The sequence below is a fragment of the Knoellia locipacati genome, from assembly GCF_044791685.1.
GTDB lineage: Bacteria > Actinomycetota > Actinomycetes > Actinomycetales > Dermatophilaceae > Knoellia > Knoellia locipacati_A.
The window spans coordinates 3,371,653-3,429,172 of record NZ_CP087730.1; the positions used below are offsets into that span (position 1 = coordinate 3,371,653).

Genomic DNA, 57,520 nt, shown 5'->3' on the forward strand with positions numbered 1-57,520 from the left:
GGTGCGCGAGCTCAAGGCCGAGGACGGCAAGGACATCTGGCTCGTGGGCGGCGGCACGCTCGCGCACGCGCTGCTGCCCGAGGTCGACCGCCTGATCCTCAAGGTCAACCCGTCGGTCATCGGCTCGGGGATCGCGCTGTTCGCAGGCGGGTTCGGCCACGCGCGGTTCACCCCCGTCGAGCAGGTCGACCTCGCCGGTGGGGTCCGCGTGGTGACGCTCGACCGCGTGCGATGAGCCGCGCCGACGAGCACCTCGACGCCTGGGAGGCGTGGAAGTCCTCGCCCTGGGGCCGGATCCGCTTCGCCCTCGTCCGTGACGCCCTCGACGAGGCCGTGGCCTCCCTGGGGGACCAGCCGCTGCGGATCCTCGACGTCGGCGGCGCCGACGGCTTCGAGACCCTCCCGTATGCCGTCCGCGGACACTCGCTCACCGTCGCCGACCCCGCCGAGGGCTTCCTCGACCGCGGTCGGCTCGAGGCCGAACGCCTCGTTGTCGCCGACCGCGTCCACTGGACCACCGCGGGTCTGGACGAGCTCGCCGAGGCGGGCGGGACGGCATACGACGTCGTGATCTGCCACTTCGTCCTGCAGTACCGGCCGGCGGGCGCCCTCACTGACGACCTCGCGGCGCTCGCGCAGGTGACCCGGCCCGGGGGCCTGGTGTCGATCGTCTGCCCCAACGACGCGGGCGCCGTGCTGCGGACGCTGACCCGACAGGGGCCTGCCGCTGCACGCCTCGAGCTCAACAGGACGACCCAGCGCAGCCACACGTTCGAGCACGAGTCACGCAAGCTGTCGCACGCGGAGGTCGCCGTCGGACTCGCGGACGTCGGCCTGCGCGAGGAGTCGTGGAGGGGCGGCCGGGTGGCCAACGACCTCGTCGCCGACGACGACCCCAAGCACGACCCCGACTACTTCGAGGAGCTGCTCGCGCTCGAGCGCGAGCTGTGCCGGCGCGACCCCTATCGCGGGGTCGGAGCCTTCTGGCAGCTCACCGCGCGACGGACGTGACCGGGAGCCGGGCTCCGAAGACGACCTCGGGCCAGGCCGCCCGCGCCAGCCAGGCCCGGTAGGTCTCGAGGTCGGCGTCGGCCGGCGGGAAGAGCGGGACGCGCTCGGGGGAGGCGGCACAGGTGTCCGCGGAGTCGGATGTCGTGAGCGGCTGCGGGTGCACGGTGCCTCCTTCGGCAGAGTGGTGGTGCAGAGCAGTACATCACACGACATTGGGGCAGGCATAGCAAATGGTTATATGTTCCGGCTCGTGGACGCGCCGCGGGGCCGGGTTGGGGACCTGCGGCGCCAGTCGCTACAGTGAGGCCGACCGACATCCTTTAACGACCTGTCCCGTGAGGCAGGGAAGGAGGTCTCGACACTGATGTGTCCTGACGCACCTGTGCCCACCCGCTCCTCGAGCGAGACCGACCCCGCGACCGACGCCGGGAGGACGGTCCTCGGAGCGGCCGACATCTCCCGGGCGCTGCGTCGTATCGCCCACGAGATCCTCGAGGCCAACAAGGGCTCCGAGGACCTCGTCCTCCTCGGCATCCCGTCCCGGGGCGTCCCGCTCGCCCGCCGGCTCGCGGCGATCATCGCCGAGTTCGAGGGCAGCGAGATCCCCGTCGGCAGCCTCGACATCACGATGTACCGCGACGACCTGCGTCGTCAGCCCACCCGGGCACCGATGCCGACCCAGATCCCGGACTCGGGGATCGACGGCAAGACGGTCGTCCTCGTCGACGACGTCCTCTACAGCGGTCGCACGGTGCGCGCGGCACTCGACGCGCTCGCGGACCACGGGCGTCCGGCTGCTGTCCGGCTGGCCGTCCTCGTCGACCGCGGCCACCGAGAGCTCCCGATCCGCGCCGACCACGTCGGCAAGAACCTCCCGACCGCCCAGACCGAGAAGGTCCGGGTCCGGCTCGCCGACTTCGACGAGGCCGACAGTGTGACGATCACCGGAGGCGCCCGATGAGCACCACCACGACGCAGACGCGGATGCCGCGCCACCTCCTCTCGATGGCCGACCTCGACGCGACGGCGATCCGCACGATCCTCGACACCGCGGCGCAGATGCACGAGGTCCAGCACCGCGAGGTCAAGAAGCTGCCGACGCTGCGCGGGCGCACGATCATCAACCTCTTCTTCGAGGACTCGACCCGCACCCGGAGCTCGTTCGAGATCGCCGGCAAGTGGATGAGCGCCGACACGATCAACATCACCGGCAAGGGCTCGGCGACCTCCAAGGGTGAGTCACTGCGCGACACGGTCCGGACCATCGACGCCATGGGGGTCGACGCGTTCGTCATCCGCCACGGCGCGTCCGGCGCCTGCCACCAGGTGGCCGGCTGGGTCGACGCCCACGTCATCAACGCCGGTGACGGCACGCACGAGCACCCGACGCAGGCCCTGCTCGACGCCTACACGATGGAGCGACGGCTCGGCTCGCTCGAGGGCCGTCACGTCGCGATCGTCGGCGACCTCGCCCACTCGCGGGTCGTGCGCTCCAACCTCATCTCGCTGCGCCGGCTCGGCGCCGAGGTCACGCTCGTCGCGCCCCCCACCCTCATGCCGAGCGGCATCGGTGCCTGGGCCGAGCGCGACCGCTTCTCGATCAGCCACGACCTCGACGGCGTCCTGGAGGGCCGCACGGGCAAGCCGCTCGACGCCCTCATGATGCTGCGCGTCCAGAAGGAGCGCATGAGTGGCGGCTACTTCTCGACGGCCCGCGAGTACACCGTCGGCTACGGGCTCACCCGCGGCCGGCTCGCCCGCCTCACCGATGCGAACCCGGAGATCGTCATCTGCCACCCCGGCCCCATGAACCGCGGACTTGAGATCAGCGCCGACGCGGCCGACGCCGCCCAGAGCCTCGTGCTCGACCAGGTGAGCGCCGGTGTGGCGGTTCGGATGTCAGTCCTGTACCACTTGCTCGCCGGGGAGGACACGCCCACGGTGGGCGCAACGACAGAGGGGAGTGCCGCATGAGCGACCTGCTCATCACGGGGGCCCGACTCCTCGGGGGCGAGGCCAAGGACGTCCTCGTCCTCGGGGGCACGATCGCCGAGGTCGGCTCCGGCCTCGACGCACCCGAGGGTGCCCAGCGCATCGACGCCGACGGGCTGGGCCTGCTTCCGGGCTTCGTCGACCTCCACACACACCTGCGCGAACCGGGCCGAGAGGACGCCGAGACGATCGCCACCGGCGCCGCGGCCGCTGCGGCCGGTGGCTTCACGGCGGTCCTGGCGATGGCCAACACCAGCCCGGTCACCGACACGGCCGAGGCCGCCGAGCGCGTCCTCGACCTCGGTCGCGAGGCCGGGCTCGTCGACGTCCAGCCGGTCGGCGCCGTGACCAAGGGACTCGCGGGCGAGGAGCTCGCCGAGCTCGCCCTCATGCATCGCTCCCGGGCCCGGGTCTCCGTGTTCTCCGACGACGGCCGCTGCGTCCACGACGCGCGCGTCATGCGACGTGCCCTCGAGTACGTCCGTGCCTTCGGCGGAGTCGTGAGCCAGCACAGCCAGGACCCCGACCTCGCCGGGTCGAGCGCCTGCTGCCACGAGGGGGAGCTGAGCGGCCGTCTCGGCCTGCCCGGCTGGCCGGCGGTCGCCGAGTCGAGCATCATCGCCCGCGACGCCCAGCTCGCCCGGCACACCGGCTCCCGCGTCCACGTCGCGCACGTGAGCACGGCCGAGGGTGTCGAGGTCGTCCGCTGGGCCAAGGCGCAGGGAATCGACCTCACCGCAGAGGTCACGCCCCACCACCTCCTCCTCACCCAGGACCTGCTCAGCGGCTACGACCCGACGTTCAAGGTCAACCCGCCGCTGCGCCCGAGCGAGGACGTCGAGGCGCTGCGGGCCGCGCTCGCGGACGGCACGATCGACGCGGTCGCCACCGACCACGCACCGCACGCGCGGCACGACAAGGAGCACGCGTTCGTCGACGCGGCCTTCGGGATGCTCGGTCTCGAGACCGCCTTCGCGGTCGTCCACGACACGATGGTCCGCAGCGGAGCGCTCGACCTCGCGACGCTCGCCGAGCGGATGTCGGCCGCGCCGGCCCGGATCGCTGGTCTGACGGAGCACGGCGGAGCGATCGAGGCCGGGGCTGCAGGCAACCTCGTCCTCGTCGACACCGCGGCGAGCCAGACCGTGGACGCCGCTGCGTCGAAGTCGCTGTCCCGCAACAATCCGTGGCACGGCATGAGCTTCACCGGTGCCGTCCACACGACGATCCTGCGCGGCCGGGTCACGGCCTCGCTCCAGGGAGCCTCATGACCGCCACACTGCACACTCGCGAGCCCGCCGTGCTCGTCCTTGAGGACGGCCGCACCTTCACCGGGAGCGCCTACGGCCACCGCGGTGAGACCGTCGGCGAGGCGGTGTTCTGCACCGCGATGACCGGCTACCAGGAGACGCTCACCGACCCGAGCTACCACCGTCAGGTCGTCGTCATGACCGCACCGCACGTCGGCAACACCGGCTGGAACGACGAGGACAACGAGTCGTCCCGCATCTGGGTCTCCGGCTTCGTCGTCCGCGATCCTTCTCTGCGGCCCTCGAGCTGGCGATCGCAGCGCACGCTCGAGGACGAGCTCGACGACCAGGGCGTCGTGGGCATCTGCGGCATCGACACGCGCGCCCTGACCCGTCACCTGCGGGAGCGCGGCGCGATGCGGGTCGGCATCTTCTCCGGGGACGACGCCCGTATGCCGGCCGCCGACCTCCTCGACCGGGTCACCTCCGCACCCATCATGGAGGGCTCGGCGCTGGCCCAAGAGGTGAGCACCCACACGGCATACGTCGTGGAAGCGGTGGGGGAGAGGCGGTTCACGGTGGCCGCGGTCGACCTCGGCATCAAGTCGATGACGCCGCACCAGATGGCCGAGCGCGGCATCGAGGTGCACGTCCTGCCCGCCAGCGCGACGGCCGACGACATCCGCGCCGTCGAGCCCGACGGCGTGTTCTTCAGCAACGGTCCCGGTGACCCGGCCACGGCCGACCACGAGGTCGGCGTCCTGCGCGAGGTCCTCGCCGACGGCACCCCGTTCTTCGGGATCTGCTTCGGCAACCAGCTGCTCGGTCGGGCGCTCGGCTTCGGAACCTACAAGCTCAAGTACGGCCACCGCGGCGTCAACCAGCCCGTCATGGACCGCACGACCGGCAAGGTCGAGGTGACCGCGCACAACCACGGGTTCGCCGTCGACGCCCCCCGCGACCGGGACACCGACACCGAGTTCGGCACGGCGCGCGTCTCGCACGTCTGCCTCAACGACGACGTCGTCGAGGGGCTCGAGCTCCGTTCTGCCACAGGGGCGCTCACCGCCTTCTCGGTCCAGTACCACCCGGAGGCGGCAGCGGGACCGCACGACGCGGCATACCTGTTCGACCGGTTCGTCGATCTCCTGAACACAACCAAGAAGGTGGATGCCTGATGCCGAAGCGCGACGACATCACGAGCGTCCTCGTCATCGGCTCCGGTCCGATCGTCATCGGCCAGGCCTGCGAGTTCGACTACTCCGGGACCCAGGCGTGCCGGGTGCTGCGCGAGGAGGGCGTGCGCGTCATCCTCGTCAACTCCAACCCGGCGACGATCATGACCGACCCCGAGTTCGCCGACGCGACCTACATCGAGCCGATCACCCCCGAGGTGGTCGAGAAGATCATCGACAAGGAGCGCCCGGACGCGGTGCTCGCGACCCTCGGTGGCCAGACCGCGCTCAACTGCGCGATCGCGCTGCACGAGGCGGGCGTGCTGGAGAAGTACGGCTGCCCGCTCATCGGCGCCAACGTCGAGGCCATCCAGCTCGGTGAGGACCGCCAGCTGTTCAAGGGGGTCGTCGAGCGCTGCGGCGCCGAGAGCGCCCGCTCGGTCATCGCCCACACGATGGACGAGGTGCTGGCCGCGGCCGACGAGCTCGGCTACCCGCTCGTCGTCCGCCCCTCGTTCACCATGGGCGGTCTCGGCTCCGGCTTCGCCGACGACGAGGCGCAGCTGCGCCGCATGGCCGGTGCCGGCCTCCAGGCGAGCCCGACGACCGAGGTGCTCCTCGAGGAGTCGATCAAGGGCTGGAAGGAGTACGAGCTCGAGGTCATGCGCGACCACCGCGACAACGTCGTGGTCGTCTGCTCGATCGAGAACCTCGACCCGATGGGCGTCCACACCGGTGACTCGATCACCGTCGCGCCCGCGCTCACCCTCACCGACCGCGAGTACCAGCGGATGCGGGACATCGGCATCGCGGTCATCCGCGAGGTCGGCGTCGACACCGGCGGCTGCAACATCCAGTTCGCGGTCAACCCGCGCGACGGCCGGATCATCGTCATCGAGATGAACCCGCGCGTCTCGCGCAGCTCGGCCCTGGCGTCCAAGGCCACCGGCTTCCCGATCGCCAAGATCGCCGCCAAGATGGCGATCGGCTACACCCTCGACGAGGTCCCCAACGACATCACGCGCGAGACCCCGGCGAGCTTCGAGCCGAGCCTGGACTACGTCGTCGTCAAGGTGCCGCGGTTCGCCTTCGAGAAGTTCCCGGCCGCCGACGACACCCTCACGACGACGATGAAGTCTGTCGGCGAGGCCATGTCGATCGGCCGCAACTTCACCGAGGCGATGCAGAAGGCGCTGCGCTCGGTCGAGCAGAAGGGTTCGTCGTTCCACTGGCGCGGCGAGACGCCCACCCGCGACGAGGCGCTCGAGCTGCTCCGTACCGCAGCGCGCCCGACCGACGGCCGCATGGTCACCGTCCAGCAGGCCCTGCGCGGCGGGGCCACCGTCGAGGAGACCCACGAGGCGACCGGGATCGACCCGTGGTTCCTCGACCAGATCGAGCTCCTCAACGACATCGCACGCGAGGTGGGGGAGTCGCCCGAGCTCACCCGGGACCTGCTCCGGCTGGCCAAGCGCCACGGCTTCAGCGACGCCCAGCTCAGCGAGATCCGTCGTATGCCGGAGGCCGTCGTCCGCGGTGTCCGCCACGCCCTCGGGATCCGTCCCGTCTTCAAGACCGTGGACACCTGCGCGGCGGAGTTCGCGGCGCAGACGCCCTACCACTACAGCTCCTACGACGAGGAGAACGAGGTGGCGCCGCGCGAGCGCGAGGCCGTCCTCATCCTCGGCTCCGGGCCCAACCGCATCGGCCAGGGTGTCGAGTTCGACTACTCCTGCGTCCACGCGAGCTTCGCCCTGCGCGACGCGGGCTACGACACCGTCATGGTCAACTGCAACCCCGAGACCGTGTCGACCGACTACGACACGAGCTCGCGCCTCTACTTCGAGCCGCTCACGCTCGAGGACGTGCTCGAGGTCTACCACGCGGAGAAGCAGGCCGGCCCGATCGCCGGCGTCATCGTCCAGCTCGGCGGGCAGACGCCTCTGGGTCTCGCGCGTGCCCTCAAGGCGGAGGGGGTCCCGATCGTGGGCACCTCGCCGGAGGCCATCGACCTCGCCGAGGACCGTGGCGCCTTTGGGAGGGTCCTCGCGGAGGCGAAGCTGCCCGCTCCCCAGCACGGGACGGCATACAGCGCGGCCGAGGCCCTCGAGGTGGCCCACCGGATCGGCTACCCCGTCCTCGTCCGCCCGTCGTACGTGCTCGGCGGGCGCGGCATGGAGATCGTCTACGACGACGACACCCTCGTCACCTACGTCGAGCGCGCCACGACGGCCGCTCCCGAGCACCCGGTGCTCGTCGACCGCTTCCTCGACGACGCGATCGAGATCGACGTCGACGTCCTCTACGACGGGACCGAGATGTACCTCGGCGGCGTCATGGAGCACATCGAGGAGGCCGGCATCCACTCCGGCGACTCGGCCTGCGCGCTGCCGCCCGCCACCCTCGGCAACGCCGAGATCGAGCTCGTCCGCGAGTCGGCCCGCAAGCTCGCCGAGGGGATCGGCGTCGTCGGGCTCATGAACGTCCAGTTCGCGCTGGCCCAGGACATCCTCTACGTCCTCGAGGCCAACCCGCGGGCCTCGCGCACGGTGCCGTTCGTCGCCAAGGCGACCGGCGTCGCGCTGGCCAACGCCGCCAGCCGGATCATGCTCGGGGCCACCATCGCCCAGCTCCGCGAGGAGGGGGTCCTCCCGCCCAGCGGCGACGGCGGCACGCTGCCCCCGCACGCGCCGATCTCGGTCAAGGAGGCCGTCCTGCCGTTCCACCGCTTCCGCACCGCGGACGGCACGATGGTCGACTCGCTGCTCGGCCCCGAGATGCGCTCCACCGGTGAGGTCATGGGCATCGACTCCACGTTCGGGCGGGCTTTCGGCAAGAGCCAGCTCGCGGCATACGGCGGTCTGCCCGACACGGGCACGGTCTTCGTGTCGGTCGCCAACCGCGACAAGCGCGCCATGCTCTTCCCGGTGAGCCGCCTCGTCGATCTCGGGTTCACGGTCGTCGCGACGTCGGGGACCGCCGATGTCCTGCGCCGCAACGGGATCCCGGCCGAGGTCATCCGCAAGATCACCGAGCGCGAGGGCGACGCGCAGGCGAGCGACGCCCGCACCATCGCCGAGCTCATCCTCGACGGTGAGATCGCGATGGTCATCAACACCCCGACGGGCCAGAGTGCCCGTGCGGACGGCTACGCCATCCGCGCGGCCGCCAACACGGCCGACGTCCCGCTCATCACGACGGTGCAGGAGTTCGCGGCAGCCGTGCAGGCCATCGAGGCGCTGCGCCGGGGTGACCTCACGGTGACGTCGTTGCAGGAGCACGCCCGCTCGCTCGACCTCATGCAGGTGGTGGGCCGATGACCGCTGCCCGTCCCGACAGCGGCGTCGTGCAGGTCCAGGGGGAGGTCATCGCGACCCGTCGCGTGGGTGCCTACCACCACCTGACGATCGTGGCGCCGGGTGTCGCCGAGCTCGCGCGGCCCGGCCAGTTCGCGGCCCTCGCCGTGGGTGGTCCCACGACGGGCAACCTCCTGCGGCGCTCGTTCTCGATCCACAAGGTCAGCCCGTCCGGCACCTACGGCGGCACCCTCGACCTCGTCATCGCGGCCAAGGGCGCCGGCACGGAGTGGCTCACCGGACTGCGGGCGCACGACACCGTCGACGTCGTCGCCCCCTTGGGCCGCCCGTTCCCGCTGCCCACCGAACCGGTGGCGACCGTCCTCGTCGGTGGCGGCTACGGCTCGGCACCGCTGTTCTGGCTCGCCGACGTCCTGCGCGAGCGAGGCTGCTCGGTCGAGATGGTGCTCGGTGCAGCGTCCGAGGACCGGCTCTTCGGCGTGGTCGAGGCCCGGCGCGCCGCCGACGGCGTCACGGTGACGACCGACGACGGCTCGGCCGGCCACAGGGGGTGGGTGAGCGACGTGCTGCCCGAGGTCTTCCGGCGTACCGGCGCACCGGTGGCCTACGCGTGCGGCCCGATGGGCATGCTCCAGTCGGTGACGCGCGTCGCGGCCCAGCACGGAGCGGTCGCGCAGGTCGCGGTCGAGGAGTCGATGGCGTGCGGCGTCGGGGTCTGCATGACCTGCGTCATGCCGGTCCGCGACAAGGCGGGTGTCACCAAGATGGTGCGTTCGTGCGTCGAGGGGCCCGTCTTCCGCGGTGACCGAATCCGCTGGGAGGCCTTCCACGACGGCGTCTGCGGGGTCCCCGAGGACACGGTCGGTGCCCCGAGGGTGGGAGGTCACTGATGGCGGTCGACATGTCCGTGACGTTCACCGGACGGACCCTGCCCAACCCGGTGATGACGGCCTCCGGCTGCGCCGCCAACGGCCGCGAGCTCCACCGCTTCTTCGACGTGTCCACGCTCGGTGCCTTCGTCACCAAGACGGTGATGATGGACCCGCGCTCCGGGCGGGGGACGCCACGCATGGCCGAGACCGCCTCCGGCATGCTCAACTCGATCGGGCTTCAGGGGCCGGGGATCCACGCGTTCGTCGAGCAGGACCTGCCGTGGCTCAAGTCGGTCGGCGCCCGGGTGCTCGTCTCGATCGCCGGCAACACGGCGGGGGAGTTCGCCGACGTGGCCCGCGTGCTGGCCGACAGCGACGCGTTCGACTGCGTCGTCGGAGTCGAGGTCAACATCTCGTGCCCCAACGTCGCCAACCGTGGGCTCGTCTTCGCGTGCGACCCTCTCGCCTCCGGCAAGGTCATCGCGCTGGTGCGCGAGCAGCTGCCGCGTGACGTGCCGATGTTCGCCAAGCTCACCCCCGACGTCACCGACATCGTGTCGATCGCCGACGCCGCGGTGAAGTCCGGAGCGACGGGCCTGACGATGATCAACACGCTGCTCGGCATGGTCATCGACACCGACCGGCTGCGGCCGCACCTCGGCGGGATCACCGGTGGGCTCTCCGGCCCCTCGATCCGCCCGGTCGCCGTCCGCGCGCTCTGGCAGGTCACCGCGGCCATGCGGGACGGGCGCTTCCAGACCGTGCCGCTCATCGGGGTCGGGGGGGTCCGCACCGGCCGCGACGCCCTCGAGCTCATCGCCGCCGGCGCCACCGGTGTCCAGGTGGGCACCGCGACGTTCAACGACCCGACCGCACCGCAGCGCGTCCTCACCGAGCTCGAGGCCCTCGCCGAGTCCCACGGCGTCGCCCGCATCACCGAGCTCGTCGGCGTCGCGCACGACAGGATGGTGATCCCGTGACGACGAGCAGCGAGCCCACGAGCGCCGCGCCGGCCAGCCCCGACCGGGCGACCTTCGGGCAGCGCCTGCGCGCCGCGACCGGTCGGCACGGCCCGCTCTGCGCCGGCATCGACCCGCACCGGGCGCTCGTCGAGTCGTGGGGCCTCACCTACGACCTCGACGGGCTCCGGACGTTCACGCGCTCCTGCGTCGACGCCTTCGGCGGCCACGTCGCCATCGTCAAGCCGCAGTCGGCCTTCTTCGAGGTCTTCGGGTCCGGGGGAGTGGCCGTCCTCGAGGAGGCGATCCGGGACCTCAGGGCCGCCGGCACGCTCGTCCTGCTCGACGCCAAGCGCGGCGACATCGGCTCGACGATGTCGGCCTACGCCGAGGCCTACCTCGGCGCTGCGGCCGTCTCGCCGGTCGACGCCCTGACCGCGAGCCCGTACCTCGGCTACGAGTCCCTGAGGCCGGCGCTCGACACGGCCGCCGCCCATGGCCGGGGTCTGTTCGTCCTTGCACTCACCTCGAACCCCGAGGGTGCCTCGGTGCAGCACGCCCGGCGCGACGACGTCAGCGTCGCCGGGTCGATGGTGGCCGGGGCCACGAGCGAGAACGCCGCCGCGGCGGCGGCCGGCGACCTGGGTAGCACCGGCCTCGTCGTCGGTGCCACCGTGGGGTCGGCCGTCCAGGATCTCGGCCTCGACCTGGCCTCGGTCAACGGTCCGCTGCTCGCGCCGGGCGTGGGTGTCCAGGGCGGCACGGCGGACGACCTCCGGCGCGTCTTCGGCGATGCCCTCGGCAACGTCCTCCCGGCCAGCAGCCGGGAGGTCCTGAGCGCGGGTCCGGACGTCACGGACCTGCGTGACCGCGCAGCGCGGACCAACGAGACCTTGGCGGCGCTGCTCACCTGAGCACGGGTGTGTCGTGCGCAACACCCGCGAGGAGCACGAATCACCGGCCGGGCCGCCGCACCGTGCGCATGGTTAAATCGCCGGAAGGCGTTGAGAAGCAGCGTCGTCCGAACCAATGGAGGACATCCGCCATGGCACTCCCGCCGCTGACACCGGAGCAACGCTCTGCCGCGCTGGAGAAGGCGGCCCAGGCCCGTCGTGAGCGGGCGTCCGTCAAGAACCGGCTCAAGTACGCACAGGGTGACCTCGGCGAGGTCATCACCGAAGGGAAGCAGAACGACGTGATCGGCAAGATGCGCGTGTCCGCGCTGCTCGAGTCGATGCCCGGCGTCGGCCGCGTCAAGGCCAAGGCCCTCATGGAGGAGATCGGCATCAGCGAGAGCCGCCGCGTCCGTGGTCTCGGCCAGAACCAGATCAGCGCCCTCCTCGCCCGCTTCGACAAGGCGTGAGCGCAGCCTCCCGGCTCACCGTCCTCGCCGGACCGACGGCGGTCGGCAAGGGAACCGTCGCGGCCTGGGTCCGCGAGCATCACACCGACGTGTGGCTGTCCGTGTCGGCGACCACCCGCAAGCCGCGGCCCACCGAGGTCGACGGCGTGCACTACCACTTCGTGAGCAACGAGGCCTTCGGCCGCATGGTCGACCACGACGAGCTGCTCGAGTGGGCGACCGTGCACGGCCGCGCCCAGTACGGCACGCCGAGGGGCCCCGTCGAGGCAGCCCTGGCGCAGGGACGCCCGGCCCTGCTCGAGATCGACCTGCAGGGCGCCCGACAGGTGCGCGAGACGATGCCGGACGCGCTCTTCGTCTTCCTCGCACCGCCCAGCTGGGACGAGCTCGTGCGCCGGCTCGTCGGTCGGGGCACCGAGTCCGAGGAGGAACGGGAGGTCCGGCTGACCACCGCCAGGGCCGAGCTCGCCGCCGCGGAGGAGTTCGACGTCACCATCGTCAACGACGACGTTCGGCGGGCGGCCGACGAACTCGTATCATTGATGCGCACCCCCCTTCAGACGAAACGAGACTGATTCCGTGTCAGGCACCAAGGCCAACCCCATCGGCATCACCAACCCGCCGATCGACGAGCTCCTCACGCACGCCGACTCCAAGTACTCCCTGGTCCTCTTCTCGGCCAAGCGTGCGCGCCAGATCAACGCCTACTACGCGCAGCTGCAGGAGGGCCTCCTCGAGTACGTCGGCCCCCTCGTCGACTCCGAGGTCCACGAGAAGCCGCTGAGCATCGCCCTGCGCGAGATCAACGGCAACCTGCTCACCTCAGAGAAGATCGAGGACTGAGCTCCCCGTGCGCGTCGTCCTCGGTGTGGCGGGCGGCATCGCGGCATACAAGGCCTGTTCGCTGTTGCGGCTGCTCTCCGAGGCGGGGCACGACGTCACGGTCGTGCCCACGGCCGCGGCCCTGAAGTTCGTCGGGGCTCCCACTTGGGCGGCCCTGTCCGGCAAGCCGGTGAGCACCGACGTCTGGACCGACGTCCACGAGGTGCCCCACGTGCGCCTCGGCCAGGAGGCCGACCTCGTCGTCGTGGCCCCGGCGACCGCCGACCTGCTTGCCAAGGCCGCGACCGGCCAGGCGGACGACCTGCTCACCAACGTCCTGCTCACGGCACGCTGCCCGGTCGTCCTCGCGCCGGCGATGCACACCGAGATGTGGGACCACCCGGCCACGCAGGCCAACGTCAGCACGCTCACCGAGCGCGGCGTCCACGTCGTCCCGCCCGCGAGCGGGCGCCTCACCGGCAAGGACACCGGTCCGGGCCGCCTCCCCGAGCCCGAGGAGCTGTATGCCGTGTGCGAGCGCGAGCTCGCCCGCTCACGTTTCGCTGCGTCCGCGGCAGGTGCCGCCTCAGAGACGCGGATGGCGAACGCGCAGGCCTCGGCCACGCGCGGTGACCTGACCGGCCGCCGGGTCGTCGTCAGCGCCGGTGGCACGCGTGAGCCCCTCGACCCGGTGAGGTTCCTCGGCAACCGAAGCTCCGGCAAGCAGGGCCACGCCCTCGCCGCGGCGGCCGCGGCGCGCGGCGCCCACGTCACGCTGGTGACGTCGTCGCCGGCCGACCTGCCGGGTGTCGACGTCGTCGCCATCGAGACGGCCCTCCAGCTGCGCGACGCCGTGGTGGCCGCGGCCGACGAGGCGGATGCCGTCGTCATGGCCGCGGCTGTCGCCGACTTCCGTCCGGCGACCTACGCGAGCACCAAGATCAAGAAGACCCACGACACCGGCAGCGACGGGTCCGCCGACGACTCCGCCCCGACGATCGCGCTCGTGCGCAACCCCGACATCCTCGCCGAGCTCGTGACGAGCCGTGCCGGCGGCACGAGCCCGGTCATCGTCGGCTTCGCCGCCGAGACCGGCGACGACACGGGATCGGTCCTCGACCACGGTCGCGCCAAGCTCGAGCGCAAGGGCTGTGACGTCCTCGTCGTCAACGAGGTCGGCGAGAACAAGACGTTCGGCGCCGACGACAACACAGTGACGATCCTGCGCCGGGGGAGCGACGAGACCGTCGAAGTCGGCCCGGCCAGCAAGGCAGCCGTGTCCGACGCCGTCTGGGACGTCGTCACCACCCTGCTCTGAGCCTTCTGCTCCGACAGCCGTCACCACGCGGGCGCCGGGCGGCGCAGGAGCGGGCCCCGCGCCCACTCGGAGCTCCAGCGTGTCCTCAGGCCGCGCGCCGGGGGGTTGGCGCTGGCCTCCGGAGGCTGATCCGGCCCCGGGCCACCGGTGAGCGGTGGCCCGGGGTGGTGGATCACTTCTTCTTCGCGGCCTTGGCGTCGGAGGCACCGGCGAGCTCTGCCTCGCGCTCGGCGTCGGCGTCCTGCTCGACCTCGGCGTCCAGCTCGGCCTCGGCGTCCCCGTCGGAGTCGGACGCCACGACCGGCTCGTCCTGGTCGGCGTCGACGGTCGGCTCGTCCTCGGGCGCGGGGGCTGCTGCAGCGGAGGCGTCCTCTGCAGCAACGTCACCGAACCCGACCTGGCCCAGGGCCGCAGCGCCGCCCAGGGTGGCGAGCATGTTGCGGACGTTGCTCAGCTGGGCGGTGATGCTGTCGCGTCGGGCCGTCGCGGCCGCGAGCTCGCGCTCGGAGTCACGCTTGATGCGGTCGGCCTGCTCCTTGGCCGTGGTCACCATCGCGGACGCCTCGGCCTTGGCCTGGTCGAGGATCGAGACCGCCTCGGCGGTGCGGGCGGTGCGCTGCTCCTCGGACTCCCGCGCCAGCACGTCGGCCTGCTCCTGGAGCTCCAGGAGCCGGGTCTCGTGCGTGCTCTCGGCGAGGGTGAACTCCTGCGCCGCGCGGTCGCGACGCTCCTGGAGGGTGCTCTCGAAGTCCGCGGCGGCAGCGGCTGCGCGGGCCCTCTGGTTCTCGAAGTAGGCCTCGGCCTCCTCGCGTCGGGCCGAGGCCTCACGGCCGGCGTCGTCGATGAGCGCGGTGGCCTCCTGCTTGGCCTTCGCGGTGATCGCGGAGGCCTCGACGTCCGCGCGCTGGCGGACCTCCTCGGCGTAGCGGTCGGCGTCGCCGCGCACCGAGGCAGCCGACTCCTCGACGAGGCGGCGGTGCTCGTCGGCGTCGGTCGTCGCGGACTCGCGGATGGCGGCTGCCTCCTCGTCGGCGAGCGACAGCATCGAGCCGATGCGCTCACCGAGGTGCGCGAACGTGGGGGAGGAGGGCTGGGCCTCACGGGCCTCGAGCTCGGCGACGAGCGCCTTCTGCTGGGCCAGGCCCTTGGCGAGCTCGGCGTTCTCCTGGGTGAGCTTGGTCAGCTCGACGGTGACCTGCGCCACCTCCTGGCGGGCGGACTCCACCGTGTGCTCGATGGCGGCCAGGTGACGGTCGACGGCGGCGGGGTCGTAGCCGCGGAAGATCGTCGGGAAGGGGGGCGTGTTCATGACTGCTCCTGGTGCGGGGTGGGGGGCGGGGACACGGTCGGTTCACCGACGGCGAGGGCGTCGATGACGCCGCTGAGGTCGGAGAGCTGGGCGGTGATGGCGTCTCGTCGGGCGGCCAGGGCGGCGACCTCGTCGCGGGCACGCTCCACCTGCGTCTCGGCCTCGGCGCGGATCGCGTCCGAACGGGCCTGGGCCTCGTGGGTGATGCGCAGGACCTCGGCGCGCGCGGCCCGGTGCTGCTCGTGGGCCTCGCGCTGGAAGCGCTCGACGTCGTCCGCGGCGCCACGGCGCACGAGCTGGGCCCCACGCTCGGCCTCGGCCAGGCGCCGCTCGGCGCGAGCCTCGGCCTCCCCTGCCTTCTCGGTCGCCGCCCGGGTGATGCGCTCGGCCTCACGGCGCGCGTCGTCGAGGGTGCGCGCCGCATCGGATCGCGCCTCCTCGAGGACGGAGGTGGCCTGGGCCCGCAGGTGGGTCGACTCGGCCTCCGCCTCGGAGGTGAGGTCGGCCGCCCGGGCCGCCGCGGTGGCGGCGAGGGCGGTGATCCGGTCGCGTTGCTCGCGGGCCCGCTCGGACAGCTTCTGGTGCTGCTCCCGGCGCTGGGCCATCGTCTCTCGCTCGGTCGTGCCGACGATGTCGCGCACGGTGGCCTGCGCCCAGGCGAGATGCGCCTCGGCGGACCGGATGAGCTCGTCCGCCTCCGCGCGTGAGCGCTCCAGGTGCTCGGCCGCCTCGGCGCGCGCGGCGGCGAGGAGGGACTCCCGCTCGGTCCCCGCGTCGAGGGCCAGCTGCTCGGCCTCGGCGCGCAGGGCCGAGGACTCACGCTCGACCTCGTGACGGTGCCGGACGGCATACGACTCCGCCTGCGAACGCACCTCGGCGGACTCGTCGACAGCGCGCGAGCGCAGGCCCACGATCTCCTGCTCCGCTGCCGCCCGCTCTGCCGACCACGACTCGCGCGCCGCGGTGATCTCGACGCTCGCACGCTCGAGGCGCTCGCGGGCAGTGCCCTCGGCGGTGGCGACGATGGACTCGGCGCGGCGCTCGGCCTGGGCCACGAGCGCGGCGGCGTCCTCCTCCGCGATCGACAGGGCCTCGTCCGCCGCCTTGGAGGACCGCGTCCGGACGAGCGAGGCCTGGTCGGCGGCGTCGGCGAGCAGGGCGTCGGCCTCCTCGCGGGCGGCCTCGATCACCGCCGTGGCCTCGGAGCGGGCCCGCTCGAGCGTGGACGTGACGCCCTCGAGCTCGGAGAGGGCGTCGGCGGTGCGGGCCCGGACCTGGGCGGCGTCACGGCGCGCCTCGGCGACCTCGCGCAGGGAATCGACCCGCACCTCCTCCGCGAGGCGCTGGGCCCGCGCCAAGAGGTCGAGAGGGTCGTTCACGATGGACATGATGCACCACCTCGCACGGTGCCGTCTCGGCCCAGGAGCAACGCGAGGGCCCGCCACGCTGCCCAAGTGATGGGAGACACGCACTGCGGGGTCGGTGAGGGGTTAGATTTGACCTCCCGTCGCCGTCGGCGCGGAAGAACCGACCCCGCACGAAAGAGAGCCCCGGGTGGCTGCACGCCTGTTCACGTCCGAGTCCGTCACCGAGGGTCACCCGGACAAGATCTGTGACCAGATCTCCGACTCGATCCTCGACGCGATGCTCGAGCAGGACCCCCGGGCTCGGGTGGCCGTCGAGACGATGGTCACGACGGGTCTCGTGCACGTCGCCGGCGAGGTGACGACCGAGGCCTACGTCGAGATCCCCAAGATCGTGCGCGACACCGTGCTCGGTATCGGCTACGACTCCTCCACCAAGGGCTTCGACGGCGCCTCGTGCGGCGTCGAGGTCTCGATCGGGCAGCAGAGCCCGGACATCGCCCAGGGTGTCGACACGGCATACGAGAGCCGCACCGGTGGCGTGGACCCCCTCGACAAGCAGGGCGCCGGTGACCAGGGGCTGATGTTCGGCTACGCCTGCGACGACACCCCCGAGCTCATGCCGCTGCCGATCTTCCTCGCGCACCGGCTCGCCGAGCGGCTCACCCGGGTCCGCAACGGTGAGGACGTCGCCTACCTGCGCCCCGACGGCAAGACCCAGGTGACGATCAGCTACGAGGGCGACAAGGCGGTCAAGCTCGACACCGTCGTCCTCTCGACGCAGCACGCCGAGGGCATCTCGCTCGACGGCCTGCTCAGCCCCGACATCGAGAAGCACGTCATCGGCCCGGTCCTCGCCGAGCTCGCCGAGACCGGCACCGAGCTCGACACCTCGGACTACCGCTCGCTCATCAACCCGACCGGCACGTTCGTCATCGGTGGGCCCATGGGCGACGCCGGGCTCACCGGCCGCAAGATCATCGTGGACACCTACGGCGGCATGGCCCGTCACGGCGGCGGTGCGTTCTCGGGCAAGGACCCGTCGAAGGTCGACCGCTCCGCCGCCTACGCCACCCGCTGGGTCGCCAAGAACGTCGTCGCCGCGGGCCTGGCCCGTCGCTGCGAGGTCCAGGTCGCCTACGCGATCGGCAAGGCCCAGCCGGTCGGCCTCTACGTCGAGACGTTCGGCACCGAGACCGTGCCCGCGGACCGCATCCAGGACGCCATCCTCGCCGTCTTCGACCTGCGTCCCGCCGCGATCCTCGACGCGCTCGACCTGCTCCGCCCGATCTACAAGCCCACCGCCGCCTACGGCCACTTCGGTCGCACGACGGCCGAGGGTGTCGACAACCCGTTCACGTGGGAGCGCACGGACCGCGTCGAGGAGCTCCAGCGCGCGGTCAAGGGCTGACCCTGAGCACCCGCACCGCTGGACCGCTGCTCCTCGCCCACGACGACGTGGGCGACGGCACCCCCGTCGTCCTCCTCCACGCGGGCGTGGCCGACCGGCGGATGTGGGCGCCCGTCGTCCCCGAGCTCGCTGCGGCTCACCGCGTGGTTGCGCCCGACCTGCGCGGTTTCGGGGACTCGCCGCAGCCGGGTGAGGTCTACGCAGACGCGGACGACGTCGTGCACCTTCTCGATGCGCTGGGGATCGAGCGGGCTGCGGTCGTCGGCGCCTCGTTCGGCGGTCGGGTGGCCCTCGAGGTCGCGACCCGTCACCCCCACCGTGTCTCCGCACTGGTTCTGCTCTGCCCGGCCCACCGCGGCCTGGACGTCACCGACCCCGTCGTCCAGGCGTTCGGGGAGCGTGAGGACGAGCTGCTCGAGGCCGGCGACGTCGACGGCGCCGTGGCGCTCAACGTCGACCTCTGGGTCGGTCCCGAGGCCACGCAGGAGGCGCGCGACGCCGTCGCCGTCATGCAGGGCCGGGCCTTCGAGGTGCAGCTCGCGGCCGACGAGCAGGACCCACCGCCGCAGGCCGAGCGCGTCGAGGTCGACCCCTCCGCCATCTCGGCGCCGACCGTGGTCGTCTCCGGAGCGCACGACGTCCGCCACCAGCACGACATCGCGACCCTGCTGGCCCGCGAGGTGCCGGGCGCGGAGCTGGTCGAGCTCGACTGGGCCGGGCACCTCCCCTCGATCGAGCGTCCCGCGGAGATGGCAGCGCTGCTCCTGGCCCGCCTCGGCGGCTGACCTGTCCGCGGGGTCGTCTAGTTTCGGGGCATGACCGAGCCGGGTGAGGGGACGCAGCTGGAGCTGATCCAGCCCTCCGCGCGTTCGCGGCCCAAGCCCCGGTCCGGTGGCGAGCCGCTCGCCGAGGTCGACCCGGTCGCGTCGGTGCTCGTCGAGACCGGTCTCGCCCACCTCGACCGTCCGTTCGAGTACCTCGTGCCCGCCTCGATGGCCGACGACGTCGTGCCCGGGGTGCGGGTCAAGGTCCGCTTCGCGGGTCAGGACCTCGACGGCTTCGTGCTCTCCCGTGCGGCAGAGGCCGACCATGAAGGGCGGCTCGCGACGCTGCGCCGGCTCGTCTCACCCGAGCCGGTCCTCACGCCACCGGTGCTCGAGGCGGCCCGCGCGGTGGCCGGACGCTACGGCGGCATCGTCGGCGACGTCCTGCGCCTGGCCGTCCCACCCCGTCACGCCGCCGCCGAGAAGGCGCTCTCCGCGGAAGCTCCGGAGTGCCACGCGCCGCCGGACCTCGAGTCGGTGGCCTGGAGCCGGTATGCCGGCGGGCCGGCCTTCCTCTCCCACCTCACCTCCGGCGGGGCACCGGCCGCGTCGCTGCTGGCCGCCCCGTCCGTCGAGCCGGACGAGGACTGGCCGCGACTCCTCGCCGACGCCGCCGCGGCGGCCCTGGCCGCAGGGCGGGGCAGCGTCCTCGTCGTCCCCGACGGACGCGACGTGGCCCGCGTCGAGACCGCCCTCACGGCGCGTCTGGGCAAGGGTCACCACGTCCGGCTCACCGCCGACCAAGGGCCGCAGGCCCGCTACACGGCATACCTCAAGGTCCTGCGCGGCCACGTGCGGGTCGTCGTGGGGACGCGGGCGGCCGCCTTCGCGCCCGTGCGCGATCTGGGGCTCATCGCGTGGTGGGACGACGGGGACGACCTGCACGACGAGCCACGGGCGCCCTACCCCCAAGTCCGCGAGGTCGCACGCCTGCGTGCCCGCATCGAGGGCGCCGCCCTGCTCAGCGCCGGGTTCTCGCGCAGCGTCACCCTCGCTCAGTGGTGCGCCGACGGAGACGTCGTGCCGGTGGAGGCCGACCGCGCGCTCCTGCGCCGCGCCGTGGCCAGGGTGCGGGTGGCCGGTGAGGGCGCCGACCTCGCCCGCGACCCCGCTGCCGCGCGTGCCCACCTGCCGTCGTCCGCGTGGCAGGTCGCGAAGGAGGCGCTGAGCCGCGGTCCGGTGCTCGTCCAGGTCCCGCGTCGGGGCTACCTGCCCTCGCTCTCGTGCCAGGACTGCCGACGGCCGGCGCGCTGCCGCGTGTGTTCAGGGCCGCTCGGGCTGCGTGGTCCCGGGCAGCCGCCGACGTGCCGCTGGTGCGGGGCCGTCGAGACCCGGTTCGAGTGCTCCCACTGTGGCTCGCCCCGGCTCCGGTCCTCGGTCGTGGGGGCCCGGCGGACCGCCGAGGAGCTGGGCCGTGCCTTCCCCGGAGTCCCGCTGGCGACCTCGGGAGCCGGCCATGTGGTCGACGAGGTGGACTCCCGGCCCCGGCTGGTCATCTCGACACCGGGCGCCGAGCCGGTCGCCGAGGGCGGCTACGCCGCGTGCCTCCTGCTCGACGCCTGGGCCCTGCTCGACCGCCCGTCGCTGGATTCGGCCGAGGAGGCGCTGCGCCGCTGGATGGGCGCGGTCGCCCTCACCCGTGGCGCGGGCGACGGCGGGGTCGTCGTGCTGGCGGGGGTGCCGACGCACGCGACCGTGCCGGCCGTCGAGGCGCTGGTGCGCTGGGACCCGGCCTGGTTCTCCGAGCGCGAGCTCTCCGAGCGCCGCGAGCTCTCGCTCCCGCCGACCGCGCGGGTCGCCACCCTCACTGGTGCCCGGGCCGCGCTGCGCTCGGCGGTCGACGAGATGCGGCTCGGAGAGTCCGTGCGGGTCCTCGGGCCGCTGCCGGTCGACGCCGACACCGAGCGCCTGGTCCTCAGCTCCCCGCTGGCGGACGGGCCGGCGCTCGCGGCCGAGGTGGCGGCGATGCGGGCGCGACGCTCAGCCCGCAAGGAGTCGACGCCGGTGACCGCGCGGCTCGACCCCCGCGACCCGGCGACCTGACCGGATGGAGCGCCGAGCCGTCGGCGCGTGAGCCTTCGTAGACTGGCGCGCGTGACGAGCGAGCACTGGTGCACCCGATGAGGCTGGTCTTCGCCGGCACCCCCGAGACCGCGGTGCCCTCGCTCGAGGCGTTGCTCGACTCCCGGCACGAGGTCGTCGCCGTCCTCACCCGCCCGGACGCGCGCGCCGGCCGTGGCCGCACCCTGCACCCTTCCCCTGTCAAGGCGGTGGCGCTCGAACGTGGCATCGAGGTGCTCACACCGACCTCGCCCCGGGACCCCGGCTTCCAGGCGCGGCTGCGCGAGATCGCGCCGGACGCGTGCCCCGTCGTCGCCTACGGCGCCCTGCTGCCGCGTGAGGTCCTCGACGTCCCGACCCATGGCTGGGTCAACCTGCACTTCTCCGTGCTGCCCGCCTGGCGTGGTGCGGCCCCCGTCCAGCGCGCGATCATGGCCGGCGACGAGACCACCGGCGCGACGACCTTCGTCATCGAGGAGGGCCTCGACACGGGCCCGGTCCTGGGACTCATGACCGAGACCATCCGCCCCGACGACACGTCCGGCTCGCTCCTCGACCGTCTCGCGAAGGCGGGTGCCGGGCTGCTCGTCGCGACGATGGACGGACTCGAGTCCGGTCGCCTCACCGCCGTGTCACAGCCGGCCGAGGGCGTCTCGCACGCGGCCAAGCTCACCACTGCCGACGGCGAGATCCCGTGGGGAACGCCTGCGTATGCCGTGAGCCGTCACGTCCGCGGCTGCACCCCGGCCCCGGGGGCCTGGACGACCTTGCGAGGCGAGCGACTGGGGGTCGGTCCGGTGACCGTCGCCCCCGACGACGTGCTGGCCGGCCGCGAAGGCGCGGCCACCCTGGCACCCGGGGAGATCCACGCGACCAAGCGCGCCGTCCACGTGGGCACCGGATCGGGTGTCGTCACCCTCGGTGAGGTGCGTCCTCAGGGCAAGAAGCTCATGGCTGCGGCCGACTGGGCCCGCGGCGTCCGCCTCGACGGCGGCGAGGCCTTCGGCGCCGCCACTACGCTGACCTGATGCCCGCAACCGACCAACCCCGCCAGCCCCACCGTCCCCGGGACGGTGCGCCGCGTGGCAGCCAGCGCTCGCGACAGAAGCCGAGCGACCGGGCCAAGCACGCCGAGCCGGCGAGGTTCGCGGCATACACGCTGCTGCGGGCCGTCGATGAAGGCGCCTACGCCAACCTCGAGTTCCCGGCGATCATCCGGCGGCACCGCCTCGACTCGCGCGACGCGGCGTTCGCCACCGAGCTCGCGTTCGGGACGCTCCGGATGCAGGGCTTCTACGACGCGGTCATCGTGCAGGCCGCGGGCCGCCCCACCGCCAAGATCGACCCCGGCGTGCTCGACGTCCTGCGCCTCGGTGCCCACCAGCTCCTCGGCATGCGCGTCCCTTCACACGCCGCCGCCGACCAGACGGTCGGGCTGGCCCGCACCGTGAGCGGCGCGGGTGCGAGCGGCTTCGTCAACGCCGTCATGCGCCGGGTCAGCGAGCGGACCCGTGAGGAGTGGGTCGAGCAGGTCGTGCCGGAGGGAGGCGCGACCGGGGCCCTCGCCACCGAGTACTCGCACCCCGAGTGGGTCGTCAGCGCCCTGCGCGGTGCGCTCCTCGGCCACGGGCGCGCCACGGCCGAGACCGTGGACGGCGAGCTGCGAACCCTGCTCGAGAGCGACAACACCCCGGCCAAGGTCAGCCTCGTCGCCCGCCCGGGACTCGCGACCGTCGAGGAGCTGGTGGAGGCCGGTGCCACGGCGAGCGAGACCTCGCCCTACGGCGCCGTCCTGGACCACGGTGACCCCGGCTCCATCCCCGCGATCCGGGAGCGGCGAGCCGCGGTGCAGGACGAGGGCTCGCAGCTGCTCGCCGTGGCGCTCGCGACCGCACCCGTGGACGCCGACGTCCCGACCCGGTGGCTCGACCTCTGCGCCGGACCTGGTGGCAAGAGCGGCGTCCTCGGCGCCCTCGCGCTCGACGCCGGCGCCGACCTCGTCGCCGTCGAGGTGAGCGAGCACCGCGCCCAGCTCGTCCGCAGCACGCTCGAGCCCGTCATCGCTCTCGCCGGTGCGGCCGGACGCAGTGTCGAGGTGCGCACCGCGGACGGGCGCGAGGTCGGCGAGGGTGAGCCGGCGGCATACGGACGGGTCCTCGTCGACGCGCCCTGCACCGGCCTGGGGGCCCTCCGGCGTCGACCGGAGGCGCGCTGGCGCCGGCAGCCGGGTGACCTCGCCCAGCTCGGCCCGCTGCAGCGTGACCTGCTCCGCAGCGCCCTCGACGCGGTCGCTCCCGGCGGGCTCGTCGGCTACGCGACGTGCAGCCCGCACCCGGCCGAGACGACGTTCGTCGTGCGCGACGTGCTCAAGAAGCGCGACGACATCGAGGTGGTCGACGCACGCGACCTCTTCCGCGACGCGTCGGGCGAGGTGCTCCACGACCTCGGCGACGGCCCAGAGGTGCAGCTCTGGCCGCACGTGCACGGCACCGACGCGATGTTCTTCACCCTGCTCCGCAAGAAGGCCTGACCCGACCGCCGGGCCGCCCACCGTAGGCTGCTCGCGTGCAGATCTCACCGTCGATCCTCTCCGCAGACTTCGCCAACCTCCAGTCCGAGCTCGACGCGATCTCGAACGCCGACTGGGCGCACGTCGACGTCATGGACAACCACTTCGTCCCCAACCTCACACTGGGCCTGCCGATCGTGGAGTCTCTGCTCAAGGTGTCGCCGATCCCGCTCGACTGCCACCTCATGATCGAGGACCCCGACCGGTGGGCGCCGGCCTACGCCGAGGCGGGCGCGCAGTCGGTGACCTTCCACGTCGAGGCAGCCCGTGACCCCCGCACCCTGGCGCGTGCCCTGCGCGCTGCGGGGGCACGGGCCGGCATGGCGATCAAGCCGGGCACCGAGTGGGCGCCCTACGAGGAGCTGCTGCCCGAGCTCGACATGGTGCTCGTCATGACGGTCGAGCCGGGCTTCGGCGGCCAGTCGTTCATGGCCGACCAGATGCCCAAGGTGGCGCAGGTCCGCGAGGCGGTGCGCCGGCACGGCGGCGAGGTGTGGATCCAGGTCGACGGGGGAGTGTCCGCGTCGACGATCGAGCAGTGCGCCGAGGCCGGTGCCGACGTCTTCGTCGCCGGGTCCGCGGTCTACGGCGCCGAGTCCGCGGCCACGGCCATCGACGAGCTGCGCGCCCTCGCCCAAGCGCACTCCCACGCGCACTGACCGTGGTCGACGAGGCGCTCGGCGCGCTGGTGTCCCTCGCACCCGGCGAGGTGCTACGGGGTCGTGAGGTCGTGGGGGAGGAGCTCGCCGGGCTGTCCTGGGAGAGCGCCAAGGTCATCGACTGCGTCTTCGAGGAGTGCATCTTGACGAGCTGCAACCTGACGATGGCGACCCTCACCGACACCCGGTTCGTCGACTGCACCTTCGTCGGCTGCAAGCTCCTTGCGGTGAACTGGACCGCGACCGGGGCCGGGTCGATGCTGGCCCAGCCGCTGCGCTTCGAGCGCTCCCGCCTCGACGGGACGACCTTCGCCGGGCTCGACCTCACCGGCTTCGTCTTCCGCGACTGCCAGCTGACCGACGTCGACTTCAGCGAGTGCGACCTGCGCCGTGCCGACCTCGGCGGCTCTGACGTGTCCGGAGCCCGCTTCGCCGATACGGACCTGAGCGACGCCGACCTCCGCGGCACCCGCGGCCTCGCCCTGGACCCGCGCGCCAACCGGCTCAAGGGGGCCCGGCTCGACCTCGACGCGGCGCCGGGGCTCCTCGAGGTGTTCGGGCTCACCATCAGCTGACCCGCCCGGCCCCTTGCGTCCGCCAGGTGGACGACAGGGCCACCGACGTGGCGGACGCAAGCGGCAGGTGCGCGGACGGCATACCGCAACGTCCGGCACCTCGACGGCAGGGCCACCGAAGTGGCGGACACAGTGGGAGAGGAGCGTCACGGTGGACAGGGGTTCGGTCCGCCGGCCCTCCTGCGGCATACTGGGTGGTGACGTGCTCCGGGGTCGGTGCAATTCCGAACCGGCGGTGACAGTCCGCGACCCGACCGCAGCCAGCGGCCGGTTGACTGGGTGGAACTCCCAGACCGACGGTGAGAGTCCGGATGGTAGGCAGCACGTGACAGCGAGGCCCTTCGGGGTCGCGCCGTCCGACGTCACGCTGTGACCCGTCGGCGGCGCCGCGTCGCCTGCACGTCCCCCGGAGCTCGACCGACAGGTCTCGAGCACGAGGGCAGGACGAATGCAGCACACGAGCACGACCGACGAGCGGTGGATGCACCGCGCCCTCGTCGTCGCTGCGCAGGGCCCCGAGGCCGACGCCAACCCCCGCGTCGGCTGCGTCCTCGTCGGCCCCGACGGCGAGGCCGTCGCCGAGGGATGGCACCGTGGCGCGGGCACGCCGCACGCCGAGGCGGCAGCGCTGGCTGCCGCGGGTGGGCACGCGAGGGGAGCGACGGCATACGTCACGCTCGAACCGTGCCACCACACGGGCCGCACCGCGCCCTGCTCCCGTGCGCTCGCTGACGCCGGCGTCGCACGCGTCGTGTATGCCGTGCGCGACCCGAACTCTCCGGCCGCCGGTGGAGCCGCCTGGCTGGGCGAGCAGGGCGTCACCACCGAGGCCGGGGTCCTCGAGGCGGAGGCGACCGAGCTCAACCGGACGTGGCTGCACCGCATCCGTACCGGACGGCCCTGGGTCACGTGGAAGCTGGCGTCGACCCTCGACGGGCGCAGCGCCGCCGCCGACGGGACCAGCCAGTGGATCACCGGACCCGAGGCGCGTGCCGACGTGCACGACCATCGCGCTCGCTGCGGCGCCATCCTCGTGGGCACCGGCACGGCGCTCACCGACGACCCCCAGCTCACCGCACGCCACCCCGACGGGAGCCTGCGCGAGCACCAGCCGCTGCGCGTCGTCATGGGCCAGCGAGACCTCCCGGCCGGCGCCCGCGTCTTCGACGGCGCCGCCGGGACCGTGCACCTGCGCACCCGGTCGCCGCGAGAGGTGCTCACCCACCTCTCCGACCGGGAGGTCCACCACGTCTGGCTCGAGGGCGGGCCGACCGTCGCCGCGGCGTTCATGGCCGACGGTCTGGTCGACGAGATCGTCGCGTACGTCGCCCCCGTCCTGCTCGGCCGCGGGCGGCCGAGCGTGAGCGACCTCGGCATCACGACCATGGCCGACGCCCTCCGGCTCCAACCCACCGACACGCGGATCATCGGCCACGACGTCCGCATCACCGCCGTCCTCCAGGAGGCCCCCTGATGTTCACCGGAATCGTCGAGGAGCTCGGTCAGGTCGACCGCCTCGACCTCGGCCCCGAGTCGGCCCGGCTCACGCTGCGCGGTCCGCTCGTCACGAGCGACGCCGTCCACGGTGCCTCGATCGCCGTCAACGGTGTCTGCCTCACGGTCGTCGAGCACGACGCACACGAGGGATGGTTCACCGTCGACGTCATGGCGGAGACGTTGTCCCGCACCGGCCTCGGGGACCTCGAGGCCGGGGCACCGGTCAACCTCGAACGGGCCATGGCTGCCTCGGCCCGGTTCGGCGGGCACATCGTCCAGGGCCACGTCGACGGCACCGCGACCGTCGTCGAGCGGGTTCCCGGCGACCGCTGGGAGGTCGTGACGTTCACGCTGCCCGCCGACCTCGCGCGCTACGTCGTCGAGAAGGGCTCGATCACCGTCGACGGCGTGAGCCTCACGGTCTCGGCCGTCACCGACGACACGTTCAGCGTCTCGCTCATCCCCACCACCCTCGCGCTCACCACCCTCGGCCATCGCGCCGTGGGGGACACGGTGAACCTCGAGGTCGACGTCCTCGCGAAGTACGTCGAGCGTCTCCTCTCCGCACGCACCACCACCGACAGCACCACGACCACGGAGGTCCCCGCATGAACTGGCTCGAGCGCCTCTTCGAGGCCCAGCTGACGATCGGCAGCTCGCACATCCTCTGGCGCGAGATCGTCGGCAACGTCTTCGGGTTCGCCTCCGCGATCGGTGGCATGCGTCGCCGGGTGTGGGCGTGGCCGGTCGGGATCATCGGCAACGTCCTGCTCTTCACCGTCTTCTTCGGCGTCGCTTTCGCGAACCCGCAGCAGCAGACGCTCTACGGTCAGGCGGGCCGTCAGGTCTTCTTCATCCTCACGAGCGTCTACGGCTGGTGGCGCTGGCAGGAGCACCGCAAGGCCCGCGGCGCCGACGCCCCCGCGATCACGCCGCGGTGGGCCACGGTCCGGGAGCGGACGGCATACCTCGGGGTCTGGGTCGCCGGTGTCGTCATCGGCCAGTGGGTCTTCGCGACGATCGGTGCCAGCTGGCCGGCCCCGCGCTGGTACTTCTGGTGCGATGCGTGGATCTTCGTGGGTTCGATGCTCGCGACCTACGCGATGGCCCGCGGGTGGAACGACTTCTGGCTCATGTGGATCGCCGTCGACCTCGTCGGCGTGCCGCTGCTGTGGCACTCGAAGTTCTACCCGAGCGCGGTCCTGTATGCCGTGTACGGCGCCCTGGTGCTCTACGGCTTCACCGTGTGGCTCAGGGCCTCTCGCGAGGAACGCGACCCCGACCGTGAGCTGACGGAGGCCGTCCGATGAGCGGGCTCTCGACCATCGACGAGGCCCTCGAAGCCCTGCGGGCAGGCCGTCCCGTGCTCGTCACCGACGACGAGGACCGTGAGAACGAGGGCGACGTCGTCCTCGCCGCGCAGACGCTCACCGACGAGTGGATGGCTTGGACCATCCGGCACTCGTCGGGCTACGTCTGCGCGCCGATGCCGGACGCCGTCGCCGACCGTCTGGACCTTCCGCTCATGGTGAGGGACAACGCGGACCGGCTGCGGACGGCATACACGGTCACGGTGGACGCCGCCGCAGGCGTGACCACGGGGATCAGCGCGGCCGACCGGGCACACACGGTGCGGCTGCTGTCGGGCCCGACCACCACGGCGGACGACCTCGTCCGCCCGGGTCACGTCGTGCCGCTGCGTGCCCGCGACGGGGGGGTGCTCGTGCGGCGCGGCCACACCGAGGCGGCGGTCGACCTGTGCCGGCTCGCCGGTCTCGAGCCGGTCGGTGCCATCGCCGAGCTGACCCACGACGACGGCACGATGATGCGCCTGCCGGCCGTGCTCGACCTCGGTGCCGAGCACGACCTGCCGGTCATCACCATCGAGCAGCTCGTCGCGCACCGCCAGCGCCAGGACCGCGTGGCCCGCCACGCGACCACGACCCTTCCGACACCGGACGGGACGTTCACGGTGCACGCCTACCGCGACGCCCTCACCGGCGACGAGCACCTCGCGCTGGTCAGCCCTCGCGGGCTCGGCGACGGGCCGGTCCTCACGCGGCTGCACAGCGAGTGCCTCACCGGCGACGTCTTCGGCTCGGCCCGCTGTGACTGCGGGCCCCAGCTGCGCCGCGCCCAGACCCGCGTCGCCCGCGAGGGAGGGGTCGTGGTCTACCTGCGAGGTCACGAAGGCCGCGGTGTCGGTCTCGCGGACAAGATCGCCGCGTATGCCGTGCAGGACACCGGAGCCGACACCGTCGCCGCGCAGGAGCAGCTCGGCCTGCCGGTGGACGCTCGCGACTACTCGGCCGCCACGGCGATCCTGCACGACCTCGGCGTCGAGGCCGTGCGGCTGCTCACCAACAACCCCGACAAGGTGGCGTCGGTCGTCGCTGCCGGCATCGACGTGGCCTCGGTCGAGCGTCTCCAGGTCGCTCCCGTCGCGACGAACGCGGCCTACCTGAGGACCAAGCGTGACCGCCTGGGCCACGACCTCGTCCTCGACGCCCACGACGCCACGGAGGCGAGCGCATGAAGGCCGGAGCACCCGAGGTCCACGTCGACGGGACCGGCCTGAGGGTCGCCGTCATCGCCGCGTCGTGGCACGACGTCGTGATGGACGGGCTCATCGAGGGCGCGGTGACCGCACTGGCCGGGGCCGGCCTCCCGGACGTCGCCGTCGTCCGCGTCCCCGGCACGGTCGAGCTGTCCGTCGCCGCGGCACGCCTCGCCCCGACGCACGACGCCCTCGTCGCCCTCGGCGTCGTCATCCGCGGTGGGACACCGCACTTCGACTACGTCTGCAGCGGCGTCACGCACGGGCTCACCGACGTGAGCACCCGCACGGGGGTGCCGGTCGGCTTCGGCGTCCTCACCTGCGACACCGAGGAGCAGGCCCTCGACCGGGCCGGACTGCCCGGCTCGGGAGAGGACAAGGGCGCCGAGGCGGCGCTGGCCGCCGTCGCCACCGCGGTGACCCTGCGCGAGCTCGCCCCTCGTACGATTGACGCGTGAAGACCTTCGACGCGCTGTTCGCCGAGCTCACCGACAAGGCCGCCACCCGCCCGGAGGGCTCGGGCACGGTCGCGCAGCTCGACGCCGGCGTGCATGCCATCGGCAAGAAGATCGTCGAGGAGGCCGCCGAGGTGTGGATGGCCGCCGAGCACGAGAGCGACGAGCGGGCAGCCGAGGAGATCTCCCAGCTGCTCTACCACCTCCAGGTCCTCATGGTCGCCAAGGGTCTGACCCTCGACGACGTCTACACCCACCTCTGAGACACGAGTTCCCATGCTGCGCATTGCCGTCCCCAACAAGGGTTCCCTCGCCGACCCCGCCGCCGAGATGCTGCGCGAGGCGGGCTACCGCACTCGCCGCGACACCAAGGAGCTCGTCGTCACCGACGAGGCCAACGGCGTCGAGCTGTTCTACCTGCGCCCGCGCGACATCGCGGTCTACGTCGGCTCCGGCACCGTCGACTGCGGCATCACCGGTCGCGACCTGCTCCTCGACTCGGGCAGTGCCGCGACCGAGGTGATGACCCTCGGCTTCGGTGGCTCGACCTTCCGGTATGCCGGCCGCCCCGGTTCCGTGTCGGCTCTGGCCGACATCGCGGGTCGCCGGGTCGCGACGAGCTACCAAGGCCTCGTCGAGAAGCACCTTGCCGACCACGGCGTCCAGGCCGAGGTCGTGCGCCTCGACGGTGCCGTCGAGACCGCGATCACCCTCGGCGTGGCCGACGTCATCGCCGACGTCGTCGAGACCGGTGCCACGCTCCGCAGCCAGGGTCTCGAGGTGTTCGGCGACCCGATCCTGCGCAGCGAGGCCGTGCTGATTCGTCGCGAGGGCAGCCACGAGGAGTCGGCCATCGAGGTGCTGCGCCGCCGGATGCTCGGTGTCGTCACGGCCCGGCACTACGTCATGCTCGACTACGACGTCCCCGCGGCGCTGGTCGACGAGGCGTGCGCGATCACTCCCGGCCTCGAGTCGCCCACGGTCTCGAACCTCCAGAACCCCGAGTGGAAGGCCGTGCGCGCGATGGTCCCGCGCTCGGGCACCAACGCCGTGATGGACCGTCTGTGGGAGATGGGCGCCCGCGCCATCCTCGTCACCGACATTGCCGCGTGCCGCCTGTGACCGACGAGGTCTCGCGCGAGCCGTTCCGGTCCCGCCGGGGCAGGGCCATGGCCACCGTCATGGCCGGGCTCTCGCTCGTGCTGTTCGTGGCCCTCGCAGTGCTCGTCTCCGGCGTCGACGAGGGCGGCTGGGTGATCGCCGACCGCGTCATGCTCGGGGTCATCGGGGTCGCCCTGGCGCTGGTGCTGTGGCGGTGGGCGGCGATCGCGGCCGTGCCCGACGACGCCGGGCTGACGGTCCAGAACCTCGTCGGCCGCCGGCACATCCGGTGGGACGAGATCGACGACGTGAGCTTCGACGAGGGCGACCCCTGGGTGACCCTCCACCTCACCGACACCGAGACCGTGGCGGTCATGGCGATCCAGCGCGCCGACGGACCGTCCTCCCGCAGCGAGGCCCAGCGCCTCGCCGCCCTCGTGGCCGCGTCCCGCCACTGACCGAGAGGGTCACCAGACGCACGGCCGTGGCGACAACATTCGACCAATAGGTCACTTCTTGCGCGGGGTGGCGACCACATTCGACCTATTGGTCGATTGTGTGCGCGGGGTGGCGACCAGAAGTGACCAATTGGTCGATTGTGTGCGCGGGCTGGCGACCAGAAGTGACCTATTGGTCGATGTGTGTGCACGGGTGGGTCAGCGGACGGGGGCGCGGCCCGGTCGCAGTGACATGGCCGCGACGAGCTGGACGAGCATGAGGCAGGCCAGCACGAGCCAGATCGTCGAGAAGCCACCGGTGAGGTCGCGCACCGCACCCATCGTCGTCGGACCCATCGACGCCACCGTGTAGGAGACGAGGAAGGTCATCGCGGTGAAGCGGGCAGCGGCCGCCGGCGACACGGCATACCGGACGAGCAGGACGAGCCCGATGGCGAACGAGGCACCCTGGGCGACGCCGAGCAGCACGGCCCAGACCCACGGGGCGGCGTCGGGGGCGGCCCACACACCGGTCTGCCCGGCGAGGCCGCAGAGCGCCGCACCGACCAGCGGCACCCGCCAGTCACCGACGCGGTCCGTGATGGCCGGCCCCACGAGCCCCGAGACGAACTGCGCCCCGGTGAAGACCGAGAGCAGCAGACCTGCGTCCAGCGCCTCCCAGCCGTGGTCGACGTAGGTGGGGGAGAGCCACGCGAGGGTGGAGTAGAACTGCCACGACTGCACGGCCATGAAGCCGGCGACCAGCCAGGCGGTGGCGCTGCGCCAGGGCAGCCGGTGGCTGGTGTCCGGCGGGTGCTGGTCGTGGTCGCCGCCGCGGTGGACCGCGCGGTCGACCGGGAGCCAGAGCACGACCCCGACGACGGCGACGAGTCCCCAGAAACCCAGCGAGGAGTCCCAGTCGCCGAGCGCCACCGCGAGCGGCACCGACACGGCAGCGGCCACGGCGGCGCCGCCCATCATGGCGAACATCTGCAGGCCGGTCGCGAGCCCGGCTCGACCGGCCGGGAACGAGCCCTTGACCATCCCGGGCAGGAGGGTGCCGGCCAGGGCGATGCCGGCACCGGCGCAGAGCGTCCCGGCGTAGAGGGCGAGGACCTCGTGCCCGAAGGCGCGCACGAGGTTGCCGACGGCGATGGCGACCATCGCGAGCGAGATGCACCGGACCACACCGAGCCGCAGCCCCAGCCGGGCGGCCGGCGGCGCGAGCAGGCCCATGCAGAGGACCGGCAGGGTCGTGAGCACCCCCAGCCAGACCGAGCTCAGCCCGAGGTCCTCGCGCAGCCTCGGGAGGAGCGGGGGCAGCGACGTCATCAGGGTGCGCAGGCTGAGCGAGACCGCGACGACGCCCAGGATCACGAGCCAGAGGGGCGGTCCCTCCACCTCGGGCCGGGGTGCCGTGTCGATCGTGTCCGCATCGGGACCGCCAGGGTCGCTACCGTCACCGGACCAAGGACCGGCGGACTCAGGACGGCCCGTGTCGACCACGAGGTCCGCGTCCGCCCGGCCGGGCGAGACGGCATACAGCTGGCGTTCCTGGTCGGCCCACTCGTCCCAGTGGGCCTCGAACACCTCACCGTCGCGGGCGACGGCGCGCACGTGGCGCTGGTCCGTGGGTGCCTCGACCCAGACCTTCACCGAGGCCTCGGCGCCGGCGATGGCGAAGGCTCCCACCCCCTCGAGGACGACGAGGTCGGCCCGCGGGACGGCTTCGCTGGGCCCCGGCACGTCCTCGTCCCAGTCCCAGGTGGGGTGCGATGCCGGCGACCCGATCACCCAGGCGTCGACGAGGGAGGCCCGCGCCAGCTCGACGGTCGCGAGCACGCCGGTCCACCCCTGGTGCATGTCGTCGACGTGGAGGACGAGGGCATCGAGCTCGCCACCCAGGTGCCGGGCGAGCGTCGTCTTGCCGGACCCGCTGGGGCCGTCGACGGCGACGACGGCCACCGAGCCGGCCCGCGCACCACGCTCGTCGAGGAGACCGCGGACACCACTGGTGAGGTCACCCACATCGGTCACTGCCTCGACTGCCACACGGGCAACCCTAGGTCGGCTCCTCGTCGACCTCGTCGCCGACCACGGAGGTGTCGTCCTGCGGGTGCGACACCGGCACGAGCTCACCCGCCTCGTCGACGGACATGCCGGTGAGGACGAGCAGGTCGACGACCATCGAGCGCACCTGCGCCCGGATCACCTCGCCGGACAGCCCCGACGCCGGGTCGATGACGGCGCTGCGCTCGGCGAGCCGGTGGAGCCCTGCGCGTGCGGCGGTGGGCTCGTGGCGTTCGTGCAGCTCGCGGGCGATGTCGTCGCACGACCGTGCGAGGTCGTCGAGGAGAGCGGTGTATGCCGGGGGGATCACCTCTCCGCGCCGCGTCCCGACCAGGGCCCTGCGGACGAGGACGCGCAGGTTGCGGATCGCACGGTCGAGCGGCTCGAGGAGGTCGGCGATCGCCTGGGCGCCGGGGAGGTGCCGCCGCCGGAACGGAGAGAGGCGCACCACGGCCACGCCCTCCGAGGCGAGCGACTGGAGCTCGACGAGCATGCCCTCCGACGCTCGGGCCCGCCGCAGCGTCGCCCCGGCGAGCTCGTTGTCGTCGGTGCGGATGACGACCGCGGTCTCGCGCAGGATGGCCGCGATCTCCTCGACGACCAGCGCGGCCTTCTGGCGTGGCCGGTGCAGGCCCGTCGCGGGGACGAGCGCGCTGATGAGGAGCGCGACGCTCCCGCCGATGACCGCGTCGAGCCAGCGGGTGAACGCCTGTCCCGGCGCGGCGACGAGCGTGGTGATGATCGCTGCCTGCACCCCGGCCTGGATGGTGATGAGCAGCCCGGCGCCGAAGAGCGAGGCGATGGTCATGGCGAGGACGATGACGACGAGCAGCTGGAGGATCCCGCTGCCGAAGAGGTGGGCGAAGACGTCACCGATGAGGACGCCGATCGCGACCCCGACCATCACCTCGACCGCCCGTCGGACCCGCTGCCCGTAGGACAGGCCGAGCGAGATGATCGCCGTCACCGGCGCGAAGAACGGCAGCGGGTGGTCGAAGACGTCCTTGGCGAGCCACCACGCGAGCGCCGCACCGATGCCGCACTGGACGATGAACACCAGCCGGCCGGTCAGCCGGTCGGCGCGGATCCGGGCCTCGGTGCGCGAACGCCGCGCGACGCGGGCGGGCAGGTCGGAGGCGGACGGCATACCTCGCATCATTCACCGCCGGATAGCCTGCCCACGTGAGCGTCGCCATCCGTGTCATCCCGTGTCTCGACGTCGACGCCGGCCGCGTCGTCAAGGGCGTGAACTTCGAGAACCTCCGTGACGCCGGCGATCCCGTCGAGCTTGCCCGCAGCTACGGCGAGCAGGGCGCCGACGAGCTGACCTTCCTCGACGTCACGGCGAGCAGCGGCGACCGGGCGACGACCTATGACGTCGTGCGACGCACCGCCGAGCAGGTGTTCATCCCGCTGACCGTCGGCGGGGGAGTGCGCACCGTCGACGACGTCGACCGGCTCCTGCGCAGCGGCGCCGACAAGGTCGGGGTCAACACCGCAGCCATCGCCCGCCCCGAGCTCATCGCCGAGACGGCAGACCGGTTCGGCTCGCAGGTGCTCGTGCTGTCGGCGGACGTGCGCCGCCGTCGCCGCGACGACGGCACCGTCACCGACGACGTCGAGGTGACCACCCACGGCGGCCGCACCGGCACCGGCCTCGACGCGATCGAGTGGTGCGTGCGCGCCGCCGAGCTCGGCGCCGGCGAGATCCTGCTCAACTCGATGGACGCCGACGGCACGAAGGCCGGCTTCGACCTCGACCTCATCGCGCGGGTCCGCCGCGAGGTGACCGTCCCCGTCATCGCGAGCGGTGGCGCCGGCGCCGTCGAGCACTTCGCGCCGGCGGTGCGCGCGGGAGCCGACGCCGTGCTCGCGGCGAGCGTGTTCCACTTTGGCGACCTCACGATCGGCCAGGTCAAGGACGCGCTGCGCGCCGACGGCCTCCCCGTGCGCTGATCAGCGCGGCTCGGCGGCGCACGACCCCCAGCGCCAGCACTCGTGCCGCAGGGCGGTGAGGACGCGTGGACCGGTGGCGGTCCCCGTCACGTCAGAGGCCGAGGCGCGCGGTCTCGAACGCGGCGACCGCCTCGGGCGGTCCGGTCACCTCGACGTCGGCGACGTTCCCGCGCCCGTATGCCGTGAGCATCAGCTCCAGCGGCTCTCCCGACACGATGACCGGATCGGCGCCTCCGCTCACCGTGAGCGCACCGCGCCGGGGTGCGTGGAGCTCCACGCCCGAGGGCACCCGACGGAAGAGCAGGCGCCCCATCCGTGACAGCAGCGCCCAGACGGCGGCGTCGAGGTGGGCCGACACCTCCCGGCGGGGGCCACGCGCACCGTCGCCACGCAGGACGTCCTCGTGGTGGATGACCATCTCGGCGAGGTTGACGGCGTCGTCGACGAGCGCGATCTGCGCGGGGTGCCAGCTCGGCGGGCCCGAGCGCACGGCCTCGATGAGAGCCGGCCACGGCTGGGCGGCGATCCGCGCCTGCTCGCGGTCGGTGCGCTCCTTGAGGAAGGGCACCCAGATGCCCGAGGCCAGGTCGGGTCGGCCCTCACGCACGACGAGGTGGGCCGCGAGGTCACGTGTGGTCCACGGCATGCAGAGGGTGGGGGCGTCGGGGCCGACGGCCTCGAAGGTCTCGCAGAGGTCGAAACGTTCCCTGCGGGCGATGGAGCTCGGGCGGTCGGTCATGGACCCATCCTCGCGCCTGCGGGGCCGCGCGGCACAATGGCGGTCGTGCCCGACCTCGACCCGACCCTGTCCAGCCGACTCCGCTTCGACGACTCCGGCCTCGTCGCCGCGATCGTCCAGCAGCACGACAGCGGCGAGGTCCTCATGCTCGGCTGGATGGACGCCGAGGCGCTGCGGCGCACCCTGACGCAGGGTCGCGTGACGTTCTGGTCGCGCAGCCGCCAGGAGTACTGGCGCAAGGGCGACACGTCCGGCCACGCCCAGTACGTGAAGTCGGTCGCCCTCGACTGCGACGGTGACGCGCTGCTCGTCCGGGTCGAGCAGGTGGGTGCCGCCTGCCACACCGGGGACCGCACCTGCTTCGACGCCGGGACGCTCGACGTCGTCGTGGGCGAGGCGGACCGGTGAGCCGCGAGCCCCAGCCCACTCCCGACCTGTCGTTCGGGACGACCTGGCCCTCGCTCCCGCTCTTCTCGGTGCTCGCCGAGGGCCGTCGCGTCATCCCGGTCGTGCGACGGCTCATGGCCGACGCCGAGACGCCCGTCGGGCTCTACCGCAAGCTGGCCCAGAACAGGCCCGGCACCTTCCTCCTCGAGTCCGCCGAGCACGGCGGGGTCTGGAGCCGCTACTCGATCATCGGCGCGGCCAGCCGCGCCACGCTCACGGAGCAGGACGGTGAGGTCCACTGGATCGGCGAGCCGCCCGTCGGGGTGCCGACGACCGGCCTCGCGACCGACGCCCTGAGGGACACCGTCGCGGCACTCGCCACCGACCCCATCCCCGGCCTCCCGCCGCTCACGGGCGGCATGGTCGGGATGATCTCGTACGACGCCGTCCGGCGCTGGGAGAGGGTGCCCTCGACGACGCCCGACGTGCTGCACCTCCCCGAGATCGCGATGATGCTCGCCACCGACCTCGCCGTGCTCGACCACGCCGACGGGTCGGTGCTGCTCATCGCCAACGCCGTCAACTACGACGCCACGGACGAGCGCGTGCAGGACGCCTGGACCGACGCCGTGGCCAGGCTCGACGCGATGACGCACGACCTCGCTGCCGGCGCGGAGAGCACCGTGTCGGTCGTCGACACCGGGCTCGTCGACGACGCCATGCAGGGGGTCACCGCCAACCTCACCAGCGACGAGTACGAAGCCATGGTCGAGAGCGCCAAGGAGGACATCCGCGCCGGTGAGGTGTTCCAGGTCGTCCTGTCCCAGCGCTTCTCGATGCCCTGCCCTGCCGACGCGCTGGACGTCTACCGGGCCCTGCGGGCGGGCAACCCGAGCCCCTACATGTACCTGTTCCGGTTCACGCGACCGGACGGGACGGCATACGACGTCGTCGGCAGCTCACCGGAGGCCCTCGTCAAGGTGACGGGCACGCAGGCCATCACCCACCCCATCGCCGGGTCGCGTCCGCGGGGCAAGTCGCCCGAGGACGACGTGCGACTGGCCGAGGACCTGCTGACCGACCCCAAGGAGCGCTCCGAGCACGTCATGCTCGTCGACCTCGGGCGCAACGACCTCGGGCGGGTCTGCCGGCCGGGCACCGTCGACGTCGTCGAGTTCATGGACGTGCGCCGCTACAGCCACGTCATGCACCTGGAGTCGGCGGTCGTGGGGGAGCTGCGCGACGGGGTGCGGGCCTACGACGTGCTCGTCTCGACGTTCCCGGCCGGGACGCTCTCGGGTGCACCCAAGCCGAGGGCACTGGCGCTCATCGAGGGCTACGAGCCGTCGCGTCGCGGGGTCTACGGAGGGGTCGTGGGCTACCTCGACTTCCACGGCGACCTCGACATGGCCATCGCGATCAGGACCGCGCTCCTCGACGGCGGCACCGCCCACGTCCAGGCGGGAGCGGGGATCGTGGCCGACTCCGTGCCGAGGACCGAGCACGACGAGTGCGTCGCCAAGGCCACCGCCGCGCTGCGCGCCGTCGCCACGGCCTCCGCCCTGAGGAAGGTCCCGTGACCCTCGTGCGACGTCGCGGTGTCCTCGTCCTCCTCGTCGTGCTCGGGGCCCTCGTCGTCCTCGTCACGACCTCGCGCACGTGGCTCACGGGGTCGGTCGACGACGTCGTCCTCGGGCAGTCCTCGGTGTCCGCGACGGGGTCGGAGGTCGCCGGCGGCGTCGTGGCGCTCGCGCTCGTCGTGGTCGCCGGTGCCGTGGCCTCGGCTGCGGCAGGTCCGCGCGCCCGGGTCGTTGCGCTCGTCCTCACAGTCCTGGCCGCGCTCGGCGGAGTCGCCCTCGTGGCGCGGGTCCTCCTCGACCCCGAGGGCGCCCTCGGCCCCATCGCCGCGGCCGCCGCGGGCCGGACCGGGTCCCTCGAGACGAACGCGACGGCGAGCGGCTGGCCCTGGGCGTCGCTGGCCGGCTTCGCGCTCGCGGCGGTGGCCCTCGGTGGTCTGGCGCGTGCCCGAAGGGCCGCTCCGGGGCTCGGCAGCCGCTACGAGGCGCCGGGACGCGCGCCCGAGAGCGACTGGGACCAGCTCAGCGCGGGCGAGGACCCGACCGATGTCTCGCGGGGCCCGCGAGAATGACACAATGACGCGCGAACCACCCAACTTCTCCGGAGGCACCCATGGCTGATCACCACGACGACGACCACCACGGCCACAGCCTCGCTGCCTGGGTCATGGTCGGCATCGTGCTCGTCGCCACGGCCGTCATGTCGCTGGCGGTGGTGCTCGCCAACGTGCCGCTCTTCATCGGCGGTGTCGTGCTCACCATCATCGGTCTCGTCGCCGGCAAGGTGCTGGCACTCGCGGGCCACGGCGTCGACGGCGCGGTCGCACGCAGCGACAGCAACCTCTCCTGAGTCGCGCGCGCATGCCCACCGTGCTCGACGCCATCGTCGCCGGTGTGCGCGAAGACCTCGCCGTCCGCACCGCCCAGGTCAGCCAGTCCGACCTCGAGCGTCGCGTCGCGGCGATGCCGGCCTCTATCGACGCGGAGCAGCGGCTGCGTGAGCCCGGCCTCTCGCTCATCGCCGAGGTCAAGCGCGCCAGCCCCAGCAAGGGCCGTCTCGCGGACATCACCGACCCGGCGTCCCTGGCCTCCACCTACGCCGGGGCCGGCGCCACCGCGATCAGCGTCCTCACCGAGCAGCGCCGCTTCAACGGCCACCTCGACGACCTCGACAGCGTGCGGGCGGCGGTGTCGATCCCTGTGCTGCGCAAGGACTTCATGGTCACCGACTACCAGCTGTGGGAGGCGCGTGCGCACGGCGCCGACATCATCCTGCTCATCGTCGCCTCGCTGACCGACGCCGAGCTCACCCGCATGCACGCCCTCGCGCGCGAGCTCGGCATGACCGTGCTCGTCGAGGTGCACGACGAGGGTGAGACCCAGCGCGCGGTCGACGCCGGCGCGAGCGTCATCGGGGTCAACGCGCGCAACCTCAAGACGCTCGAGGTGCACCGCGACACCTTCTCCCGCCTCGTCCCGCTCATCCCGCCGGGCACGGTCACCGTCGCCGAGTCCGGGGTCTCCGGAGCCGCGGACGCGGCGATGTATGCCGCACAGGGAGCCGACGCGGTCCTCGTCGGCGAGGCCCTCGTGAGCGGTCCGGATCCCGCCGCGGCCGTGCGCGAGATCGTCGCGGCCGGCGCTGTGGGCCGGGCCGCGGGCACCGGGGCGGGGTCGTGACTGCCGGCCGGTTCGGCGCCTTCGGTGGACGCTACGTCCCCGAGGCGCTCATCCCCGCCCTCGAGCAGCTCGACGAGGCCCGGCTCACCGCGATGCAGGACCCGACCTTCCTCGCCGAGCTCGACCACCTGCACCGGACCTACACCGGACGGCCCAGCATCATCACCGAGGTGCCCCGGTTCGCCGCCCACGCGGGCGGCGCCCGGATCATCCTCAAGCGCGAGGACCTCAACCACACGGGGTCGCACAAGATCAACAACGTCATCGCCCAGGCGCTGCTCACCAAGCGCATGGGCAAGACCCGCGTCATCGCCGAGACCGGCGCCGGCCAGCACGGCGTCGCCACGGCCACCGCCGCCGCCCTCATGGGCCTCGAGTGCCGCGTCTACATGGGCAAGGTCGACACCGAGCGACAGGCCCTCAACGTCGCGCGGATGCGGATGCTCGGTGCCGAGGTCGTGGCGGTCGAGCACGGCAGCGCCACGCTCAAGGACGCGATCAACGAGGCCCTGCGCGACTGGGTGACCAACGTCGAGCACACCCACTACCTCATCGGCACCGTGACGGGTCCGCACCCGTTCCCCGAGATGGTGCGCGACTTCCACCGGATCATCGGTGTCGAGGCCCGCGAGCAGGTCCTCGAGCTCACCGGCCGCCTGCCCGACGCCGTCGTCGCGTGTGTGGGTGGCGGGTCCAACGCCATGGGCATCTTCCACCGGTTCATCGAGGACGAGGGCGTGCGCCTCATCGGCGTCGAGGCCGGGGGAGAGGGCCTCGAGGGTCGTCACGCGGCCCGCTTCGCCAGTGCCGTCCCGGGGGTCCTGCACGGCGCCATGAGCTACCTCATGCAGGACGAGGACGGCCAGACCGTCGAGTCCCACTCGGTGTCCGCCGGGCTCGACTACCCGAGCGTCGGCCCCGAGCACTCGTTCCTGCGTGACTCCGGTCGTGCCGAGTACGTCTACGCCACCGACGACCAGGCGATGGAGGCGTTCGCGCTCCTGTGCCGCACCGAGGGCATCATCCCCGCGATCGAGTCGGCCCACGCGCTGGCCGGGGCGCTCGTCCTCGGTCGCGAGCTCGGGCCCGACGCGACCATCCTCGTCAACCTCTCCGGGCGCGGCGACAAGGACATGCACACGGCGGCCGAGTGGTTCGGCCTCGTCGACGACGTCGTCGAGGACGAGATGGTCCCTCCGGGCGAGTCCGACGACCCGGGTGCCACCGGCGACGGACGGACCCAGCTGTGAACGCCGGGCTCGGCGTCGGCGACGTCCTGGCGCGGTGCCGCGCCGAGGGACGTGCGGCGCTCATCGGCTACCTCCCGGTCGGCTTCCCCGACGTCGAGGGCTCGATCCGCGCGATGGTCGCGATGGTCGAGTCCGGCGTCGACATCGTCGAGGTCGGCCTGCCCTACTCCGACCCGCTCATGGACGGACCTGTCATCCAGAACGCCGTCGAGACGGCCCTGGCAGCCGGGACGCACGTCGTCGACTCCCTGCGCGCGACGCGCGCGGTCCGCGACGCCGGGGCACCCGCGCTCGTCATGAGCTACTGGAACCTCATCCTGCGGCGGGGGGTCGACCGGTATGCCGCGGAGCTGGCTGCCGCCGGCGGCGCCGGCCTCATCACTCCCGACCTCATCCCCGACGAGGCCGACGAGTGGATCGCGGCCAGCGACCGCGAGGGTCTGGACCGGGTCTTCCTCGTCGCTCCGAGCTCGACCCCGGAGCGGCTCTCGCGCGTCACCGATGCCTGCCGGGGCTTCGTCTACGCCGCATCGACGATGGGAGTCACCGGCGAGCGCTCCAGCGTCGGGTCCTCGGCCCGTGAGCTCGTCGAGCGGACCCGGTCCGTGACCGACCTCCCCGTCTGCGTCGGCCTCGGTGTCTCGAACGGCGACCAGGCCGCCGAGCTCGCCCAGTACGCCGACGGCGTCATCGTCGGCACCGCCTTCGTCCGGACCCTCTCCGGCGACGGGGAACTCGGGGCCCGCCTCGACGCGTTGCGCGAGTTGACGGCCGACCTGGCCAGGGGAGTGAGGGAAGGAGCCCGGTGAACACGCGTGTCGCCGACGGGCTCGGGACGGTCGCCCGTCTCGTCATCGGCGCAGTGTTCCTCGTCGCAGGTGGCCTCAAGGTCACCACTCCCGAGGCCTCGGCCAAGGCGACCCAGGCCTACCAGGTCCTCCCGCACGACCTCGCGGCCTACGTCGGCTACGCCCTGCCCATCGTCGAGGTGGTGCTCGGCCTGCTGCTCCTGCTCGGCCTGTTCACCCGGACGGCGGCCGTCGTCACCTCCCTGCTCCTCGTCGTCTTCATCGCCGGCATCGCCCAGGCGTGGGCGCGCGGGCTCACCATCGACTGCGGGTGCTTCGGTGGCGGCGGGGCCGTCGCCGCCGACGAGGTGTCCTACCTGCCGCGCATCCTCGAGGACCTCGGGATGCTCGCCTGTGGCCTCTGGCTGTCGTGGCGGCCCGCCTCGCTGCTGTCCCTCGACCGGGCGCTCTTCCGCGCCGCAGACTGACCCGACCACCGCCCCTTCAGGAGACCCAGCACCATGGCCAAGAAGTCCAGACCCCAGAGCGCCCGCCAGGCCAAGATCGACGCGGTCCGCAAGGACTCCGGCGGGGGAGCGAACCGCATCGTCGTCGGGGCGGTCGTGGCCATCGTGGCCATCGTCGCCGTCGTGGGCGGTGTCGTCATCGCCGAGCGCAACAAGCAGGACCGTGTGGGCACGAGCACGGCCGTGCCCGCCGGTGCCTCCGCCATGGGTGAGGGCTTCGTCGCCAACAAGGACGTCACGCTCGTCGCCGGGGCTCCCACGCTCGACATCTACGAGGACTTCCAGTGCCCTGCCTGCGCCCAGTTCGAGCAGGTCATGGGTGGCACCGTCGTCGAGCTGGCTCAGCAGGGCAAGGTCAAGCTCGTCTACCACCTCAAGACCTTCCTCGACGCCAACCTCCGCACGACGCACTCGCTGACCATGGGCAACGCGGCGATGTGCGCCGCCGACGCGGGCAAGTTCCAGGCCTTCCACGACGCCGTCTACGCCAACATGCCGGCGCAGGAGGGGCAGGGGTGGACGCAGGCGCAGGTCAAGGGCTTCGCCGAGGGGGCCGGCATCGCCGGTGGCGCCCTCGAGGCATGGGAGACTTGCGTCGACGAGAGGAAGTACGCCACCTACGTCGAGTCCACCGAGGAGGCGTCGGGCAAGGCCGGCATCAACTCGACCCCGACCGTGGTCCTCGCCGGCGAGAAGCTCGACTTCAACGCCGTCCCGGACCCCGCCGCCCTCAAGGCCGCGGTCGAGGCGGCCACCACGTGATCCCCACCGACATCCCGAGCCCCACGGCCGGCGTCCTCCACCTCGGACCGCTGCCGATCCGCGGCTACGCCCTCTGCATCCTCCTCGGCATCGTCGTGGCGGTCTGGCTGACCGAACGCCGGATGCGCACCCGCGGAGGTGAGCCGGGGCAGGTGCTCGACGTCGCGGCATACGCCGTCGTGGCCGGCATCATCGGTGGGCGGCTCTACCACGTCATCACGACCCCCGACCCGTACTGGGGCGAGGGTGGCCGGCCGCTCGATGCCTTCAAGATCTGGGAGGGCGGCCTCGGGATCTGGGGTGCGGTCGCGCTCGGAGCCCTCGGGGCCTGGATCGGCTGCCGGCGGGTCGGCGTGCGGTTCCTCGACTTCGCCGACGCCGCGGCGCCCGGGGTCGCGATCGCCCAGGGCATCGGCCGCTGGGGCAACTGGTTCAACAACGAGCTCTACGGCGGGCCCACCGACCTCCCGTGGGGCCTGACGATCCACGAGTGGGACAACGGCGCCGGCCGGGCCGTCCGTGACGCCTCCGGCGACCCCGTCGTCCTCGGCACGTTCCACCCGACGTTCCTCTACGAGTTCGTCTGGGTCATGCTCCTGGCCGCCGTGCTGCTCTTCGTCGACCGGCGGTGGTCGCTCGCCCGGGGGCAGCTCTTCGGGCTCTACGTCGCCGGCTACCCGATCGGCCGGATCATCATCGAGAAGATGCGCACCGACGAGGCCGAGCTCATCTTCGGCCAGCGCCTCAACGTCTGGACGAGCATCGTCGTCTTCCTCATCGGCGTGGCAATCGTCGTCCACACCGGACGGCGCGCCCGGAGGGCCCAGGAGACGGAGACGCAACCATCCACGATGTGAGATTCACCCGCTCGCATTGCAAGACGGTTGTGGGCTAGCATCCGTCTCACGTGGCCACTGCTGTCCGCGTCCGATGACCTCCTGTGCCCGGACACCTCGTGCTCCCGGCCCCCGACTCCCTGAGGACGGTGACCCGACGTGTCTCCGACGCGCTTCTCCGCCCACCCGGCCGACACCGGTCTCTACCGGCGTGCCCACGAGCACGACGCCTGCGGTGTGGCCATGGTCGCCACGATGCGTGGCACCGCGGGCCACGACATCGTCGAGCACGCCCTCACGGCGCTGCGCAATCTCGACCACCGTGGTGCGACGGGCGCCGACCCGCTCGTCGGTGACGGCGCCGGCATCCTCCTCCAGGTCCCGGACGCCTTCTTCCGCGCCGTGCTCGACGTCGAGCTGCCCCCCGCCGGTGCCTACGCCGCCGGCATGGCCTACCTCCCCGTCGACGAGACCGAGCGCGCGGCCGCCGAGGAGCGCATCGCCCAGATCGCGACCGAGGAGGGCCTCGAGGTCCTCGGATGGCGCGACGTCCCGTCCGCACCCGAGCTCGTGGGCGAGATGGCACGAGCCTGTATGCCGTTCTTCCGCCAGCTCTTCGTCGCCGCTCCCGAGCGCTCGGTGCGCGACATCGAGCTCGACCGCCTCGCCTTCTGCCTGCGCAAGCGCGCCGAGCGCGAGGTCGAGGTCTACTTCCCGTCACTGTCGGCCCGCACGATCGTCTACAAGGGCATGCTCACGACCGGCCAGCTGGAGCCGTTCTTCCCCGACCTGTCCGACGAGCGGCTCGCCACCGAGCTGGCCCTGGTCCACTCGCGCTTCTCGACCAACACCTTCCCGAGCTGGCCGCTCGCGCACCCCTACCGGCTCATGGCGCACAACGGCGAGATCAACACCGTCAAGGGCAACCGCAACTGGATGCGGGCCCGCGAGAGCCAGCTCGTCTCCGACGTGTTCCGGGGCGACCTCAACCGTCTCTTCCCGACCTGCACGCCCGACGCGTCCGACTCGGCGAGCTTCGACGAGGTCCTCGAGCTCATCCACCTCGGTGGGCGCTCGCTCCCGCACGCCGTCCTCATGATGATCCCCGAGGCGTGGGAGAACCACGCCGAGATGGACCCCGCCCGGCGCGCCTTCTACGAGTTCCACTCGACGTTCATGGAGCCGTGGGACGGCCCGGCATGCGTCGCCTTCACCGACGGGACGCTCATCGGTGCGGTGCTCGACCGCAACGGCCTGCGGCCCGGGCGCTACTGGGTCACCGAGGACGGCCTCGTGGTCCTGGCGTCCGAGGCCGGGGTGCTCGACCTGCCCGCCGAGAAGGTCGTCAAGCGCGGCCGCCTCCAGCCGGGCCGGATGTTCCTCATCGACACCGCCGCCGGGCGCATCGTCAGCGACGACGAGGTCAAGTCCGAGCTGGCGGCCGAGCACCCCTACGAGGAGTGGCTGCACGCCGGTCTCCTCACGCTCGACGAGCTCCCCGAGCGCGAGCACATCATCCACACGGCCGCCTCCGTGGCGCGTCGCCAGCGCACCTTCGGCTACACCGAGGAGGAGCTCAAGATCATCCTCGCGCCGATGGCGCGCACGGGTGGCGAGGCCTTGGGTTCCATGGGCACCGACTCGCCCGTCGCGGTGCTCTCGGACAAGCCACGGCTGCTCTTCGACTACTTCACCCAGCTCTTCGCGCAGGTGACGAACCCGCCGCTCGACGCCATCCGCGAGGAGCTCGTCACCTCGCTCGGCACGGTCATCGGCCCCGAGGGCAACATGCTCGAGGCGTCCCCGGTGCACGCGCGCCAGGTCGTCCTGCCCTTCCCGGTCATCGACAACGACGAGCTCGCCAAGATCGTCCACATCAACGCCGACGGCGACCTGCCCGGTTACGCCACCCACGTCGTCCGGGGGACCTACCTCGTCGACGAGGGCGAGCCGGCCCTGCGTGCGCGGCTCGACGAGATCTGCGCCGAGGTCAGCGACGCGATCGCGCGTGGGGCGCGCTTCGTCGTCCTCTCCGACCGCGACTCCGACCGTGACCACGCGCCGATCCCGTCGCTGCTGCTCACCTCGGCGGTCCACCACCACCTCATCCGCGAGAAGACCCGCAACATGGTCGGCCTGCTCGTCGAGGCCGGCGACGTGCGCGAGGTCCACCACGTCGCCCTGCTTGTCGGCTACGGCGCGGCGGCGATCAACCCCTACCTCGCCATGGAGACGGTCGAGGACATGGTGCGGACCGGCGCGCTCACCGGCGTCACCGCCGAGGAGGCCGTCAAGAACCTCATCAAGGCGCTCGGCAAGGGCATCCTCAAGGTCATGTCCAAGATGGGCATCTCGACCGTGGCCTCCTACCGCGGCGCCCAGGTCTTCGAGGCGCTCGGTCTCTCGCAGGAGCTCATCGACCAGTACTTCACCGGCACCGTCTCCCAGCTCGGCGGCATCGGGCTCGACGTCGTCGCGGCCGAGACCGCTGCCCGGCACGACTCGGCCTACCCGACCGACGGCGTGATCCTGTCCCACCGCAAGCTGCGCGTCGGCGGCGAGTACCAGTGGCGTCGCGAGGGCGAGCCGCACCTCTTCGACCCGGACACGGTCTTCCGGCTCCAGCACGCGACGCGTGAGCGGCGCTACGACATCTTCAAGCAGTACACCGAGCGCATCGACAACCAGGCCGAGCGACTCATGACGCTGCGCGGCCTCTTCGAGCTCGGCGGCAACGGGCAGCGCCAGCCGATCCCGGTCGACGAGGTCGAGCCGGTGAGCGAGATCGTCAAGCGCTTCAACACCGGCGCGATGAGCTACGGGTCGATCAGCAAGGAGGCCCACGAGACGCTCGCCGTCGCGATGAACCGTCTCGGTGGCCGCTCCAACACCGGCGAGGGTGGCGAGGACCTCGAGCGGCTGCTCGACCCCGAGCGCCGCTCGGCGATCAAGCAGGTCGCCTCGGGACGCTTCGGTGTCACCTCGGTCTACCTCACGAACTCCGACGACATCCAGATCAAGATGGCGCAGGGTGCCAAGCCCGGCGAGGGTGGCCAGCTGCCCGGTCCCAAGGTCTACCCGTGGGTGGCCCGGACGCGGCACAGCACGCCGGGCGTCGGCCTCATCAGCCCGCCGCCGCACCACGACATCTACTCGATCGAGGACCTCGCCCAGCTCATCCACGACCTCAAGAACGCCAACCCGTCGGCCCGGATCCACGTCAAGCTGGTCTCCGAGATCGGGGTCGGCACGGTCGCCGCGGGCGTGTCCAAGGCCCACGCGGACGTCGTCCTCATCTCCGGCCACGACGGCGGGACGGGTGCCTCGCCGCTCACCTCGCTCAAGCACGCCGGTGGGCCGTGGGAGCTCGGCCTCGCCGAGACGCAGCAGACGCTCGTCCTCAACGGGCTGCGCGACCGGATCGTGGTGCAGGTCGACGGCCAGATCAAGACCGGTCGCGACGTCGTCATCGCCGCCCTCCTCGGCGCCGAGGAGTTCGGCTTCGCCACGGCGCCGCTGGTCGTGAGCGGCTGCATCCTCATGCGGGTCTGCCACCTCGACACCTGTCCCGTCGGCATCGCCACCCAGAACCCCGAGCTGCGCTCGCGCTACTCCGGCAAGCCCGAGTTCGTCGAGACCTTCTTCGAGTACATCGGCGAGGAGGTGCGCGAGCACCTCGCCTCGCTCGGCTTCCGCAGCATCGAGGAGGCCGTCGGCCAGATCAGCGCGCTCGACACCAGCAAGGCCGTTCAGCACTGGAAGGCGTCGGGTCTCGACCTGGCACCGATCCTCGCGGAGGTCGAGAGCCCCGACGGTTCCGGCAAGCGCCACGCGATCGGGCAGGACCACGGCCTCGAGAAGGCCCTGGACCACCAGCTCATCGCCGTGGCCCGCGAGGCCATCGACGACGGCACGCCCGTCACCGGCGAGTTCTCGGTCCGCAACGTCAACCGCACGGTCGGCACGATGCTCGGCCACGAGGTCACCCGTGTTCACTCGTCCGGCCTCCCCGACGGGACGATCGACCTCACCCTGCGCGGCTCTGCGGGCCAGAGCTTCGGCGCGTTCGTCCCCAAGGGTGTGACGCTGCGCCTCGTCGGCGACGCCAACGACTACGTCGGCAAGGGCCTGTCCGGTGGACGCATCGTCGTCGCGCCGGACCCGTCAGCACCGCTCACGGCCGAGGACAACGTCATCGCCGGCAACGTCATCGGCTACGGCGCCACGTCGGGAGAGATCTTCCTGCGCGGCCGGGTCGGCGAGCGCTTCTGCGTCCGCAACTCCGGTGTCACGGCCGTCGTCGAGGGCGTGGGCGACCACGGCCTCGAGTACATGACCGGTGGCCTGGTGCTCGTCCTGGGTTCGACCGGGCGCAACGTCGCGGCCGGCATGTCCGGTGGCGTCGCCTACGTGCTCGACCTCGACGAGTCCCGGGTCAACCGTGAGCTCGTCGACGTCTCGCCGCTGCGCGAGGGCGACGTCCCCGTGGTGCGCGACCTCCTCGAACGACACCGTGAGCTCACCGGGTCCTCCGTGGCCACCCGGCTGCTCGACGAGTGGGAGTCGGCGCGTGGCCGCTTCTCGCTCATCCTTCCCCGCGACTACCAGCGTGTCCTCGACGTGCGTGCCGCCGCCGAGGCCGAGGGCCTCGACCTCGACGGCACCGAGGTCTGGGACCGGATCATGGAGGCATCCCGTGGCTGACCCCCAAGGCTTTCTCAAGACCCGTGAGCGTGAGCTCCCCGCCCGCCGCCCCGTGCCCGTCCGGATCAAGGACTGGCGCGAGGTCTACGAGGAGCAGGAGCTCGGGCAGCTCCAGCGCCAGGCCGGCCGCTGCATGGACTGCGGCATCCCGTTCTGCCACAGCGGGTGTCCTCTCGGCAACCTCATCCCGGAGTGGAACGACCTCGCGTGGAAGGGCGACTGGCGCTCGGCGATCGAGCGGCTGCACGCCACCAACAACTTCCCGGAGTTCACCGGTCGGCTCTGCCCTGCCCCGTGCGAGACCGCCTGCGTCCTCGGGATCAACCAGCCCGCGGTGACGATCAAGCAGGTCGAGGTGACGACCATCGAGAAGGCCTTCGCCGACGGTGGTGTCTCGCCCCGCCCGCCGGAGCGCCTCTCGGGCAAGACCGTGGCCGTGGTGGGCTCAGGTCCGGCCGGGCTCGCCGCCGCCCAGCAGCTCACCCGAGCCGGTCACACCGTCGCCGTCTACGAGCGCGCCGACCGCCCCGGTGGCCTGCTCCGCTACGGCATCCCAGAGTTCAAGATGGAGAAGTCCGTCCTCGACCGTCGCCTCCAGCAGATGCAGGCCGAGGGCACGCGCTTCCGCAGCTCGGTCGACGTCGGCAACGACGTGACGTGGGAGCAGCTGCGCGCCCGCTACGACGCCGTCGTCATCGCGATGGGCGCGACCGTCGCGCGCGATCTCGACGTCCCCGGCCGCCAGGTCGAGGGAGTCATGCAGGCCATGGACTTCCTGCCTCCCGCCAACCGCGTCGCCATCGGCGAGAGCGTCGACGGACAGGTCACGGCTGAGGGCAAGGACGTCATCGTCATCGGTGGTGGCGACACCGGGGCCGACTGCATCGGCACCTCGCACCGGCAGGGCGCGCGCTCGGTCACGAGCCTCGAGATCATGCCCCAGCCGGGGGAGGACCGCGCACCGGGCCAGCCGTGGCCGACCTACCCGATGACCTTCCGGGTCGCCTCGGCGCACGAGGAGGGCGGCGAGCGCCTGTATGCCGTGAACACCCAGGAGATCCTCGCCGACGACGAGGGTCGCGTCAGCGGTCTGCGCATCCAGGAGGTGCGGCGGGGCGAGAGCGGCTTCGAGCCGGTCGAGGGCACCGAGCGGGTCATCCCCGCCCAGCTCGTCCTGCTCGCGATGGGCTTCCTCGGGCCGCAGACCGAGTCGCTCGTGTCCCAGCTCGGTGTCGACCTCGACGAGCGCTCCAACGTGCAGCGTGGCTCGGACTACATGTCGAGCGTGCCCGGAGTCTTCGTCGCCGGCGACGCCGGTCGCGGCCAGTCGCTCATCGTCTGGGCCATCGCCGAGGGCCGTGCGGCGGCCCACCACGTCGACGCCTGGCTCTCCGGGAAGCCGTCGCGGCTGCCCCGTCCCGTCAACCCGACGGACCGCCCTCTCACCGTGTGACCCACGTCACCGGCTCAACGCCTCCATCGTTAGGCTTGCGACCATGCGCCGCGCCAAGATCGTCTGCACCCTGGGTCCGTCCACCTCCAGCCCCGAACAGCTCCGCGAGCTCGTCCGGTCGGGGATGGACGTGGCCCGGTTCAACCTCTCCCACGGAGACCTCGCCGAGCACGCCCGCGTCTACCTCGACGTGCGGCGGGCGAGCGACGAGACCGGTCACGCCGTAGGCATCCTCGCCGACCTCCAGGGCCCCAAGATCCGCACCGCCCGGTTCAAGGACGGCTCGGTCATGCTCGAGGAGGGGGCCCGCTTCACGATCACCAACCGCGACGTCGAGGGCACCAAGGAGGTCGTCGGCACGACGTATGCCGGCCTGCCGTCCGACGTGTCCGCCGGAGACACGATCCTCATCGACGACGGCAAGCTCAACCTGCGCGTGGTCGAGTCCGACGACACCGACATCGTCTGCGAGGTCGTCGAGGGCGGGGTGCTGAGCAACAACAAGGGCATCAACGTGCCGGGCGCCGCGATGAGCGTGCCGGCCCTGTCCGAGAAGGACGAGGAGGACCTGCGCTGGGCCCTCGAGCAGCGCGTCGACATGATCGCGCTCTCGTTCGTCCGCAGCGCCGCCGACATCGAGCCGGTGCACAAGATCATGGACGAGCAGGGCGTCCGGCTCCCGGTCATCGCCAAGATCGAGAAGCCGCAGGCGGTCGACAACCTCGACGAGATCGTCCGGGCGTTCGACGGGCTGATGGTGGCCCGTGGCGACCTCGGCGTCGAGATGCCGCTCGAGACCGTGCCGCTCGTCCAGAAGCGGGCGTGCGAGCTCGGGCGGCGCCACGCCAAGCCGGTCATCGTCGCCACCCAGGTGCTCGAGTCGATGATCACCAACAGCCGGCCCACCCGCGCCGAGGCCTCCGACGCCGCCAACGCGGTGCTCGACGGCGCAGACGCGCTCATGCTGTCGGGTGAGACGAGCGTGGGCGCCCACCCCATGGAGGCGGTGAGCACCATGGCGCGCATCATCGAGAACACCGAGGAGCACGGTCTGGGTCGCATCCGCCCGCTCGACACCAAGCCGCGGACCAAGGGTGGCGCCGTGACGGCGGCCGCCGCCGAGATCGGTGAGCTCCTCGGCTGCAAGTTCCTCGTGACCTTCACCGTCGGTGGCGACAGCGCCCGCCGGCTGGCGCGGGTACGGCCCCGCATCCCGATGCTCGCGTTCACCCCGCACCAGTGGACCCGCTCGCAGCTCGCGCTGACGTGGGGTGTCGAGACCTTCCTCACCAAGCAGCCGGTGCACACGGACGACTACGCCGTCCAGGTCGACGAGGAGCTGATCGCCTGCGGGCGCGCGGTCGAGGGCGACCTCGTCGTCATCGTCGCCGGCTCGCCCCCCGGCATCCCGGGGTCCACCAACGCCCTTCGCGTGCACCGCATCGGAGACGCCAAGAACAGGACGGCACCGGCATACGAGTCCGTCTCCTCGACCCCCTGAGGGGCACGCCGACACGACCACCTGGGCACCGCCGGTAGGATGTGTCGACGCCCGCCGGGGTGGTGGAATGGCAGACACGGAGCACTCAAAATGCTTTGCCCGCAAGGGCGTGCGGGTTCAAGTCCCGCCCTCGGCACCCCCGGACCCACCGTCCCCTAGGCTGCTCTCGTGAGCGACACGACCAGCGACAGCCCAGCCCCTGCCCCTGCCAAGCGCATCCTCGTGGCCGAGGACGAGGCGATCATCCGGATCGACCTCGCCGAGATGCTCGGGGAGGCCGGCTACGACGTCGTGGGTCAGGCGAGCAACGGTGAGCAGGCCGTCGAGCTCGCCACCGAGCTCCGCCCCGACCTCGTCATCATGGACGTCAAGATGCCCGTCCTCGACGGGATCTCGGCCGCCGAGCAGATCGGCAAGGAGCGGATCTGCCCCGTCGTCATGCTCACCGCGTTCAGCCAGACCGAGCTCGTCGAGCGCGCCCGCGACGCCGGTGTCATGGCCTACATCGTCAAGCCGTTCACGGCGACTGACGTCGTACCGGCCATCGACATCGCGCTGTCCCGCTGGGGCGAGCTCAAGGAGCTCGAGAGCGAGGTCGCCGACCTCGGTGAGCGCCTCGAGACCCGCAAGGCCGTCGACCGGGCCAAGGGCGTGCTCATGACCAAGCTCAAGATCACCGAGTCCGAGGCGTTCCGGTGGATCCAGAAGACGGCGATGGACCGCCGCATGGGCATGCGTGAGGTCGCCGACGCCGTCGTCGCGGGCATGGAGAAGGCCTGACCCGTGTCGTGGGTCCGGTGGCTCGAGGTCGTCGGATGGGTCGTCTTCTGGGCCGGCATCCTCACGATGTTCGCCCGGCTCGCCCTGCGCCGGACCTCGGTGCGCGACAAGTACCGCACCGGCTGGATCCTCGCCCTCACGATGATCGTCAGCAGCCCGCTCCTGGCCATCGTCTACACCCTCGGCGCACTCGACGTGGTGGACACGTTGTTCTCCGGGAGCGGTCGCCGCGGCCCGGGCTTCATGGCGGTGACCGCGATCGTCATGACCGTCCTGGCGCCGGGTGCGTTGCGTCGCACCCGGCGCGGCCTGGCGGAGACGTCCGGCTCCTGAAGGGGCCCCACGTGCCGTGACGACGATCCCGTATGCCGGCCGGTCGGCATACGGGACGAACTCACCTCAGCGCGATGACGACCTGGGTGAGCAGGGGAGCGACGACGAGGGCCGGAAGCATGTCCGCGACGGGCACGTCCTTGACCCGGAGCAGGCGCAGGCCGATACCGGCCAGCATGAGCCCGCCCGTCGCGGTGAGCGCGAGGATGTGCGGCTCCGGGAGGACCGAGCCGAGCAGGACGCCGACGACGGTCAGGGCTCCCTGGACGACGGCGACCGACCCGGCCGACAGCAGCACCCCGACACCGAAGGTCGACGCGAACGCCAGGGCTGCGAAGCCGTCGAGGACCGACTTGAGGAGCAGCTGGTCGATCCCACGGCCGAGGCCGTCGGAGAGGGAGCCGAGGATCGTGAGCGGGCCGACGCAGAAGAGCAGGGAGGCGCTGAGCCAGCCCTCGATGAACTTCTCGCGGGCGCTCGTGCCCTGCGCGTCGTCGTCGGTGTCGGCGAGGGCGGGGGAGCGACGGGCGAACCAGGCCTCGATGGTCCCGGCCAGGGACTCGAGCCGGTCACCGATCCGGAGGAGCGACCCGATGATCGAGCCGATGAGCAGCGACCCCAGGACGATGAGCACGGGTGCGCCGGAGCCGGTCGCGTCCGAGAGGACGCGGTCGGTGACGCTCACCGCAGACAGGCCGGCCATGAGCAGGGTGGTCAGCCCCAGGCAGTCGGTGACGACCGATCGGGTGCGGTCGGGGAAGCGGTGACCGATGGCCATCCCGGCGAGGGCACCGACGACGACCGTGACGATGTTGATGACCGTGCCGAGGCCGGGAAACGAGGGATCCACGGCGCGAACTCTACGTTTCGGCAGAACAATCTGTGCGGAGGGCTTCCGCGAGGTGCGACCGCCCCGTAATGTCAGCATGTCAACCGCGCAGGGGGCTGTGAGGTCGAGGAGGCGCCGGTGCCGCGCAACATGGTCGAGGTCTCTGCCGTGCCCAAGGACGACATCGAGGACCTCGTCGGTCTGTGGTTGGCGGCCAAGGTCGACTCCGGTGTGCCGCTCGAGGTGGCCACGCGCTTCGCCAACGACGGCAGGTTCGCCGCCGCGCTCGCCCGGCCCGACGTCTGGGCCCATGTCGCGCGGATCGACGGCCGGCCGGTCGGCTACGTCATGACCTCGGAGAACCCGTTCGGGCTGAGCCCCGACCCGGAGATCGCCGTCGAGCAGCTCTACGTCGACCCTGCGGTGCGCCGTCACGGCGTCGCCCGGTCGCTGCTCTGTGCCGTCGTCGGCCTCGCCGAGCGCTCCGGATCCGACGTCATCGTGAGCAACGTCCCCACGCAGAGCCGTGAGGCACACCGCTTCTTCGCCCGGCTCGGCTTCTCCTCGGTCATCGTCCGCCGCGTCGTGGGCACCAGCGCCCTGCGGCGGCGGCTCTCGCCGAGCGGCGGCGTGGGGTCGGCCGTGGACCAGCTCATCCGTCGCCGTCGTTCGCTGCGGGCGGTTTCGCGCGCCAGCTGAAAGGGGTCAGGCGCCGGGGGGCGCCTCGCGCACGAGGCAGGTGATGCGCGACGTGCAGACCCGGCGACCGTCCTCGTCGGTGACGACGACCTCCCACGAACAGAGCGTGTTGCCCAGCGAGATCGGGGTGGCCACGCCGGTCACGAGGCCACCACGCGCTGCGCGGTGGTGCGTCGCGTTGATGTCGGTGCCGACGACGATCCGGTTCGGTCCCGCGTGGATCGCCGAGCCGATGGACCCGAGGCTCTCGGCCAGCACCACCGACGCGCCGCCGTGCAGGAGTCCGTAGGGCTGGGTGTTGCCCTCGACCGGCATCGTCGCGACGACGCGCTCGGGGGATGCCTCGGTGATCTCGATCCCCATGCGGTGGTTGAGCGAGTTCGGGTTGAGCGACTCCAACTGCTCGACGAGGGACATGACGTCCTGCGGTGCGCTGCTCATGTGGTCGCCTTCTCTGCTGTCGGGGGCTGGACATAGGCTGCCATGCGTGAGTCGCCTCCTTCTCCTCGACGGTCATTCCCTTGCCTACCGCGCGTTCTTCGCGTTGCCGGTGGAGAACTTCTCGACGAGCACCGGTCAGCACACCAACGGCGTCTACGGCTTCACCTCGATGCTCATCAACGTGCTGCGTGACGAGGCCCCCACCCACGTGGCCGTGGCCTTCGACGTCTCGCGACAGACCTTCCGCTCGGAGGAGTACGCCGACTACAAGGCGACCCGATCCGCCACGCCGAGCGAGTTCCAGGGGCAGGTCGCGCTCGTGCGTGAGGTGCTCGACGCGCTGCGCATCAAGCACGTCCAGGTCGACGGCTTCGAGGCCGACGACGTCATCGCCACGCTGACGACCATGGCCGAGGCCGAGGGCATGGAGGTCGTCATCTGCACCGGCGACCGCGACGCCTTCCAGCTCGTCACCGACAGGGTCTCGCTCATCTATCCCGTGCGCGGCGTCTCCGACGTGTGGCGGATGGACCCCAAGGCGGTGGAGGAGAAGTACCTCGTGCCGCCCGAGCGCTACAGCGACCTTGCTGCCCTCGTCGGCGAGACGAGTGACAACCTGCCCGGTGTCCCCGGGGTCGGGCCCAAGACCGCGGCCAAGTGGCTCGGTCTCTACGGCGACCTCGCCGGCGTCGTCGCCCACGCCGACGAGATCAAGGGCAAGGCGGGGGAGTCGCTGCGCGAGCACCTCGGCGGCGTGCTGCGCAACCGTCGGCTCAACCAGCTCGTCCGCGACCTGAGCCTGCCCGTGACGATCGCCGACCTCGAGCGGGCCTCGTGGGACCGCGAGGAGGTCCACCAGGTCTTCGACGGCCTCGAGTTCCGCGTGCTGCGCGAGCGGCTCTTCGAGACCTTCGACGCCGCACCCGACGAGGCCGAGGGCGGCTTCGACCTCGACGCCTCCGTCCTGACCGCCGCCGACGTCAAGGACTGGCTCGACGAGCACGCCGGCGGACCCGACCCGACGGGCGTGCACGTCGTCGGCGTGTGGGGTCGCGGGACCGGCGACGTCACCGCGGTGGGGCTGGCCACGGCAGGTGACGCCGCGGCATACATCGACGTGACCGAGCTCGACGAAGCGGGAGAGAAGGCGCTCGCCGACTGGCTCGCGGACGCGTCGCGTCCCAAGGTCCTCCACGACCTCAAGGGCCAGCTGCACGCGCTCGCGGCGCGGGGTATGCCGTTGCGCGGAGTCGCGATGGACACCGCCCTCGCCGCCTACCTCGTCAAGCCCGACCAGCGCAGCTTCGACCTCGCCGACCTCGTCGTGCGCCACCTCGGGCGCGAGCTCAAGGCCGAGGACCACGGCAACCCGCAAGGCGTGCTCGAGCTGTCTCTTGAGGGCACCGAGGACACGGTCGTCGGGCAGGACGCCATGGTGCGTGCAAGGGCGGTGCTCGACCTGTCGGTGCCCCTGGCCGAGCAGCTCGAGGCCACCGGCGGCACCGAGCTGCTGCGCGACCTCGAGCTGCCGCTCGTCGAGATCCTCGCCTCGATGGAGCGCACCGGCATCGCCGTCGACACCGATGCCCTGAGCGCGCTCGAGGCCGACTTCGCCGCCAAGGTGCGCGAGGCCCAGCTCGACGCCTACGACGCCATCGGCGGCGACGAGATCAACCTCGGCTCGCCCAAGCAGCTCCAGACGGTCCTCTTCGAGACGCTCGGGCTGCCCAAGACCCGTCGCACGAAGACGGGCTACACGACGGACGCCGACGCGCTGACCGACCTCTTCGCCAAGACCGAGCACCCCTTCCTCGAGGCGCTGCTCCGGCACCGCGACGCGACCCGCCTCCGCATCACGGTCGAGGGCCTCATCAAGTCGGTCGCCGAGGACCAGCGGATCCACACGACCTACATCCAGACGATCGCGGCGACCGGTCGCCTCAGCTCGACCGACCCCAACCTCCAGAACGTGCCGATCCGCACCGAGGAGGGCCGCCGCATCCGCGAGGTCTTCGTCGTCGGCGACGGCTACGAGTCCCTCATGAGCGCGGACTACAGCCAGATCGAGATGCGGATCATGGCGCACCTCTCCGGCGACGAGGGCCTCATCGAGGCGTTCCGCACCGGAGAGGACCTCCACCGCTTCGTCGGCGCCCGGGTGTTCTCGGTCGAGCCCGAGGACGTCACCGCCGAGATGCGGAGCAAGGTCAAGGCGATGAGCTACGGCCTCGCCTACGGTCTGTCCGCCTTCGGGCTGTCCAAGCAGCTGACCATCTCGACCGGCGAGGCACAGGGCCTCATGGACGAGTACTTCGCGCGCTTCGGTGGTGTCCGCGACTACCTCCGCGAGGTCGTGGCCGAGGCTCGGGCCACGGGCTACACCGCGACGATGCTGGGTCGCCGTCGCTACCTCCCCGACCTCACGAGCGACAACCGGCAGCGCCGTGAGGGGGCCGAGCGGATGGCGCTCAACGCCCCCATCCAGGGCTCCGCGGCCGACATCATCAAGCTCGCGATGATGGGCGTCGACAAGGCGCTGCGCGAGTCCGGCGCCCAGTCGCGGATGCTGCTCCAGGTCCACGACGAGCTCGTCCTCGAGGTGGCCAAGGGTGAGCGCGAGGACGTCGAGGCGCTGGTGCGCCGCGAGATGGGCAACGCCATCGAGCTGGACGTCCCGCTCGACGTGAGTGTGGGGCTCGGTCGCAGCTGGCACGACGCCGCGCACTGATCCCGCGCGCCGACCTCGGCGACGGCGCCGTTGGCCTCGGCGTGGCGCGCCCGCTTCGGCTGTGGCCGCGCCGAGTGAGCGTCGGCCGGGTTCCCGTCGGACCCAGCGTCGGTCACACCGAGTTCGTCGTTCGTGGGTTCGTGGCCGCGGTGCGGTCGTAGTCTGCGGACATCGGCTCCCGCGACGCCAGCGTCGCCGGCGCTGTTGGACGGACGGAGCAGGCATGCAGATCACTCGGTTGGTCAACGTCGCCATCGGAGTCCTGACGCTCGTCGTGAGCCTGGTGGCGTCGGTGTGGCGCTACGAGGCCGACCGGTCCTTCGGCCCGTCGCTGCTGCTCACCTCGGCCATCTTCGGCTTCGTCGCCATCACCCTCGTCATCACCCGGAGGCGGCGCCCCTCGCCGGGGACTGCGCCGATGAGCGCGGGACTGGTGTGGCTCGTGCTGCTCGTCCTCACGACGGTCTCGATGTGGGACCTCATCCCGTCTGCCCAGCGCCCGGCGTTCGGGCTCATGCTCGCCGTCGTCGTGGGCGTCGTGCTCGGTGCAGCGGCAGGACCGAGCGTCGACCTCGGACCCCA

General features: G+C 72.1%; 56 protein-coding genes, 1 tRNA gene and 1 riboswitch (2 of these 58 running past the window's edge). Of the genes, 49 read left to right on the top strand and 8 right to left on the bottom strand.

Annotated elements, in window-relative coordinates:
- Together LL946_RS15835 and LL946_RS15840 are read left to right on the top strand one after the other, a co-directional pair.
- Positions 1-235, top strand: partial view of a dihydrofolate reductase family protein gene (locus LL946_RS15835; RefSeq protein WP_404382320.1) — the 3' end only. The gene continues 350 nt to the left of window position 1, outside the view; only the last 235 of its 585 coding nucleotides appear in the window; its start codon lies beyond the left edge, outside the window; it ends in the stop codon at positions 233-235.
- Positions 232-1,011 carry a class I SAM-dependent methyltransferase gene (locus LL946_RS15840; protein WP_404382322.1) on the top strand — a complete coding sequence of 260 codons (780 nt, stop codon included), beginning with the start codon at positions 232-234 and terminating at the stop codon, positions 1,009-1,011. Before LL946_RS15835 ends, LL946_RS15840 begins: the two co-directional genes overlap by 4 nt.
- On the opposite strand, the gene LL946_RS15845 is transcribed toward LL946_RS15840, so the two are convergent.
- Positions 992-1,174, bottom strand: a complete 183-nt coding sequence (locus tag LL946_RS15845) for a hypothetical protein (protein ID WP_404382324.1) — start codon at positions 1,172-1,174, stop codon at positions 992-994. The two genes, LL946_RS15840 and LL946_RS15845, sit on opposite strands and share 20 nt — an antisense overlap.
- 201 nt (positions 1,175-1,375) lie before the next feature.
- Between LL946_RS15845 and pyrR the strand changes: the two genes are divergently transcribed.
- The 12 genes from pyrR to LL946_RS15905 all read left to right on the top strand — a co-directional run bounded on the left by pyrR (position 1,376) and on the right by LL946_RS15905 (position 14,079).
- Positions 1,376-1,972, top strand: coding sequence for a bifunctional pyr operon transcriptional regulator/uracil phosphoribosyltransferase PyrR (gene pyrR, locus LL946_RS15850; RefSeq protein ID WP_404382326.1), 597 nt, complete (start codon positions 1,376-1,378; stop codon positions 1,970-1,972).
- A 23-nt stretch (positions 1,973-1,995) separates the two neighbouring features.
- Positions 1,996-2,985 carry an aspartate carbamoyltransferase catalytic subunit gene (locus LL946_RS15855; RefSeq protein WP_404386931.1) on the top strand — a complete coding sequence of 330 codons (990 nt, stop codon included), beginning with the start codon at positions 1,996-1,998 and terminating at the stop codon, positions 2,983-2,985.
- Complete coding sequence (locus tag LL946_RS15860; protein ID WP_404382328.1) at positions 2,982-4,274, top strand: dihydroorotase; 1,293 nt, start codon at positions 2,982-2,984, stop codon at positions 4,272-4,274. Before LL946_RS15855 ends, LL946_RS15860 begins: the two co-directional genes overlap by 4 nt.
- Positions 4,271-5,431, top strand: coding sequence for a glutamine-hydrolyzing carbamoyl-phosphate synthase small subunit (carA, locus tag LL946_RS15865; protein ID WP_404382330.1), 1,161 nt, complete (start codon positions 4,271-4,273; stop codon positions 5,429-5,431). The genes LL946_RS15860 and carA overlap by 4 nt, the downstream gene beginning before the upstream one ends.
- On the top strand, positions 5,431-8,748 hold the full coding sequence (carB, locus tag LL946_RS15870) for a carbamoyl-phosphate synthase large subunit (protein ID WP_404382332.1): 3,318 nt from the start codon (positions 5,431-5,433) through the stop codon (positions 8,746-8,748). The genes carA and carB overlap by 1 nt, the downstream gene beginning before the upstream one ends.
- A complete protein-coding gene (locus LL946_RS15875; protein WP_404382334.1) occupies positions 8,745-9,635 on the top strand; it encodes a dihydroorotate dehydrogenase electron transfer subunit in 891 nt (296 codons plus the stop codon). The genes carB and LL946_RS15875 overlap by 4 nt, the downstream gene beginning before the upstream one ends.
- The gene (locus LL946_RS15880) at positions 9,635-10,597 is read left to right on the top strand and encodes a dihydroorotate dehydrogenase (RefSeq protein ID WP_404382336.1); all 963 of its coding nucleotides are present in this window, start codon (positions 9,635-9,637) and stop codon (positions 10,595-10,597) included. The genes LL946_RS15875 and LL946_RS15880 overlap by 1 nt, the downstream gene beginning before the upstream one ends.
- Positions 10,594-11,490 (top strand): orotidine-5'-phosphate decarboxylase, encoded by an 897-nt coding sequence (gene pyrF / locus LL946_RS15885; RefSeq protein WP_404382338.1) that lies wholly within the window; start codon positions 10,594-10,596, stop codon positions 11,488-11,490. The genes LL946_RS15880 and pyrF overlap by 4 nt, the downstream gene beginning before the upstream one ends.
- A gap of 131 nt (positions 11,491-11,621) precedes the next feature.
- Positions 11,622-11,939, top strand: a complete 318-nt coding sequence (gene mihF / locus LL946_RS15890; protein WP_404382340.1) for an integration host factor, actinobacterial type — start codon at positions 11,622-11,624, stop codon at positions 11,937-11,939.
- Positions 11,936-12,514, top strand: a complete 579-nt coding sequence (gene gmk / locus LL946_RS15895; protein ID WP_404382342.1) for a guanylate kinase — start codon at positions 11,936-11,938, stop codon at positions 12,512-12,514. Before mihF ends, gmk begins: the two co-directional genes overlap by 4 nt.
- Positions 12,515-12,518: 4 nt before the next feature.
- Positions 12,519-12,782, top strand: coding sequence for a DNA-directed RNA polymerase subunit omega (rpoZ, locus tag LL946_RS15900; RefSeq protein WP_404382344.1), 264 nt, complete (start codon positions 12,519-12,521; stop codon positions 12,780-12,782).
- Positions 12,783-12,789: 7 nt separating this feature from the next.
- Positions 12,790-14,079 carry a bifunctional phosphopantothenoylcysteine decarboxylase/phosphopantothenate synthase gene (locus LL946_RS15905; protein ID WP_404382346.1) on the top strand — a complete coding sequence of 430 codons (1,290 nt, stop codon included), beginning with the start codon at positions 12,790-12,792 and terminating at the stop codon, positions 14,077-14,079.
- 172 nt (positions 14,080-14,251) lie between these two features.
- On the opposite strand, the gene LL946_RS15910 is transcribed toward LL946_RS15905, so the two are convergent.
- Both LL946_RS15910 and LL946_RS15915 read right to left on the bottom strand, forming a co-directional pair.
- Positions 14,252-15,388, bottom strand: coding sequence for a hypothetical protein (locus tag LL946_RS15910; RefSeq protein WP_404382348.1), 1,137 nt, complete (start codon positions 15,386-15,388; stop codon positions 14,252-14,254).
- Complete coding sequence (locus tag LL946_RS15915; RefSeq protein WP_404382350.1) at positions 15,385-16,776, bottom strand: hypothetical protein; 1,392 nt, start codon at positions 16,774-16,776, stop codon at positions 15,385-15,387. Before LL946_RS15915 ends, LL946_RS15910 begins: the two co-directional genes overlap by 4 nt.
- 166 nt (positions 16,777-16,942) lie before the next feature.
- On the opposite strand from LL946_RS15915, the gene metK reads away from it, so the two are divergent.
- The 15 genes from metK to LL946_RS15990 all read left to right on the top strand — a co-directional run bounded on the left by metK (position 16,943) and on the right by LL946_RS15990 (position 30,919).
- Positions 16,943-18,163 carry a methionine adenosyltransferase gene (gene metK / locus LL946_RS15920; protein WP_404382352.1) on the top strand — a complete coding sequence of 407 codons (1,221 nt, stop codon included), beginning with the start codon at positions 16,943-16,945 and terminating at the stop codon, positions 18,161-18,163.
- A gap of 47 nt (positions 18,164-18,210) precedes the next feature.
- The gene (locus LL946_RS15925) at positions 18,211-18,948 is read left to right on the top strand and encodes an alpha/beta fold hydrolase (protein WP_404382354.1); all 738 of its coding nucleotides are present in this window, start codon (positions 18,211-18,213) and stop codon (positions 18,946-18,948) included.
- 30 nt (positions 18,949-18,978) lie between these two features.
- Complete coding sequence (locus LL946_RS15930) at positions 18,979-21,030, top strand: primosomal protein N' (RefSeq protein WP_404382356.1); 2,052 nt, start codon at positions 18,979-18,981, stop codon at positions 21,028-21,030.
- A 77-nt stretch (positions 21,031-21,107) separates the two neighbouring features.
- Positions 21,108-22,076 (top strand): methionyl-tRNA formyltransferase, encoded by a 969-nt coding sequence (fmt, locus tag LL946_RS15935; RefSeq protein WP_404382358.1) that lies wholly within the window; start codon positions 21,108-21,110, stop codon positions 22,074-22,076.
- Complete coding sequence (locus LL946_RS15940; RefSeq protein WP_404382360.1) at positions 22,076-23,578, top strand: RsmB/NOP family class I SAM-dependent RNA methyltransferase; 1,503 nt, start codon at positions 22,076-22,078, stop codon at positions 23,576-23,578. The genes fmt and LL946_RS15940 overlap by 1 nt, the downstream gene beginning before the upstream one ends.
- 35 nt (positions 23,579-23,613) lie before the next feature.
- The gene (rpe, locus tag LL946_RS15945; RefSeq protein ID WP_404382362.1) at positions 23,614-24,276 is read left to right on the top strand and encodes a ribulose-phosphate 3-epimerase; all 663 of its coding nucleotides are present in this window, start codon (positions 23,614-23,616) and stop codon (positions 24,274-24,276) included.
- Between the two features lie 2 nt (positions 24,277-24,278).
- Positions 24,279-24,851: a pentapeptide repeat-containing protein gene (locus LL946_RS15950; protein ID WP_404382364.1), complete on the top strand. Its 573-nt coding sequence runs from the start codon at positions 24,279-24,281 to the stop codon at positions 24,849-24,851.
- Positions 24,852-25,049: 198 nt separating this feature from the next.
- A riboswitch (FMN riboswitch) is annotated at positions 25,050-25,180 on the top strand.
- 119 nt (positions 25,181-25,299) lie between these two features.
- The gene (gene ribD, locus LL946_RS15955; protein ID WP_404382366.1) at positions 25,300-26,325 is read left to right on the top strand and encodes a bifunctional diaminohydroxyphosphoribosylaminopyrimidine deaminase/5-amino-6-(5-phosphoribosylamino)uracil reductase RibD; all 1,026 of its coding nucleotides are present in this window, start codon (positions 25,300-25,302) and stop codon (positions 26,323-26,325) included.
- Positions 26,325-26,960 carry a riboflavin synthase gene (locus LL946_RS15960; RefSeq protein WP_404382368.1) on the top strand — a complete coding sequence of 212 codons (636 nt, stop codon included), beginning with the start codon at positions 26,325-26,327 and terminating at the stop codon, positions 26,958-26,960. Before ribD ends, LL946_RS15960 begins: the two co-directional genes overlap by 1 nt.
- A complete protein-coding gene (gene pnuC, locus LL946_RS15965) occupies positions 26,957-27,658 on the top strand; it encodes a nicotinamide riboside transporter PnuC (RefSeq protein WP_404382370.1) in 702 nt (233 codons plus the stop codon). The genes LL946_RS15960 and pnuC overlap by 4 nt, the downstream gene beginning before the upstream one ends.
- Entirely contained in the window at positions 27,655-28,884 is a 1,230-nt protein-coding gene (gene ribB, locus LL946_RS15970; RefSeq protein ID WP_404382372.1) for a 3,4-dihydroxy-2-butanone-4-phosphate synthase, read from the top strand. The genes pnuC and ribB overlap by 4 nt, the downstream gene beginning before the upstream one ends.
- Entirely contained in the window at positions 28,881-29,363 is a 483-nt protein-coding gene (gene ribH / locus LL946_RS15975; protein ID WP_404382374.1) for a 6,7-dimethyl-8-ribityllumazine synthase, read from the top strand. Before ribB ends, ribH begins: the two co-directional genes overlap by 4 nt.
- Entirely contained in the window at positions 29,360-29,623 is a 264-nt protein-coding gene (locus LL946_RS15980) for a phosphoribosyl-ATP diphosphatase (RefSeq protein ID WP_147065431.1), read from the top strand. Before ribH ends, LL946_RS15980 begins: the two co-directional genes overlap by 4 nt.
- Positions 29,624-29,636: 13 nt before the next feature.
- Positions 29,637-30,482, top strand: coding sequence for an ATP phosphoribosyltransferase (gene hisG / locus LL946_RS15985; protein ID WP_404382376.1), 846 nt, complete (start codon positions 29,637-29,639; stop codon positions 30,480-30,482).
- Entirely contained in the window at positions 30,470-30,919 is a 450-nt protein-coding gene (locus LL946_RS15990; RefSeq protein WP_404382378.1) for a PH domain-containing protein, read from the top strand. The genes hisG and LL946_RS15990 overlap by 13 nt, the downstream gene beginning before the upstream one ends.
- A 198-nt stretch (positions 30,920-31,117) precedes the next feature.
- Here the strand turns inward: LL946_RS15990 and LL946_RS15995 are convergent, their stop codons facing one another.
- Both LL946_RS15995 and LL946_RS16000 read right to left on the bottom strand, forming a co-directional pair.
- The gene (locus LL946_RS15995) at positions 31,118-32,950 is read right to left on the bottom strand and encodes an MFS transporter (protein ID WP_404382380.1); all 1,833 of its coding nucleotides are present in this window, start codon (positions 32,948-32,950) and stop codon (positions 31,118-31,120) included.
- A gap of 10 nt (positions 32,951-32,960) precedes the next feature.
- On the bottom strand, positions 32,961-34,115 hold the full coding sequence (locus tag LL946_RS16000) for an aromatic acid exporter family protein (protein WP_404382382.1): 1,155 nt from the start codon (positions 34,113-34,115) through the stop codon (positions 32,961-32,963).
- Positions 34,116-34,150: 35 nt separating this feature from the next.
- Between LL946_RS16000 and hisF the strand changes: the two genes are divergently transcribed.
- Positions 34,151-34,924, top strand: coding sequence for an imidazole glycerol phosphate synthase subunit HisF (gene hisF, locus LL946_RS16005; RefSeq protein WP_404382384.1), 774 nt, complete (start codon positions 34,151-34,153; stop codon positions 34,922-34,924).
- Between the two features lie 91 nt (positions 34,925-35,015).
- On the opposite strand, the gene LL946_RS16010 is transcribed toward hisF, so the two are convergent.
- The gene (locus LL946_RS16010) at positions 35,016-35,663 is read right to left on the bottom strand and encodes a TIGR03085 family metal-binding protein (protein WP_404382386.1); all 648 of its coding nucleotides are present in this window, start codon (positions 35,661-35,663) and stop codon (positions 35,016-35,018) included.
- A 36-nt stretch (positions 35,664-35,699) separates the two neighbouring features.
- Here LL946_RS16010 and hisI point away from each other — a divergent pair, with 36 nt between their 5' ends.
- The 16 genes from hisI (at position 35,700) to LL946_RS16090 (ending at position 52,241) form a co-directional block, all read left to right on the top strand.
- A complete protein-coding gene (gene hisI, locus LL946_RS16015; RefSeq protein WP_404382388.1) occupies positions 35,700-36,071 on the top strand; it encodes a phosphoribosyl-AMP cyclohydrolase in 372 nt (123 codons plus the stop codon).
- Complete coding sequence (locus LL946_RS16020) at positions 36,068-37,630, top strand: anthranilate synthase component I (RefSeq protein WP_404382390.1); 1,563 nt, start codon at positions 36,068-36,070, stop codon at positions 37,628-37,630. The genes hisI and LL946_RS16020 overlap by 4 nt, the downstream gene beginning before the upstream one ends.
- Positions 37,627-38,199, top strand: a complete 573-nt coding sequence (locus LL946_RS16025; protein WP_404382392.1) for a Trp biosynthesis-associated membrane protein — start codon at positions 37,627-37,629, stop codon at positions 38,197-38,199. Before LL946_RS16020 ends, LL946_RS16025 begins: the two co-directional genes overlap by 4 nt.
- Before the next feature lie 41 nt (positions 38,200-38,240).
- Positions 38,241-38,477 (top strand): HGxxPAAW family protein, encoded by a 237-nt coding sequence (locus tag LL946_RS16030; protein ID WP_404382394.1) that lies wholly within the window; start codon positions 38,241-38,243, stop codon positions 38,475-38,477.
- 11 nt (positions 38,478-38,488) lie between these two features.
- On the top strand, positions 38,489-39,307 hold the full coding sequence (trpC, locus tag LL946_RS16035) for an indole-3-glycerol phosphate synthase TrpC (protein WP_404382396.1): 819 nt from the start codon (positions 38,489-38,491) through the stop codon (positions 39,305-39,307).
- The gene (trpB, locus tag LL946_RS16040; RefSeq protein WP_404382398.1) at positions 39,304-40,557 is read left to right on the top strand and encodes a tryptophan synthase subunit beta; all 1,254 of its coding nucleotides are present in this window, start codon (positions 39,304-39,306) and stop codon (positions 40,555-40,557) included. The genes trpC and trpB overlap by 4 nt, the downstream gene beginning before the upstream one ends.
- Complete coding sequence (gene trpA / locus LL946_RS16045; protein ID WP_404382400.1) at positions 40,554-41,366, top strand: tryptophan synthase subunit alpha; 813 nt, start codon at positions 40,554-40,556, stop codon at positions 41,364-41,366. Before trpB ends, trpA begins: the two co-directional genes overlap by 4 nt.
- Positions 41,363-41,833, top strand: a complete 471-nt coding sequence (locus LL946_RS16050) for a MauE/DoxX family redox-associated membrane protein (protein ID WP_404382402.1) — start codon at positions 41,363-41,365, stop codon at positions 41,831-41,833. The genes trpA and LL946_RS16050 overlap by 4 nt, the downstream gene beginning before the upstream one ends.
- 33 nt (positions 41,834-41,866) lie before the next feature.
- Positions 41,867-42,634, top strand: coding sequence for a DsbA family protein (locus tag LL946_RS16055; RefSeq protein ID WP_404382404.1), 768 nt, complete (start codon positions 41,867-41,869; stop codon positions 42,632-42,634).
- Entirely contained in the window at positions 42,631-43,491 is an 861-nt protein-coding gene (lgt, locus tag LL946_RS16060; RefSeq protein WP_404382406.1) for a prolipoprotein diacylglyceryl transferase, read from the top strand. Before LL946_RS16055 ends, lgt begins: the two co-directional genes overlap by 4 nt.
- 138 nt (positions 43,492-43,629) lie before the next feature.
- Complete coding sequence (gene gltB / locus LL946_RS16065) at positions 43,630-48,174, top strand: glutamate synthase large subunit (RefSeq protein ID WP_404382408.1); 4,545 nt, start codon at positions 43,630-43,632, stop codon at positions 48,172-48,174.
- The gene (locus tag LL946_RS16070; RefSeq protein ID WP_404382410.1) at positions 48,167-49,627 is read left to right on the top strand and encodes a glutamate synthase subunit beta; all 1,461 of its coding nucleotides are present in this window, start codon (positions 48,167-48,169) and stop codon (positions 49,625-49,627) included. Before gltB ends, LL946_RS16070 begins: the two co-directional genes overlap by 8 nt.
- Positions 49,628-49,670: 43 nt before the next feature.
- The gene (gene pyk / locus LL946_RS16075) at positions 49,671-51,128 is read left to right on the top strand and encodes a pyruvate kinase (protein ID WP_404382412.1); all 1,458 of its coding nucleotides are present in this window, start codon (positions 49,671-49,673) and stop codon (positions 51,126-51,128) included.
- 53 nt (positions 51,129-51,181) lie between these two features.
- Positions 51,182-51,264: transfer RNA gene (locus LL946_RS16080), tRNA-Leu, on the top strand.
- 32 nt (positions 51,265-51,296) lie between these two features.
- Positions 51,297-51,908, top strand: a complete 612-nt coding sequence (locus LL946_RS16085; protein ID WP_404382414.1) for an ANTAR domain-containing response regulator — start codon at positions 51,297-51,299, stop codon at positions 51,906-51,908.
- Positions 51,909-51,911: 3 nt separating this feature from the next.
- The gene (locus LL946_RS16090) at positions 51,912-52,241 is read left to right on the top strand and encodes a hypothetical protein (protein WP_404382416.1); all 330 of its coding nucleotides are present in this window, start codon (positions 51,912-51,914) and stop codon (positions 52,239-52,241) included.
- A 61-nt stretch (positions 52,242-52,302) separates the two neighbouring features.
- Here LL946_RS16090 and LL946_RS16095 read toward each other — a convergent pair whose 3' ends face one another.
- Complete coding sequence (locus tag LL946_RS16095; protein WP_404382417.1) at positions 52,303-53,091, bottom strand: DUF554 domain-containing protein; 789 nt, start codon at positions 53,089-53,091, stop codon at positions 52,303-52,305.
- Between the two features lie 117 nt (positions 53,092-53,208).
- Between LL946_RS16095 and LL946_RS16100 the strand changes: the two genes are divergently transcribed.
- Complete coding sequence (locus tag LL946_RS16100) at positions 53,209-53,769, top strand: GNAT family N-acetyltransferase (protein ID WP_404382419.1); 561 nt, start codon at positions 53,209-53,211, stop codon at positions 53,767-53,769.
- Positions 53,770-53,775: 6 nt separating this feature from the next.
- Here LL946_RS16100 and LL946_RS16105 read toward each other — a convergent pair whose 3' ends face one another.
- Positions 53,776-54,186, bottom strand: a complete 411-nt coding sequence (locus LL946_RS16105) for a PaaI family thioesterase (protein ID WP_404386933.1) — start codon at positions 54,184-54,186, stop codon at positions 53,776-53,778.
- Positions 54,187-54,256: 70 nt separating this feature from the next.
- On the opposite strand from LL946_RS16105, the gene polA reads away from it, so the two are divergent.
- Complete coding sequence (gene polA / locus LL946_RS16110) at positions 54,257-56,938, top strand: DNA polymerase I (protein WP_404382421.1); 2,682 nt, start codon at positions 54,257-54,259, stop codon at positions 56,936-56,938.
- 223 nt (positions 56,939-57,161) lie between these two features.
- A protein-coding gene (locus LL946_RS16115; protein ID WP_404382423.1) for a hypothetical protein crosses the window boundary here: on the top strand, positions 57,162-57,520 show its 5' portion. 19 nt of this gene lie beyond the right edge of the window; the window shows 359 of its 378 coding nt (coding positions 1-359); its start codon is at positions 57,162-57,164; its stop codon lies beyond the right edge, outside the window.

Excerpts from the sequence above, each read along its gene's own strand:
- hisG (WP_404382376.1), top strand. The coding sequence starts at position 29,637 with ATGCTGCGCATTGCCGTCCCCAACAAGGGTTCCCTCGCCGACCCCGCC.
- ribD (WP_404382366.1), top strand. The coding sequence starts at position 25,300 with ATGCAGCACACGAGCACGACCGACGAGCGGTGGATGCACCGCGCCCTC.
- LL946_RS15960 (WP_404382368.1), top strand. The coding sequence starts at position 26,325 with ATGTTCACCGGAATCGTCGAGGAGCTCGGTCAGGTCGACCGCCTCGAC.
- LL946_RS15910 (WP_404382348.1), bottom strand. The coding sequence starts at position 15,388 with ATGAACACGCCCCCCTTCCCGACGATCTTCCGCGGCTACGACCCCGCC.
- LL946_RS15860 (WP_404382328.1), top strand. The coding sequence starts at position 2,982 with ATGAGCGACCTGCTCATCACGGGGGCCCGACTCCTCGGGGGCGAGGCC.
- carB (WP_404382332.1), top strand. The coding sequence starts at position 5,431 with ATGCCGAAGCGCGACGACATCACGAGCGTCCTCGTCATCGGCTCCGGT.
- pyrR (WP_404382326.1), top strand. The coding sequence starts at position 1,376 with ATGTGTCCTGACGCACCTGTGCCCACCCGCTCCTCGAGCGAGACCGAC.
- fmt (WP_404382358.1), top strand. The coding sequence starts at position 21,108 with ATGAGGCTGGTCTTCGCCGGCACCCCCGAGACCGCGGTGCCCTCGCTC.
- ribB (WP_404382372.1), top strand. The coding sequence starts at position 27,655 with ATGAGCGGGCTCTCGACCATCGACGAGGCCCTCGAAGCCCTGCGGGCA.
- LL946_RS16000 (WP_404382382.1), bottom strand. The coding sequence starts at position 34,115 with ATGCCGTCCGCCTCCGACCTGCCCGCCCGCGTCGCGCGGCGTTCGCGC.
- hisI (WP_404382388.1), top strand. The coding sequence starts at position 35,700 with ATGGCGGTCGTGCCCGACCTCGACCCGACCCTGTCCAGCCGACTCCGC.
- LL946_RS15930 (WP_404382356.1), top strand. The coding sequence starts at position 18,979 with ATGACCGAGCCGGGTGAGGGGACGCAGCTGGAGCTGATCCAGCCCTCC.
- ribH (WP_404382374.1), top strand. The coding sequence starts at position 28,881 with ATGAAGGCCGGAGCACCCGAGGTCCACGTCGACGGGACCGGCCTGAGG.
- LL946_RS16105 (WP_404386933.1), bottom strand. The coding sequence starts at position 54,186 with ATGTCCCTCGTCGAGCAGTTGGAGTCGCTCAACCCGAACTCGCTCAAC.
- LL946_RS15855 (WP_404386931.1), top strand. The coding sequence starts at position 1,996 with ATGCCGCGCCACCTCCTCTCGATGGCCGACCTCGACGCGACGGCGATC.
- pnuC (WP_404382370.1), top strand. The coding sequence starts at position 26,957 with ATGAACTGGCTCGAGCGCCTCTTCGAGGCCCAGCTGACGATCGGCAGC.
- LL946_RS16030 (WP_404382394.1), top strand. The coding sequence starts at position 38,241 with ATGGCTGATCACCACGACGACGACCACCACGGCCACAGCCTCGCTGCC.
- trpC (WP_404382396.1), top strand. The coding sequence starts at position 38,489 with ATGCCCACCGTGCTCGACGCCATCGTCGCCGGTGTGCGCGAAGACCTC.
- LL946_RS15915 (WP_404382350.1), bottom strand. The coding sequence starts at position 16,776 with ATGTCCATCGTGAACGACCCTCTCGACCTCTTGGCGCGGGCCCAGCGC.
- mihF (WP_404382340.1), top strand. The coding sequence starts at position 11,622 with ATGGCACTCCCGCCGCTGACACCGGAGCAACGCTCTGCCGCGCTGGAG.
- pyk (WP_404382412.1), top strand. The coding sequence starts at position 49,671 with ATGCGCCGCGCCAAGATCGTCTGCACCCTGGGTCCGTCCACCTCCAGC.
- carA (WP_404382330.1), top strand. The coding sequence starts at position 4,271 with ATGACCGCCACACTGCACACTCGCGAGCCCGCCGTGCTCGTCCTTGAG.
- LL946_RS15940 (WP_404382360.1), top strand. The coding sequence starts at position 22,076 with ATGCCCGCAACCGACCAACCCCGCCAGCCCCACCGTCCCCGGGACGGT.
- LL946_RS16055 (WP_404382404.1), top strand. The coding sequence starts at position 41,867 with ATGGCCAAGAAGTCCAGACCCCAGAGCGCCCGCCAGGCCAAGATCGAC.
- LL946_RS15880 (WP_404382336.1), top strand. The coding sequence starts at position 9,635 with ATGGCGGTCGACATGTCCGTGACGTTCACCGGACGGACCCTGCCCAAC.
- LL946_RS15875 (WP_404382334.1), top strand. The coding sequence starts at position 8,745 with ATGACCGCTGCCCGTCCCGACAGCGGCGTCGTGCAGGTCCAGGGGGAG.
- LL946_RS16010 (WP_404382386.1), bottom strand. The coding sequence starts at position 35,663 with ATGACCGACCGCCCGAGCTCCATCGCCCGCAGGGAACGTTTCGACCTC.
- LL946_RS15840 (WP_404382322.1), top strand. The coding sequence starts at position 232 with ATGAGCCGCGCCGACGAGCACCTCGACGCCTGGGAGGCGTGGAAGTCC.